The sequence below is a fragment of the Deferribacter abyssi genome (assembly GCF_049472655.1).
Lineage (GTDB): Bacteria > Chrysiogenota > Deferribacteres > Deferribacterales > Deferribacteraceae > Deferribacter > Deferribacter abyssi.
Genome location: NZ_JAQNCS010000001.1, coordinates 57,672 through 115,342 on the forward strand (window position 1 = coordinate 57,672; position 57,671 = coordinate 115,342).

58 protein-coding genes (2 of these 58 cut by a window edge) are annotated in these 57,671 nt (G+C 31.3%); 50 read left to right on the forward strand and 8 right to left on the reverse strand.

What is annotated here, in order from left to right; all coding sequences use genetic code 11:
• Positions 1–734 carry the 3' portion of a phosphate ABC transporter permease PstA gene (pstA, locus tag OWK30_RS00220; RefSeq protein ID WP_423322399.1) on the forward strand. Its footprint begins 115 nt before the window's first position, so only the last 734 of its 849 coding nucleotides appear in the window; the start codon falls outside the window, past its left edge; its stop codon occupies positions 732–734.
• A complete protein-coding gene (gene pstB, locus OWK30_RS00225; RefSeq protein ID WP_423322401.1) occupies positions 731–1,489 on the forward strand; it encodes a phosphate ABC transporter ATP-binding protein PstB in 759 nt (252 codons plus the stop codon). Before pstA ends, pstB begins: the two co-directional genes overlap by 4 nt.
• A gap of 46 nt (positions 1,490–1,535) precedes the next feature.
• On the opposite strand, the gene OWK30_RS00230 is transcribed toward pstB, so the two are convergent.
• The gene (locus OWK30_RS00230; protein ID WP_423322403.1) at positions 1,536–2,273 is read right to left on the reverse strand and encodes a cytochrome c biogenesis CcdA family protein; all 738 of its coding nucleotides are present in this window, start codon (positions 2,271–2,273) and stop codon (positions 1,536–1,538) included.
• A gap of 70 nt (positions 2,274–2,343) precedes the next feature.
• Between OWK30_RS00230 and OWK30_RS00235 the strand changes: the two genes are divergently transcribed.
• The 6 genes from OWK30_RS00235 to OWK30_RS00260 all read left to right on the forward strand — a co-directional run bounded on the left by OWK30_RS00235 (position 2,344) and on the right by OWK30_RS00260 (position 7,132).
• Positions 2,344–2,748 carry a cytochrome c maturation protein CcmE gene (locus OWK30_RS00235; RefSeq protein WP_423322405.1) on the forward strand — a complete coding sequence of 135 codons (405 nt, stop codon included), beginning with the start codon at positions 2,344–2,346 and terminating at the stop codon, positions 2,746–2,748.
• Between the two features lie 85 nt (positions 2,749–2,833).
• The gene (locus OWK30_RS00240; RefSeq protein ID WP_423322407.1) at positions 2,834–4,744 is read left to right on the forward strand and encodes a heme lyase CcmF/NrfE family subunit; all 1,911 of its coding nucleotides are present in this window, start codon (positions 2,834–2,836) and stop codon (positions 4,742–4,744) included.
• A gap of 166 nt (positions 4,745–4,910) precedes the next feature.
• Complete coding sequence (locus tag OWK30_RS00245) at positions 4,911–5,618, forward strand: ABC transporter ATP-binding protein (RefSeq protein ID WP_423322409.1); 708 nt, start codon at positions 4,911–4,913, stop codon at positions 5,616–5,618.
• Positions 5,615–6,298 carry a heme exporter protein CcmB gene (locus OWK30_RS00250; RefSeq protein ID WP_423322411.1) on the forward strand — a complete coding sequence of 228 codons (684 nt, stop codon included), beginning with the start codon at positions 5,615–5,617 and terminating at the stop codon, positions 6,296–6,298. Before OWK30_RS00245 ends, OWK30_RS00250 begins: the two co-directional genes overlap by 4 nt.
• Positions 6,299–6,982 (forward strand): cytochrome c biogenesis protein CcsA, encoded by a 684-nt coding sequence (gene ccsA / locus OWK30_RS00255; protein ID WP_423322413.1) that lies wholly within the window; start codon positions 6,299–6,301, stop codon positions 6,980–6,982.
• 12 nt (positions 6,983–6,994) lie between these two features.
• Positions 6,995–7,132, forward strand: a complete 138-nt coding sequence (locus OWK30_RS00260) for a CcmD family protein (protein ID WP_423322415.1) — start codon at positions 6,995–6,997, stop codon at positions 7,130–7,132.
• A gap of 40 nt (positions 7,133–7,172) precedes the next feature.
• Here OWK30_RS00260 and OWK30_RS00265 read toward each other — a convergent pair whose 3' ends face one another.
• From OWK30_RS00265 to OWK30_RS00275, 3 genes are read right to left on the reverse strand one after another with little or no spacing between them, the layout of a single operon-like run.
• Positions 7,173–8,147 carry a class II fructose-bisphosphate aldolase gene (locus OWK30_RS00265; protein WP_423322417.1) on the reverse strand — a complete coding sequence of 325 codons (975 nt, stop codon included), beginning with the start codon at positions 8,145–8,147 and terminating at the stop codon, positions 7,173–7,175.
• Positions 8,137–9,144 (reverse strand): S-methyl-5-thioribose-1-phosphate isomerase, encoded by a 1,008-nt coding sequence (gene mtnA / locus OWK30_RS00270; protein ID WP_423322419.1) that lies wholly within the window; start codon positions 9,142–9,144, stop codon positions 8,137–8,139. The genes OWK30_RS00265 and mtnA overlap by 11 nt, the downstream gene beginning before the upstream one ends.
• Before the next feature lie 7 nt (positions 9,145–9,151).
• Positions 9,152–9,688 (reverse strand): flavodoxin family protein, encoded by a 537-nt coding sequence (locus OWK30_RS00275; RefSeq protein ID WP_423322421.1) that lies wholly within the window; start codon positions 9,686–9,688, stop codon positions 9,152–9,154.
• Between the two features lie 224 nt (positions 9,689–9,912).
• Between OWK30_RS00275 and OWK30_RS00280 the strand changes: the two genes are divergently transcribed.
• Positions 9,913–11,028, forward strand: a complete 1,116-nt coding sequence (locus tag OWK30_RS00280; protein ID WP_423322423.1) for a pyridoxal phosphate-dependent aminotransferase — start codon at positions 9,913–9,915, stop codon at positions 11,026–11,028.
• Between the two features lie 26 nt (positions 11,029–11,054).
• Here the strand turns inward: OWK30_RS00280 and OWK30_RS00285 are convergent, their stop codons facing one another.
• On the reverse strand, positions 11,055–12,047 hold the full coding sequence (locus tag OWK30_RS00285; RefSeq protein ID WP_423322425.1) for an NAD(P)H-quinone oxidoreductase: 993 nt from the start codon (positions 12,045–12,047) through the stop codon (positions 11,055–11,057).
• A gap of 230 nt (positions 12,048–12,277) precedes the next feature.
• Between OWK30_RS00285 and OWK30_RS00290 the strand changes: the two genes are divergently transcribed.
• The 4 genes from OWK30_RS00290 to OWK30_RS00305 all read left to right on the forward strand — a co-directional run bounded on the left by OWK30_RS00290 (position 12,278) and on the right by OWK30_RS00305 (position 14,976).
• Positions 12,278–12,559 (forward strand): hypothetical protein, encoded by a 282-nt coding sequence (locus OWK30_RS00290; protein ID WP_423322427.1) that lies wholly within the window; start codon positions 12,278–12,280, stop codon positions 12,557–12,559.
• Positions 12,560–12,621: 62 nt separating this feature from the next.
• On the forward strand, positions 12,622–13,290 hold the full coding sequence (gene phoU, locus OWK30_RS00295; protein WP_423322429.1) for a phosphate signaling complex protein PhoU: 669 nt from the start codon (positions 12,622–12,624) through the stop codon (positions 13,288–13,290).
• A complete protein-coding gene (locus tag OWK30_RS00300; protein ID WP_423322431.1) occupies positions 13,290–13,958 on the forward strand; it encodes a response regulator in 669 nt (222 codons plus the stop codon). Before phoU ends, OWK30_RS00300 begins: the two co-directional genes overlap by 1 nt.
• Positions 13,959–13,962: 4 nt before the next feature.
• Positions 13,963–14,976: a sensor histidine kinase gene (locus OWK30_RS00305; RefSeq protein ID WP_423322433.1), complete on the forward strand. Its 1,014-nt coding sequence runs from the start codon at positions 13,963–13,965 to the stop codon at positions 14,974–14,976.
• A gap of 221 nt (positions 14,977–15,197) precedes the next feature.
• Here OWK30_RS00305 and secA read toward each other — a convergent pair whose 3' ends face one another.
• Positions 15,198–17,774, reverse strand: a complete 2,577-nt coding sequence (gene secA, locus OWK30_RS00310; RefSeq protein ID WP_423322435.1) for a preprotein translocase subunit SecA — start codon at positions 17,772–17,774, stop codon at positions 15,198–15,200.
• Complete coding sequence (locus OWK30_RS00315; RefSeq protein WP_423322437.1) at positions 17,774–18,682, reverse strand: phosphate-starvation-inducible PsiE family protein; 909 nt, start codon at positions 18,680–18,682, stop codon at positions 17,774–17,776. Before OWK30_RS00315 ends, secA begins: the two co-directional genes overlap by 1 nt.
• Before the next feature lie 105 nt (positions 18,683–18,787).
• On the opposite strand from OWK30_RS00315, the gene hisB reads away from it, so the two are divergent.
• The 18 genes from hisB to OWK30_RS00405 all read left to right on the forward strand — a co-directional run bounded on the left by hisB (position 18,788) and on the right by OWK30_RS00405 (position 34,888).
• Positions 18,788–19,369: an imidazoleglycerol-phosphate dehydratase HisB gene (gene hisB / locus OWK30_RS00320; RefSeq protein WP_423322439.1), complete on the forward strand. Its 582-nt coding sequence runs from the start codon at positions 18,788–18,790 to the stop codon at positions 19,367–19,369.
• Positions 19,370–19,987, forward strand: a complete 618-nt coding sequence (hisH, locus tag OWK30_RS00325; RefSeq protein WP_423322442.1) for an imidazole glycerol phosphate synthase subunit HisH — start codon at positions 19,370–19,372, stop codon at positions 19,985–19,987.
• Positions 19,981–20,703 carry a 1-(5-phosphoribosyl)-5-[(5-phosphoribosylamino)methylideneamino]imidazole-4-carboxamide isomerase gene (hisA, locus tag OWK30_RS00330; protein WP_423322444.1) on the forward strand — a complete coding sequence of 241 codons (723 nt, stop codon included), beginning with the start codon at positions 19,981–19,983 and terminating at the stop codon, positions 20,701–20,703. Before hisH ends, hisA begins: the two co-directional genes overlap by 7 nt.
• Positions 20,704–20,708: 5 nt before the next feature.
• On the forward strand, positions 20,709–21,158 hold the full coding sequence (locus OWK30_RS00335) for a phosphatidylglycerophosphatase A family protein (protein WP_423322446.1): 450 nt from the start codon (positions 20,709–20,711) through the stop codon (positions 21,156–21,158).
• A complete protein-coding gene (locus OWK30_RS00340; RefSeq protein WP_423322448.1) occupies positions 21,155–22,366 on the forward strand; it encodes a competence/damage-inducible protein A in 1,212 nt (403 codons plus the stop codon). The genes OWK30_RS00335 and OWK30_RS00340 overlap by 4 nt, the downstream gene beginning before the upstream one ends.
• A gap of 10 nt (positions 22,367–22,376) precedes the next feature.
• Entirely contained in the window at positions 22,377–22,931 is a 555-nt protein-coding gene (gene thpR / locus OWK30_RS00345) for an RNA 2',3'-cyclic phosphodiesterase (RefSeq protein WP_423322450.1), read from the forward strand.
• Positions 22,932–22,945: 14 nt separating this feature from the next.
• Positions 22,946–23,959 carry a recombinase RecA gene (gene recA, locus OWK30_RS00350; protein WP_423322452.1) on the forward strand — a complete coding sequence of 338 codons (1,014 nt, stop codon included), beginning with the start codon at positions 22,946–22,948 and terminating at the stop codon, positions 23,957–23,959.
• Complete coding sequence (locus OWK30_RS00355; RefSeq protein WP_423322454.1) at positions 23,960–25,072, forward strand: type IV pilus twitching motility protein PilT; 1,113 nt, start codon at positions 23,960–23,962, stop codon at positions 25,070–25,072. It begins immediately after the preceding gene.
• Positions 25,062–25,535 carry a regulatory protein RecX gene (locus OWK30_RS00360; RefSeq protein ID WP_423322456.1) on the forward strand — a complete coding sequence of 158 codons (474 nt, stop codon included), beginning with the start codon at positions 25,062–25,064 and terminating at the stop codon, positions 25,533–25,535. Before OWK30_RS00355 ends, OWK30_RS00360 begins: the two co-directional genes overlap by 11 nt.
• Complete coding sequence (rplI, locus tag OWK30_RS00365) at positions 25,516–25,959, forward strand: 50S ribosomal protein L9 (protein WP_423322458.1); 444 nt, start codon at positions 25,516–25,518, stop codon at positions 25,957–25,959. The genes OWK30_RS00360 and rplI overlap by 20 nt, the downstream gene beginning before the upstream one ends.
• A complete protein-coding gene (gene dnaB, locus OWK30_RS00370; protein WP_423322460.1) occupies positions 25,949–27,280 on the forward strand; it encodes a replicative DNA helicase in 1,332 nt (443 codons plus the stop codon). The genes rplI and dnaB overlap by 11 nt, the downstream gene beginning before the upstream one ends.
• Positions 27,281–27,453: 173 nt before the next feature.
• Positions 27,454–28,362, forward strand: coding sequence for a UDP-3-O-acyl-N-acetylglucosamine deacetylase (lpxC, locus tag OWK30_RS00375; protein WP_423322462.1), 909 nt, complete (start codon positions 27,454–27,456; stop codon positions 28,360–28,362).
• A 130-nt stretch (positions 28,363–28,492) separates the two neighbouring features.
• The gene (locus tag OWK30_RS00380) at positions 28,493–28,834 is read left to right on the forward strand and encodes an STAS domain-containing protein (protein WP_423322464.1); all 342 of its coding nucleotides are present in this window, start codon (positions 28,493–28,495) and stop codon (positions 28,832–28,834) included.
• A complete protein-coding gene (locus OWK30_RS00385) occupies positions 28,815–30,695 on the forward strand; it encodes an alpha-amylase family glycosyl hydrolase (protein WP_423322466.1) in 1,881 nt (626 codons plus the stop codon). Before OWK30_RS00380 ends, OWK30_RS00385 begins: the two co-directional genes overlap by 20 nt.
• 125 nt (positions 30,696–30,820) lie before the next feature.
• Entirely contained in the window at positions 30,821–31,912 is a 1,092-nt protein-coding gene (locus tag OWK30_RS00390; RefSeq protein WP_423322468.1) for a hydrogenase small subunit, read from the forward strand.
• A 25-nt stretch (positions 31,913–31,937) separates the two neighbouring features.
• Positions 31,938–33,650: a nickel-dependent hydrogenase large subunit gene (locus tag OWK30_RS00395; protein ID WP_423322470.1), complete on the forward strand. Its 1,713-nt coding sequence runs from the start codon at positions 31,938–31,940 to the stop codon at positions 33,648–33,650.
• Positions 33,651–33,659: 9 nt separating this feature from the next.
• Positions 33,660–34,343: a Ni/Fe-hydrogenase, b-type cytochrome subunit gene (gene cybH, locus OWK30_RS00400; protein WP_423322472.1), complete on the forward strand. Its 684-nt coding sequence runs from the start codon at positions 33,660–33,662 to the stop codon at positions 34,341–34,343.
• A gap of 71 nt (positions 34,344–34,414) precedes the next feature.
• Positions 34,415–34,888 (forward strand): hydrogenase maturation protease, encoded by a 474-nt coding sequence (locus tag OWK30_RS00405; RefSeq protein ID WP_423322474.1) that lies wholly within the window; start codon positions 34,415–34,417, stop codon positions 34,886–34,888.
• On the opposite strand, the gene OWK30_RS00410 is transcribed toward OWK30_RS00405, so the two are convergent.
• Positions 34,883–35,776, reverse strand: coding sequence for a GGDEF domain-containing response regulator (locus OWK30_RS00410; protein ID WP_423322476.1), 894 nt, complete (start codon positions 35,774–35,776; stop codon positions 34,883–34,885). The genes OWK30_RS00405 and OWK30_RS00410 overlap by 6 nt on opposite strands.
• 526 nt (positions 35,777–36,302) lie before the next feature.
• On the opposite strand from OWK30_RS00410, the gene OWK30_RS00415 reads away from it, so the two are divergent.
• The 19 genes from OWK30_RS00415 to OWK30_RS00505 form a co-directional block, all read left to right on the forward strand.
• A complete protein-coding gene (locus tag OWK30_RS00415; protein ID WP_423322477.1) occupies positions 36,303–37,295 on the forward strand; it encodes a cytochrome c3 family protein in 993 nt (330 codons plus the stop codon).
• Between the two features lie 28 nt (positions 37,296–37,323).
• Complete coding sequence (locus OWK30_RS00420; protein WP_423322479.1) at positions 37,324–38,349, forward strand: cytochrome C; 1,026 nt, start codon at positions 37,324–37,326, stop codon at positions 38,347–38,349.
• Positions 38,349–39,242, forward strand: a complete 894-nt coding sequence (locus OWK30_RS00425) for a formate dehydrogenase subunit gamma (RefSeq protein WP_423322481.1) — start codon at positions 38,349–38,351, stop codon at positions 39,240–39,242. The genes OWK30_RS00420 and OWK30_RS00425 overlap by 1 nt, the downstream gene beginning before the upstream one ends.
• A gap of 14 nt (positions 39,243–39,256) precedes the next feature.
• Complete coding sequence (locus tag OWK30_RS00430) at positions 39,257–40,081, forward strand: cytochrome C (protein ID WP_423322483.1); 825 nt, start codon at positions 39,257–39,259, stop codon at positions 40,079–40,081.
• Entirely contained in the window at positions 40,078–40,950 is an 873-nt protein-coding gene (locus OWK30_RS00435; protein ID WP_423322485.1) for an NHL repeat-containing protein, read from the forward strand. The genes OWK30_RS00430 and OWK30_RS00435 overlap by 4 nt, the downstream gene beginning before the upstream one ends.
• A complete protein-coding gene (locus OWK30_RS00440) occupies positions 40,947–43,910 on the forward strand; it encodes a cytochrome c3 family protein (RefSeq protein WP_423322487.1) in 2,964 nt (987 codons plus the stop codon). The genes OWK30_RS00435 and OWK30_RS00440 overlap by 4 nt, the downstream gene beginning before the upstream one ends.
• 66 nt (positions 43,911–43,976) lie before the next feature.
• Entirely contained in the window at positions 43,977–45,281 is a 1,305-nt protein-coding gene (locus OWK30_RS00445; RefSeq protein WP_423322489.1) for a cytochrome c3 family protein, read from the forward strand.
• An 11-nt stretch (positions 45,282–45,292) separates the two neighbouring features.
• Positions 45,293–46,234 carry a tetratricopeptide repeat protein gene (locus OWK30_RS00450; protein ID WP_423322491.1) on the forward strand — a complete coding sequence of 314 codons (942 nt, stop codon included), beginning with the start codon at positions 45,293–45,295 and terminating at the stop codon, positions 46,232–46,234.
• Complete coding sequence (locus OWK30_RS00455) at positions 46,179–47,132, forward strand: cytochrome c3 family protein (RefSeq protein WP_423322493.1); 954 nt, start codon at positions 46,179–46,181, stop codon at positions 47,130–47,132. Before OWK30_RS00450 ends, OWK30_RS00455 begins: the two co-directional genes overlap by 56 nt.
• Before the next feature lie 10 nt (positions 47,133–47,142).
• Positions 47,143–48,243 (forward strand): NHL repeat-containing protein, encoded by a 1,101-nt coding sequence (locus tag OWK30_RS00460; RefSeq protein WP_423322495.1) that lies wholly within the window; start codon positions 47,143–47,145, stop codon positions 48,241–48,243.
• A 4-nt stretch (positions 48,244–48,247) separates the two neighbouring features.
• The gene (locus OWK30_RS00465; RefSeq protein WP_423322497.1) at positions 48,248–49,609 is read left to right on the forward strand and encodes a sensor histidine kinase; all 1,362 of its coding nucleotides are present in this window, start codon (positions 48,248–48,250) and stop codon (positions 49,607–49,609) included.
• Positions 49,602–50,891, forward strand: coding sequence for a sigma-54-dependent transcriptional regulator (locus OWK30_RS00470; protein ID WP_423322499.1), 1,290 nt, complete (start codon positions 49,602–49,604; stop codon positions 50,889–50,891). The genes OWK30_RS00465 and OWK30_RS00470 overlap by 8 nt, the downstream gene beginning before the upstream one ends.
• 558 nt (positions 50,892–51,449) lie before the next feature.
• Entirely contained in the window at positions 51,450–52,055 is a 606-nt protein-coding gene (locus tag OWK30_RS00475) for a cytochrome c3 family protein (protein ID WP_423322501.1), read from the forward strand.
• Between the two features lie 79 nt (positions 52,056–52,134).
• The gene (locus OWK30_RS00480) at positions 52,135–52,818 is read left to right on the forward strand and encodes a cytochrome C (RefSeq protein ID WP_423322503.1); all 684 of its coding nucleotides are present in this window, start codon (positions 52,135–52,137) and stop codon (positions 52,816–52,818) included.
• Positions 52,819–52,897: 79 nt separating this feature from the next.
• Positions 52,898–53,416: a cytochrome c3 family protein gene (locus OWK30_RS00485; RefSeq protein ID WP_423322505.1), complete on the forward strand. Its 519-nt coding sequence runs from the start codon at positions 52,898–52,900 to the stop codon at positions 53,414–53,416.
• A gap of 2 nt (positions 53,417–53,418) precedes the next feature.
• Entirely contained in the window at positions 53,419–55,794 is a 2,376-nt protein-coding gene (locus OWK30_RS00490; RefSeq protein WP_423322507.1) for a hypothetical protein, read from the forward strand.
• Positions 55,736–56,689, forward strand: coding sequence for a peptidylprolyl isomerase (locus tag OWK30_RS00495; RefSeq protein ID WP_423322509.1), 954 nt, complete (start codon positions 55,736–55,738; stop codon positions 56,687–56,689). The genes OWK30_RS00490 and OWK30_RS00495 overlap by 59 nt, the downstream gene beginning before the upstream one ends.
• A complete protein-coding gene (locus tag OWK30_RS00500) occupies positions 56,646–57,614 on the forward strand; it encodes an NHL repeat-containing protein (RefSeq protein ID WP_423322511.1) in 969 nt (322 codons plus the stop codon). Before OWK30_RS00495 ends, OWK30_RS00500 begins: the two co-directional genes overlap by 44 nt.
• Positions 57,615–57,656: 42 nt before the next feature.
• Positions 57,657–57,671 carry the 5' portion of a cytochrome c3 family protein gene (locus OWK30_RS00505; RefSeq protein ID WP_423322513.1) on the forward strand. Its footprint extends 1,524 nt past the window's final position, so 15 of the gene's 1,539 nt are visible here — the first part of the coding sequence; it begins with the start codon at positions 57,657–57,659; its stop codon lies off the right edge, out of view.

The window sequence follows — 57,671 nt, forward strand, 5'->3', positions numbered from 1 at the left end:
TGAGAGAAGGGGTTCAGTATATTAGACCAGAACTTTTTTTGGAAGATCCAGCCCCACCAGGTATAGAGGGTGGTGGATTAAGGAATGCTTTTGTGGGGCAGATTTTGATTGTAATGGTGGCTGTCGTTATAGGAGTTCCTCTTGGGATTTTGGGAGGGACATATCTCGCGGAGTATGGTAGAAATAAAAGAATTGCTCATTTTATCAGTACACTTGCTGATATAATGATCAGTATTCCTGCCATTGTGGTTGGGACATTTGTTTATGCTATTATGGTGCGTCCTCTTGGGCATTTCAATGGTTGGGCTGGTGGTGTTGCCCTTGCCATAATAATGCTTCCAATTGTAGTGAGAACCACAGAAGATATGCTTAAATTAATTCCTGATGAGTTGAGAGAAGCTGCTTTTGCTCTTGGTGCTCCTTACTATAAAGTTATAATGAATGTTGTTTATAGGGGTGCTGCTACAGGTATTTTAACAGGTGTACTGCTTGCCATTGCAAGAGTGGCAGGTGAAGCGGCGCCGTTACTTTTCACATCTTTTAATAACTCTTTTTTTACAACAAACCTGAATGAACCTATGCCCTCCCTTACGGTGACTATATTTCAGTATGCTATGGGGCCATATGATGATTGGCATAAAATTGCTTGGGCTGCATCTTTTATAATTACATTTGCAATTTTAATTGTGACAATTATTGGGAGACTACTAATTAAATGGAGATATAGAAAGTGAATGATATAATCATTAGTGTAAAGAACCTAAACTTTTATTATGGAAATGTTCAAGTTTTAAAAAATATCAATATGGATATCAAAAAGAATAAAGTTACTGCCTTAATTGGTCCATCTGGTTGCGGTAAGACCACTTATTTAAGGTGTTTTAATAGAATGCATGATTTGTATCGTGCAAACAGGTATGAAGGGGAAATATTTTTTGGTGGGAGAAATATTTTGTCAAATGAAATTGATACGATAGAGTTGCGAAGTAAGATAGGGATGGTTTTTCAAAAACCAACTCCTTTTCCTATGTCAATATTTGAAAATGTAGCCTATGGTTTAAAATTGAAAGGGATAAAAAATAAAAATGAATTAAAAGATAGAGTTGAGAAGGCACTAAAAGATGCAGCTTTATGGGATGAGGTAAAAGACAGGTTAGATAGCACTGCAAGTGGCATGTCTGGTGGACAACAGCAAAGACTTTGTATTGCTAGAGCACTTGCGGTAGAACCTGAAGTTCTTTTGTTTGATGAGCCAACAAGTGCGCTTGACCCCATTGCCACATCTAGGATTGAGGAGCTAGTTCATTCATTAAAAGAGATGGTGACCATAATGATTGTAACTCACAATATGCAGCAAGCAGCAAGAGTGTCAGATTATACTGCCTTTATGTATATGGGTGAACTTATTGAATTTGATGAGACTTCAGTAATTTTTACGAATCCTAAAGAGAAAATGACAGAAGATTATATTACTGGTAGATTTGGCTAATTATCGTTACATGGTAGATATAAAATAATCTCAGTTTCAGAGTTTTTTAGAAATTAAGATTATTTAGAAAAGGAAAGATTTTTAACATAAATGTTATCATAGTTGTCATAGAGCCAGAAAGAATGAGTATACCAATAAAAACCAAAAGTACTCCTGATATCTTTTCTATGATTACGAGTAGTTTACTTGCTTTTTTCATGGCTGACAGTACAAAACCTAATGCAATAGCTGCTAATAAGAACGGTATCCATAATCCCAGAGAATAAACAAAAAGTAAAATTATCCCTTGAGTTACGGTATGTTCTTGTGAAGCTAGAGCTAGAATACCGGCTAATATGGGACCAATACATGGTGTCCATCCAAAAACGAATGCAACGCCTAGCAAAAATGCTTCAATAAAGAAGGGGTAATTTTTTTTCTGGTAATTCCATTTTTTTTGATTTAGAAGCTTTTTAATTTTGATAACACCTAAAAGATGTAAACCTAATACAATTACAACTAAGCCTGCAACTTTTTCTAAAATAGCTCTATTATTATTTATTAGTTTACCTACTGAAGTTGCACTGGCACCTAAAATCATAAAAACAATAGTAAACCCGAGTCCAAAAAATATAGCACCAATTATAGCTTTTACTCTGGGAGACATTTTTTCATTATTTGTCAAAGATTCAATGCTTTCACCTGATATGAATGACATATATCCTGGGATCAATGGTAAAACACATGGAGATAAAAAAGAAAGCACTCCTGCAATAAATGCTGTTAAAAAATTTATTTTTTCCATTTAAAAAAACCTTTTCTTTTTTAGAACATCTACTATATAAAAAAGAAAGACAAAGTCAAGAGAGGGTTATATGAAAAAAAGCTTAAAAATTATTATCCCAGGTTTAATAATATTGGCTGTAATTAGTTATCTTATCTTAACTAGCTTTAAAGATACTGGTGTTTATTACCTTGAAGTCAGTGAATTAATGAAAAACCCTTCACAGTATTATGGTAAAGGATTGAGAGTTAGTGGTCTCGTTGAGTCAGGTTCTGTAATTAAAAAGGCTATCGAAAAATATTTAGAGTTCAATTTGGTAGATGATTCTGGCGCTAAGTTAAAAGTTGTTTATAAGGGTATTGTACCTGATGCATTCAAAGAAGAAGTAGGGGTAATAGTAGAAGGAAAACTAGATAAAAATAATGTCTTTAGAGCTAAAACATTATTGGCAAAATGTCCATCTAAATATGAAGCCGAAGTAAAAGAGAAAAATTAATTTTTGATTGAACTAAATTATACTATACTAATCAAATAGGTATTTGGGCGTTTATTTAAAATTTTTGTTTATGGAGGATTAAATAATGGGTAATATTGGTTTATTAGTTGAAATTATCGCTCTTTTAAGCGGTGGTATAGCCATTTTCTTCTATCTTAACGCGATTATGAAGGATGATGAAACTAGCAGTAAAATTGGTAATATTGCATTCATATCACAAACGATATTGGCTACTTTAGCATCGATTATTCTTGTGTATGCTCTTGCAATAAGTTATTTTAAAATGGAATATGTAGCTCAGTATACTGATAGAGCTCTTCCTTTTATCTATAAGATCAGTGCCTTTTGGGCGGGGCAGGCAGGTTCACTTCTTTTCTGGGGATGGCTAATTACAATTGCTGGTTTAATTGAACTTTCCAGAAGTAAAAAATATAGTAATAAATATAGAAGTAGTATTATGCTTGTAATAACGATAACTTCGACTTTTTTCTTTTTGCTAACATCCTTTGTTTCAAATCCGTTTAAAGAACTGGATTTTATACCAGCTGATGGATTAGGAATGAACCCTTTACTACAAAACCCAGGTATGCTTTATCACCCACCAACACTTTATATAGGTTATGTAGTTTATACTTTACCTTTTGCATATGCTGTAGCATCATTAATAACAAAGGATTATTCAAGTAAATGGCTAAAATATTCAAGAATATGGAATATGATTGCCTGGATTTTTCTCACTATCGGGATTGTTTTGGGTGCTCAGTGGGCCTATGTGGAGTTAGGTTGGGGTGGATACTGGGCTTGGGATCCTGTAGAAAATGCTTCTTTTTTCCCATGGCTTATTGGTACAGCTCTTTTGCATAGTGCCATAATGTATGAAAGAGTTAATAAATTAAAACTTTGGACTTATATGCTTGCTTTAATAACATTTGAGCTTTGTATTTTTAGTACATTTTTAACAAGAAGTGGTGTAATCGATTCGGTACATAGCTTTGGTAAATCACCATTGGGAATATTTTTTATTTGGTTTATCATTCTTACATCTGTAGCATTTTTAGTACTACTTTTTATAACAAAAAAATCCTTAAAAGAGGAAGGGAACTTTTATATCCTTTCCAAGGAAGGTTTATTTTTTATAACAAACTGGATTTTTGTTGCACTAATGCTAGTGGTACTTTTTGGCACAACTCTTCCTATTATTTCTGAGATCTTTGCAAGTAGTAAAAGTAGTGTAAATATCTCATATTATAATCGAGTATCTATACCCTTTTTTATTGCGCTTCTGTTTTTAGCTGGAATTTGTCCTTTAATACCTTATAAAAAAGTATCTATTTCTGACTTAATAAAAAAGGTGTGGTTATCTGGTATTATATCCATAGTAGTGGGAGTTGTTTTATATATATTAGGTTACAACAAAATTATTCCTTTAATTCTTTTTACTGTTACAACATTCGCATTTTTTGCAATTGTCATACAAGTAGTTAAAAATATTAAAAATGCTGGATTTTCTGCTCTCATTAAGAACAGAAGATTCTATGGTTCTATGATTATTCATTTAGGGCTATGTATGATAGCCTTTGGTATTATTGGTTCAGCCTTTTACAAAGTTACAACAGATGAAGTTGTTAAAGAAAACTCTGATATTATATTCAACGAATACAGATTACATGTAAAAGATTTAAGATTTGAGCAAGTAAGAAATTACGTATCTGCTTTTGTACCCGTAAAGGTGTATAAAAATGATAAGTATCTTATAACAATGAAACCAGAGCGTAGATTTTATAAAAATAAAAAAGAACACTCTTATGCTGAAGTTGCAATATATACCACATTTTTGGGCGATTTATACCTTATTTTAGCAAGCTATGATAAAAATGAAGGGATTGTGGGAATTCAGGCGATTTATCATCCACTTGTAGTATGGATATGGATAGGATGCTTTGTTATGGTCTTTGGTGGTATATATTCACTTTCACATAGAACAGAAAAAGTATGAATGGTTTTAAAGTAGCCAACGCTATAAAAGCGTTGGCTACTTTAAATAAAATTTAAAGATAAATTATAAAAACACTCGACATTAATCGTAATTTTATAATAAGATATAAATCAGCAATTACGCTACAGAAAATAGCAACTCTAATTTTTTAGAAGGAGCTACTGATTTGGTATTGATTGAGGTTACAAATCTAGAGAAAAAATTTGGTAATAATTATGCGTTGAAAGGGGTTTCATTCAATATTGAAAAAGGTGATTTTGTTTCAATTTTTGGACCGAATGGAGCTGGTAAAACAACCCTTTTGAAAATTATTTCTACACAAATAAAACCAAGTGCAGGCAACATATTTTACAATGGAGTAGCACTCAAAGACCTTTCTGATGATTTTAGAAACTATTTTGGGGTGATATCACACCAGCCATTTCTATATGAAAATTTAACTGCATATGAAAATCTTAAATTTTACGGAGGCCTCTACAGTGTTCATAATTTAAATGATAGAATTATATCTTTACTTAAAAGTGTAGAACTTTATCAAAGAAAAGATGATTATGTGAGAAATTATTCAAGAGGGATGTTACAAAGGTTGTCCATTGCGAGAGCTTTGCTTCACGATCCTGAGATAATTCTATTAGATGAACCTTACACAGGTCTTGATCAACATGCATCTTATATTTTAACAAACATTTTAAAAGAACAGTTTGGAAAAAATAAAACGATTCTTATGATAACACACAATCTTTCAAAAGGTTACGAACTTGCTACAAAAATCTTGATTATGAAAAAAGGAAAGATCGTTTATAATGAAAATAAATCTGCAATTGAAGAGCAAGAATTTGAAGATATTTATTTATCTGTTGTGAGTGGAAAATGAAACGTTACGTTAAAACAATATTTAAGATAGTTGAGAAAGACTTAATTTTGGAACTTAAATCAAAAGAAGTTATCAATTCTATGTTAATTTTCTCCCTCCTTGTGGTTATTGTTTTCAGTTTCATTTTTGAGCCTGGTGCAGAATATAAAGATGAAATTGCTGCTGGTATTCTCTGGATGGCAATTACGTTTTCTGGAGTTTTAGGGCTAAATAAATCAATGATAAATGAAATAAATGGGGGTAACTTAAATGCCCTTTTATTGGCGCCTGTAGATAGGAGTGCTATTTTTTTTGGTAAAGTTTTTTCAAATTTTTTATTTTTAATACTTATGGAGTTAATGACTGTACCGATTTTTATGGTTTTTTACAATATAAATCTTTTTGAAAAGCAAATCATCGGTACGCTTCTTGTCTTCATTTTGGGAAGCTATGGCTTTTCTGTTTTGGGAACTCTTTTTTCCCTTATATCAGTTAAGTCGAAAACTAGGGAGTTGATGTTACCTCTCTTGTTATTACCATTATTGGTTCCAATCATTCTAGCTTCTATTCAATCTCTAAACATTTTTTATTTTAGTGGAACTTTTGAGAATGCGTTTAAGTGGTTGAAGCTTATTGGTGTTTTTGATATTGTTTTTACATGTGTAATTTACATAATATTTGACTTTGTGGTGGAGGAATAAATGAATTCCAATGAAAAAATAATTGAAAAAGTAATTGACTTTTTAACACTAGTTTTCATTTCAGTTGCTTTATATTTTACATTTATTTATGCTCCGTTGGAAAAAGTGATGGGAGCTATCCAAAAAATTTTTTACTTCCATGTAGCAAGTGCATGGATAGCTTTCTTTGCTTTTTTTATTACTTTTTTATTTTCAATAGTTGTGCTAATTAACGAGAAAAAGATTTATGATGAAATTGCCTCGTCATCTGCTGAAATTGGTATAATTTTTTGTACTATCGTTTTAATTACGGGTCCTATTTGGGCGAAGCCAGTTTGGGGGGTTTGGTGGACTTGGGATCCTAGGCTGACAACCACCCTTGTACTGTGGTTTATTTATGTGGGTTACTTAATGCTTAGAAAGTTTGTGGATGAAGATGATAAAAAGGCAAAGTTTTCAGCGGTAGTTGGTATAATAGGGTTTATTGATGTTCCTATTGTTTTTATGTCTATAAGATGGTGGAGAACAATTCATCCTAATGTCTTACAAAAAGGTGGTGGTGGGCTGCATCCTGATATGTTAAAAGCATTAATTATTTCCGTAATAGCTTTTACTCTTCTTTATTTATCTATGCTTTTCAAAAGAGTTAAAGTAGGGCTTCTTGAAGATAAAATAAAATATTTGGAAACTAAAATTAGATATTAGCAGGAGGAGTATATGAAAAATTTATGGTACCTTTTTTCAGCATATATGGTAATCTGGATTTTAATTTTTGGTTATCTACTAAAAATAAATTCAAAGGTTAAAGTATTGATTTCAAAAGTTGATTCATTAGAGTCTGAAATTAAAGGATAAACCATACGCCCCCTAAAATAGGGGGCACTGTCAAATTTTGTTATGCTTTATTGGCGCTACCTAGAACGTTTAAGTTTTTGTGTTTGTACATCCTTATAAGCTCTTCTCTAGCTGGTTTTAAATATTTTCTTGGATCAAATTCTTTAGGATGGTTCCATAAAAATTCTCTTACCTTAGCGGTGAAGGCAAGTCTTCCGTCGCTATCAATATTTATTTTGCACACAGCACTTGTTGCAGCTCTTCTTAACTGTTCTTCAGGTATACCAACAGCACCTTCTAAATTTCCCCCATATTTGTTTATCAGTTCAACGTATTCAGGAATTACGGATGATGCTCCATGTAATACTATCGGAAACCCTGGCAATCTTTTTTCAATTTCTTCAAGAATATCAAATCTAAGAGGTGGGATTGATTCACCTGGTTTTACTTTAAATTTATATGCACCATGAGAAGTTCCTATGGAAATAGCAAGGGAATCTACCCCAGTTCTTTCAACAAATTCTTCCACTTCATCGGGGTTTGTATAATGTGATTTCTCAGCTTTTACATCTTCCTCAATACCTGCAAGTACTCCAAGTTCACCTTCTACGGTTACATCAAATTGATGTGCATATTCTACAACCTTCCTAGTAATTTCAATGTTTTCTTCGAAAGGTAAATGTGATCCATCAATCATAACTGAGGAAAAACCATTATCTACACAAGCTTTACAAAGTTCGAAAGTGTCACCATGGTCTAGATGTAATGCTATAGGTATTTCATAACCAAGTTCTTTAGCATACTCAACAGCACCCATAGCCATATATCTTAGCATGGTAGCATTGGCATACTGTCTTGCACCTTTTGATACCTGTAAAATTACAGGAGATTTTGTTTCAACACACGCCTGAATAATCGCCTGTAATTGTTCGAGATTGTTAAAATTGTAAGCTGGAATTGCGTATTTACCCTCCATTGCCTTTTTGAACATTTCGCGAGTGTTTACTAAACCAAGTTCTTTGTAACTAATCCCCATTTTTGCCTCCTTCATTTATATTGTTTAGTAAATCTTTAACACTATTAAAAACACCAAATTCTGTAATAAATCCTGTTATTAAATGGCCAGGGGTGATATCAAAGGCAGGGTTAAAAACAGGAACGTTATTAGGCGATATTAATGTATCTTTAATTTTTCTGACTTCATTGCCGTTTCTCATTTCTATTTTTATCTGGTTTCCGTTTTCAAGGGTAAAATCGAAGGTGGAAAGAGGAGCAGCAATGTAAAATGGAATATCATGGTAATAAGCAAGAATAGCTAGTTGATAAGTACCTATTTTATTTGCAGTGTCTCCGTTTTTTGCAATTCGATCAGCACCTACAATAATTTTATCTATTTTACCTTGATACATCAGAAATCCTGGCATATTATCGCATATTAAAGTACAAGGGATATCTTCTTCCATCAACTCGAAAGTTGTTAATCTTGCCCCCTGTAAGTATGGTCTTGTTTCATCCACATATACATGAATGTTCAATCCCTTTTCTTTTGCAGCTCTAAAAACACCAAGAGCTGTTCCGTAACCAGCGGTAGCAAGAGCTCCAGCATTACAATGAGTAAGGATACAGTCTCCGTCATTGAGAATAGTTAAACCATTTTTACCTATCATTCTATTGTACTCTAAATCTCTTTCAAAAAGTTTTATAGCAACTTTTTCCATATAATTTATATTGCCGTCACAATACTCATAAGCACCTTTCATTTTATCAAGCGCCCAAATTAGATTGACAGCTGTTGGCCTAGTGTTTTTTAAAATCTCATAAATTTCATTTATATTTTTTCCTTCTTTTAGTCCAAGTACAACTCCAAAAGCAGCTGATACCCCTATTGCAGGTGCACCTCTAACAACCATTTCTCTGATAGCATAAGCTACATCATAAATTGATCTACATATCATGTATTCTTTTTTATGGGGGAGTAGCCTTTGATCCAAAAGTTTTAAACAGTTTTCATCCCAAATAATTGGTTCAATCATATATCACCTAAACAAACATTTTAAGATGCATTTTTAAGTCGTCTATTTTTATTTTAACCATGTCCAATGAATTAGTTTTACATCCAGGAACTATATAAGAGTAAAATTTTAGGTTAAAGCTTTCAAAAACCTTTTTTGCCCAACTTGTTATGAATGATGCATGATCTCTATTTTGAGCTCCTTGTGTGATTATAAAAAATAGTTTTGCACCGTTTTTCATTTTGCTGGTTCTATTTGCCTTTTTAAGGCAATACCATCTATCAAGAAAAAGCTTCATTTGTCCAGTAATAAAGCCGTAATAGTTTGGAGAGATAAGAATGATTAAATCAGATTTAGAAAGTGGTTCTAATACATTTTTTAAATCATCATTAATCACACAATAAGTATTTTTTTCTCTGCAGATATAGCAAGATTGACATCCTTTATAATTGAGATCACTAAGGTTTAATAGAGTTGCATCAGTATAATTTTTAAAAAGTGATTTAGCGATAAATGCAGAATTTCCATTTATTCTTGGACTACCGTTGACAATAAATATATTCATTATACACCCCCGCACAAAATATTACATTTTCAGATTATTTTTTCAACAGTTTTTAAAGTATTTAAAGAGATTGCTAAGCTTACAAATCATCATATTGTAGGTTTTTAAACAAAAGCTTATTAAAACAAAGCGTCAAAAAATGGGTAACGTCAAGAATATAAAAGTTTCTTTACAGACAAAAATTTATAAAATATAATTAAAAAATATATTTAAGGAGACTATCAATGAAAAGATTTGAAATAGACCCTTTTATAGTGATGGACATTATTAGAGAATCAAGAAAGTATAATGATACAATACATTTTGAAGTTGGTGAACCTGATCTCAGGCCTTCTCCCAAAGTAATCGATGCAATAAAGGAGAAAGCTGTTGAATCGTTTGGGTATACTGAATCTAAAGGATTGTTAACTCTTAGAGAGAAAATTGCTGAATTTTATAAGAAAAAATATAGAGTAAATATAGATCCTGAAAGAATTATAGTAACAGTAGGGACATCAGGAGCTTTTAATTTAGCATTTAATTTGCTTGTTGAAGAAAAAGAATCGATCGCCTTCAGCGATCCTACGTATCCTTGTTATAAAAATATAGCAAAAATTTTCAAAATACCTAATTTGAGTATACCTGTTGATGAGTCAACAAATTATCAAATTGTGCCTGAAATGTTAAAGAAGAAAAAAATAAAATGTTTGCTTATATCGTCTCCCGCAAATCCCACTGGTACAATTTATGATAAGAAAAGTCTCAAAAATCTGATAACTTACTGTGAGGAGAACGGTATTTATCTTATATCAGATGAAATATATCATGGGCTTGTCTATGAAAACTTTCAAGAATATTCAGCTTTACAATTTTCAGATAATGTTGTGGTTATAAACGGTTTTTCAAAGTATTTTTGCATGCCGGGAATTCGAGTAGGATGGATAATACTTCCTCAACATCTTGTAAGAAGGGGGGAGATACTTCAACAAAATATGTTTATCTCAGCTCCCACAATTAGTCAATATGCAGGAATTGCTGCTTTCGATTACGAATATCTCAATTATGTTAAGACGGTTTATGAAAAAAGGAGAGACTTTTTGTATAATGAGCTTAAAGAAATTTTTGAAATAAAGACAATTCCTCAAGGAGGGTTTTATATTTGGGTTAATTCATCAAGGTTTTCGGATGATTCATTCAGTTTATGTCGTAAAATTTTAAAAGATATTAGGGTAGCAATAACACCAGGAATAGATTTTGGAAAAAATAAAACTAATCATTATATTCGATTTGCTTTTACCAGAAAAATTGATCATATGAAAACTGGCATAGAGCGATTAAAAGAATATTTACTAAAACCTTAGAAAAGGGGGAAACCCCCTATTTATCGTTATAAATCTGCAATTTTGAGAACGATTTTGCCAAAATGCTTGTCATTTTCCATTGTTTGATGTGCTTCTTTGACATCTTCTAAATCAAAAACTTTATAGATTATTGGAACAATAGTTCTGTCGGAAAATTTTGGCATAACTCTTTCTCTAAATGCTTTAATAATTTCTGATTTTTCATTCACAGGTCTAGAACGTAAAACAGACCCGATTATTTTATGTCGTTTTACCATAACCAAACCGAGATTTATTTCAGCTTTAATTCCGCTTGTAACCCCAATAATTACAAGTCTCCCGCCATATGCTAACGATTTTATGTTAGGTTCAAGATAAGCTGCTCCTATGTGGTCCAAGATAACATCTACCCCTTTTTTGTTAGTATATTCTTTTATAATAGAGGAAAAGTCAGGGGTTTCTTTGTAGTTTATCAGTAAGTCGACTCCTAACTCTTTTACTTTTGCCATCTTTTCAGGCGCTACTGTGACTATAATTTTAACATTTGGTGTAAGAGCTTTTGTGATTTGAATAGCGGCTGTATTTACTCCCCCTCCACCACCATGGAAGATTGCATAGTTACCATCTTTTAATTCTCCTAAAAGAAAGACATTTAAAAAAGCAGTGATATAAGATTCACATATACAAGCTGCTTCTTCAAAAGTCATTGAATCTGGAATAGGGATGAGATGATCTGCATAAGCAACTGCATATTCAGCATATCCGCCACCACCAACGAGAGCCACTACCTTATCCCCTTTTTTCCAACCTTTTACATTACTTCCCAACTCCTCAATAATACCAGCAACTTCTAAACCTAAAATTTCAGATTCTCCTGGGGGAGGTGGGTATTTTCCTTCCCTTTGAACTAGGTCAGGTCTGTTAATAGAAGTAGCTGCAACTTTAATCAAAACCTGATTTTCTTTTGGTTTTGGAATATTTACGTCTACAATTTTTAAGACATCAATTCCACCAAAACCATCACAAATGACTGCTTTCATAGACATCCTCCTCATTTTTTTACAACTATATATTAATACTTTTTTGGTAGAAATCAAATTCAAACTTTACGGATGCATTTTAGGTATTTTGTATTAACCATAATGAACAGCTCAAGATATGTAGCTCTTTAAAAGAGCTAATTGATATTATAGGCAAAAATGGGGTACTCCATATTTATTCTTGTTGAATTTTAGTAATTTTTAACTAAAATGAGTTTAGGAGGTGTTTAATGGAAAAAAAAGTGTCAAAATCAAAATTTATAATTAATGTTCTAATACTTTTTGGAATTTTCTCCCTCTACACGGTTTTCTGTGCAAATATATCCATAGGACAAGCAGAAGAAAAAGCTATTTTAAAAGATAAAGAAGTTTGTGAAAACTCATTTAAAATGGATTTACTTGATGAAATTAATAATCTTGAGAAAAAGCTAAAAAGTGATGGGAAAATATCTCAATCTGAATTTGTTTTATTAAAAATGAAACTTGAAGAATGTTATAGAGAAGAATTTTAACTTTACAATTCTTTTACAATCTTTTAATATTATTTTAACATTTTTAAATTATTGGAATTATTATGAAAGCGCTAGAACAAGAATTAATAACTTTAAAAACATCTATAGCACGTATGTCTCAAACAGTTATAGAAATGTTGAATGATGATATAACTGCGCTAGTTGAAAGAAACTCTGATTTGGCCAGACAAGTTATTGAAAGAGATAACGAAGTTGACAAACTTGATGTAGAGCTAGACGAATTATGTCTTAAAGTTTTAGCACTATATGATCCCAAAGCTATAGATTTGAGATATATAGTGGCAGCTTCTAGATTGATCGTAGATCTTGAAAGGATAGGAGATCACTGTGTAGATATCGCTAAAGAGATTATAAAGATAAATGAAATCCCTCCTATAAAACCATATATTGACTTACCAAAAATGGCAGAATCAGCAGGGATAATGATTAAAGAGGCTATAAATGCGTATTTTGAAATTGATACCCAAAAAGCATTATCTGTTATCAAACGGGATGATTATATTGATAATTTACACACTCAGATATTAAGAGAATTATTAACATACATAGTTGAAGATATAAGGAAAACAAAAGGTGCTATTTCCTTGATGTTTATAACTAGAAGTATTGAAAGAATTGCAGATCATGCTACAAATCTTGCAGAAGTTGTTTATTTTATGGCCACTGGAAAAGTAATTAGGCATACTCGAATTGAAGATTCAGATGAATAATGGCTACAATATTAATAATAGAGGACGAAAATTCCCTGAGAGAACTGATTTCTTTTAATTTACAATCTGAAGGTTTTAGGACTGTAGAAGCTTCAGATGCAAATGAAGCACTTATGCTTTTGGAAGAGATAGATCCTGATTTGATTGTACTTGACATAATGTTACCTGGTTTAAAAGGTACACAGCTTTTAAATATTCTAAAAACTGCACCAAAAACAGCAACTATTCCGATAATTATAATTTCAGCTAGGGACGAAGAGGATATGATTGTCAGACACTTAGAGCTTGGTGCCAAGGATTATCTTACAAAACCTTTTAGTATAAGAGTGCTAATTACTAAAATAAAGCAGCAAGTTAGCTCTAAAGAAGAAAGATCTAATATGACAATTGAATACCAAGGAATAGTTTTGGATGAAGAAAATCACAAAACTTTTATAGAAGGAAAAGAGGTTGTATTAACTCATAAAGAATTTGAACTATTAAAATTGCTTTTAAAGCATCCAGGAAGAGTTTATACTAGGAATCAACTTCTTAGTAATATTTGGGGATTTGATTCTGATGTATATACAAGAACGGTTGATGCTCATATTTCATCTTTAAGAAAAAAGTTAGGCGAAAAAAGTTCAGTTATAAAAACAGTCCCTAAGATAGGATATAAAATAGAATAGGTTTATGGCTATCAATAAGTCCTTGCAAAGAATAATAATCAATAAAGATTTTTTGCAGAATATATTTGATGAAATCGATGATGCAATTTTAATTTTAGATAGTAATAACAATATAATTTATTCGAATCCTTATTCCAAAGCTTTTTTTAATTCTTCTCTTTTGGAAAATAACTTATTTTTGGTTTTAAAGGATTTAGATTCAATAAGTTTTTTTGATTATATAATTCACGACAATTGTGATGGAAAAATAAGGAAATTCAAGAACAGATATGTCAAAATAACAAAAAAAATGATAAGAGATTTTCTATTTATATTCATAAAAGATGTAACTCCGCACATACAGTATAAAACTTTTAAAACAGAGCTTGTTGGTAATATAGCTCACGAATTAAAAACCCCTCTGTCGTTGATTATGGGGTATGCTGAAACTTTGCTTATCAATGAAAGTATTTCTAAAGAGAAAAAGAAGAAGTTTTTGGAATTGATTTATGAATCAACAAAACGTATTGATGCATTAATTAAGGATATTATCTCGTTACACTCTTTGGAAAATCTTGAGCCGAATTTTCAAGTGGAAGATGCCACATCTTTGCAAAGAGTAGAAGAAAATCTCAAAACAATTTTTGAAAACGCAAATAAGAAACTTATTTTTAGCATTTCAAAAACATCGGTATTTATTAAAGAAGAGCATTTAATCAGTGTTCTTACAAATCTTATTGATAATGCACTAAAATATTCTGATGGAAAAAATATTTATATATCTATATCAAAATTTGATAAACAAATAATAATAAAAGTAGAAGATGAAGGTCCGATAATTCCAGAAGAAGATAGAGAGCGTATTTTTGAAAGATTTTATACTCGCTCTAAATCAAGGAACAAGCAAATAACAGGTACAGGTCTTGGATTATCTATAGTAAAACACATTGCAACTCTTTACAACGGTTCGATAACATTAACAACAAATTCGTATCACGGAAATACATTTGAAATAAAGCTTATTGAGAAAAAAAGATGAGAAATACACTTAGTATTCACTGAAAAAGTGATAATTGATTATTAAATGAATAATTTTCATGATCTTTAATATTCAAATTTTTAAACAAGTATTAAAGGAGAATGCTTATTGTTTGAGAACTACAAAAATAGGTAATATTACAACTTAATACATAATCAGTTGCCACTTTATCAGTGGCAACTGAAGTAATTATAAAATGTTTTATTTTGAAAGTACAGTTACTATTGATTTGCTCCACAACATTTCTTGTATTTTTTACCACTGCCACAAGGGCATGGATCATTTCTTCCAATTTTTGGTTGCACTCTTTTTATAGGTTTCTTTTTTGTTTTTTCTTCGGTACTATCCCCAAATATATCTCTTCGCTCTTCTCTAATCTCTTGTTGTTCTTTTTTAAAACTAATATCTTCTTCCATTTCCACCTTAATATGTGTTAAAAACTCCATAAATTCGTAAGAAATTCGATTCATCATATCCATAAACAAGTTATAAGATTCTTTTTTATACTCAATCAGAGGGTCTTTTTGGCCATAACCTCTTAACCCCACCGAATCTCTTAAGTAGTCCATATTTAGTAGGTGTTCTTTCCAGCGATTATCAAGAATATTAATTAAAAGGAATCTAACAAACCCAAAAAAGTGTTCACCTAATTCTTGCTTCTTTTCATCAATTTTCTTATTAATTTTTGTTAAAATATCTTTTTTTTCTTCATCAATTGATTTTTTAGTTATTGTTTCATCTAAGTTGAAGTTTATATCAAATATTTTTTCCAATGCAGAAGACAAACCTTTTATATCAGGATGATCAGGGATATCAATATAGTTTTTTATAAGATCATCTACTATATTTTCGATGTGTTCTGCAATTATTTCATCAAGATCTTTACCTTCTAATATTGTCCTTCTAAGAGAATAGATAACCTGTCGTTGTTGATTCATTACGTTATCATATTCTAAAAGGTGTTTTCTTATTTCAAAATGCATCGCTTCAACTTTTTTTTGGGCATTTTCTATTGCTTTGGAAATAAGCGGGTGCTCTATTGGCTCCCCTTCTTCCATACCTAGTTTATTCATTATTGCAGAAATTTTATCAGAACCAAAAATTCTTAGAAGGTCATCTTCCAAACTCAAGAAAAATCTTGAAGATCCAGGGTCTCCTTGCCTTCCAGAACGACCTCTTAACTGGTTATCAATTCTTCTGGATTCATGCCTTTCTGTTCCAAGAATATGCAAACCACCTAGTTCTGCTACTCCAGAACCTAATTTAATATCAGTACCTCTACCTGCCATGTTTGTAGCAATAGTAACGGCATATTTTTCACCAGCACGAGCTACAATTTGAGCCTCTCGCTCATGATATTTTGCATTTAATACTTCATGTGGTATCCCTTTTTTCTTTAGCAGTTTGCTTAGGTATTCTGATTTTTCTATAGATGTAGTTCCAACTAAGACAGGGCGGCCGATACTGTGCATCTCTATGATTTCTTTTACTATTGCCTCATATTTTTCTTTCATTGTTTTGTAAATGACATCAGGATAATCTTTTCTAATCATAGGTTTGTGCGTAGGTATTACAATTACATCAAGTCCATAAATTTCTCTAAATTCTTGTGCTTCTGTTGCGGCAGTACCTGTCATGCCTGCAAGTTTTTCATACATCCTGAAGTAGTTTTGGAAAGTGATAGAAGCAAGAGTCTGGTTTTCACTTTCTATCTCAACCCCTTCTTTAGCTTCAAGAGCTTGGTGTAATCCTTCCGAAAATCTTCTCCCTGGCATAAGTCTTCCAGTAAATTCATCCACAATGATAACTTTTCCATCTTGAACCACATAATCGACATCTCTCTTGAAAAGAGCATGAGCTTTTAATGCATTGTTTACATAATGTAGTGTATCCATGTTTTTAATATCAAAAAGGTTTTCAATTTTGAGAGCAGATTCTATTTTGTTGATACCAGTTTCAGTAAGTTTTACCGTTCTACTTTTCTCGTCAACAGTATAGTCTTCATCTTTTTTTAGCATTCTAACAATTCGGTCAATTTCATAATATTTATCGGTAGTTTCATCTGTAGGACCACTTATAATTAATGGAGTTCTTGCCTCATCGATTAATATACTATCTACTTCGTCAACAATAGCATAATGCAGGTCTCTTTGAACATACTCATCGAGGTCGTATTTCATATTGTCTCTTAAGTAATCAAAGCCGAATTCGTTATTGGTACCATAAGTTATATCTGCTAGATATGCTGTTTTTCTATCGCATTCAACAAGTTTTGTGGAAAATTTTTCTTTGTTATCCCATTCCACTAAATAAGATGTTTCATGCTGAATTACTCCTACAGTACGTCCTAAAAACAGATAAATTGGTCCCATCCATAATGCATCTCTTCTTGCAAGGTAATCGTTTACAGTGACAAGATGGGCACCTTTCCCGGATAATGCATTTAAATAAAGAGCAAGTGTTGCAACAAGAGTTTTACCTTCACCTGTTTTCATCTCTGCAATTTTGCCTTTATGTAAAACATATCCACCCATAAGCTGGACATCAAAATGGCGCATATTGAGGGTTCTTTTGCTGACTTCCCTAACAACTGCAAATACATCGACTAAAATATCGTCTAAGCTTTTACCATCGTCTAATTTTGATTTAAATTCAGTAGTTTTTTGACTTAATTGTTCATTAGATAAATTTTTAATTTCATCTTCTTTAGCATTAATTTCATTAACAATAGGCTTTATTTTTTTTAGATATCTATCGTTGTAGGAACCAAAGATTTTCTTTGTTAACAGTTTTATCATTAGTTTCTCCTTCTAGGGTTGTCTATTTTTTCCATTCTAGCTATAAGCCAATATATTAATCCTAAAATAAGTATTGATGCAAGTACAAAGTAAACTCCTCTACCACTTGTTTCATGTTTTAATGTTAATATTAAAAGATCTCTAATAAAGGCGATTAAGGCCACTCCAATGAAGACACTGATTCTAAATTTACCACCTTTTAAAAGCTGAATTTCTGTGTGAAGAAGCTCGATTAAAACCCATAATATTAAAAGAGACCCCAATGCGGTAATAAGAATTTTACTGCTTCCATGTTGATAGGTATCAACAAGCTCAGCGAAAAAAGTGTAGGCTGCTTTCATCGTTAACAAGACAAGAATGAAAACAAGTATAGAATTCATGAAAAACATAAATCGTTCACTAAAGGATACTACAAGTTCGCGAAGTGAAAAAATTGATGTAAATTTCCTTAATTGTTCACTATGGTATGCACTGCTCATAATAGCAGCATTTATATCAACGAACTTGTGAACACTTATAAGAACTTCTTTCCTTTTAAAATCATCATTTATTGTCAAAAAAATCTTTTCGTGAAACCATCTTCTTACAAAGCTAAACATAGTATTTATAGCATTTTCATCAATTTTTAAATCTACATGTTTTTTGCTAGCATTAATTAAAAACTGATAAAATGTATTATTAAAACTTGCTTCAAAAAATTTTTCATACCATATTTCAAGCTTTTCTTTATGTGTAAGAAAGCGCTCTAAGGGGATTTGCTCTGTAAAATCAAACTTTTTCCCGAGGTATTCGTAAAAGTCCTCAACAAACTCTTTCTTGTATTGAATCATTGAATCCTTTATTGAACGGATATTTTGTTTATCTTTGTCGCTTATTTCGTAAAGAGGCGCTATCTTTCTTAGGTTCATAAGTTCTCCAAAAAAAGATTATTTATTTTTTTCATTTTTAGTGTAGAATTTATATAATATTATAGCTTGTTTTACGCAAGGGTATATTTATAAAAAGGGGATAAAATGAGGCGAAAAACTATAACAAGAAGCACTAATGAAACAACCGTTGAGGTTGAGATCAATTTGGATGGAAAAGGCAAATATGAAATTGACACACCAGTTGGTTTTTTTAATCATATGCTTACACTTTTTGCTCATCATGCAAAAATAGATTTAAAAGTAAAGGCTGATGGTGATATTGATGTTGATTATCACCATCTTGTAGAGGATGTTGGTATAACTCTTGGTAAAAGTTTTTATGAAGTTTTGGGTGATAAGAGAGGGATAGAACGTTATGGTTCTTTTCTGTTGCCTATGGATGAGGCACTGGTAGAGGTTGCGGTCGATTTTTCAGGTAGGGGGTGTTTGAATTACGATGTTGAATTTTTTACTGAAAAAATAGGTGAATTTCCAAGTGAATTAGTTGAAGAATTCTTTAAGGCTTTTGCTGAAAATGCCAAATGTACTCTTCATATAATCAAAAGATATGGTAAAAATAGCCATCATATTTCAGAGGCTATATTTAAATGTGTAGCAAGAGCTATTAAAGTTGCTATATCTAAAGCAGGTGATACAGTAAATTCTACAAAAGGAGTGCTTGAGTAAATGATTGCCATAATAGATTATGGTGCTGGTAATATAAGAAGCGTACAGAAAGCTTTTGAGTTTGTAGGATTTGAATCGGTTATTACATCTCAGAAAGAGGTGATTGATAATGCTTCACATATTGTTTTACCTGGAGTTGGAGCATTCGGAGATTGTTTGAAAGGAATTGTTAATCTTGGTTTCGTAGAGGTAATTCATGAAAATATTAGGAAGGGAAAACCTTTTTTAGGAATTTGTGTTGGTATGCAGCTTTTATATGAAAAAAGCTTTGAATTTGGGATATATGAAGGACTTTCCTATTTTAAGGGTAGTATTTTGAGATTTCCTGAGGATATAGTTTCGAAGGGGATGAAAATTCCTCATATGGGTTGGAATAATGTTATGTTTTGTTCTGACCATCCTCTTATAAAAGGGATTGAAAATGGATCGTTTTTCTATTTTGTACATTCTTACTTTGCTCCAGTGGTGGAAAGTGAAACTGTTGGTATATGTGAATATGGTTTAGAATTTTCTGCAATGGTGGCTAGAGATAATGTAATAGCAACCCAATTTCATCCTGAAAAAAGCCATGAGAATGGATTGAAAATTATAAAAAATTTTGGAGAGTGGAAATGTTGATAATACCTGCCATCGATATATTGGGAGGAAAAGTTGTTAGATTGAAACAGGGGTTAATGGAAGAGTCAAAAAGTTACTTTGAAAATCCGTTAGATGTCGCAATGATGTTTAAAGATTTTGGTGCAAAACGGATTCATATTGTGGATTTGGATGGTGCAAAATATGGAGATACAGTCAACTTTGATATTATTAGCAAAATAGTTACAAAAACCGATCTTGAAATTGAAGTGGGTGGTGGAATAAGAGATCTAAGTAAACTAAAAGTTTATTTTGATATTGGGGTAAATTATCCAATTATTGGAACTGCAGCGATTAAAAATAAAGATTTTACAACAGAAGCGTTAAGTGAATATCCTGATAAGATTATCCTTAGCTTTGACTGTAAAGGTGGGTTTGTAGCTACAGATGGGTGGTATGAAAAAAGTGATATTACTATATTTGAGATTTTAGATTATTATGGAAAATATCAGCCATCGGCTATAATTTATACTGATATAGAAAGAGATGGAATGTTAACAGGTTATAATATTGAAATGTTGAAAAAAATATCAAAACATTCCAAATTTCCTATAATTGCTTCAGGCGGTTTAAAAGGTATTGAAGATATTAAAGCTGTTTTAAGGATAGAAAATATCTTTGGCTGCATTGTAGGTAAAGCATTTTATGAAGGTAAAATTGATTTAAAGCAAGCGTTTAAATTACAAACTAAGGAGTGATTTTTATGCACAAATTTTTAAAATGGACAGCCACGGGGCTCAATGTGGGGTTTGTTGAATATATGCCTGGTACTTTTGGGACGCTTGTGGCTGTGCCGCTTGTTTTGTTGACAGGTGTTTTTTCGATTTTTGTTAAATTTATCTTTTTCATTATTTTGTTTATTACTGGAATTATAGCAAGCGAATACTATCAACATTACTATGATAAAGAGGATCCTTCAGAGGTGGTAATAGATGAGATTGCTGCATACTATTTCATTATGATTTTTTTCCCCATAACTTATATGAATTTATTACTATCTTTTTTCGTATTTAGAATATTTGATATATGGAAACCCTATCCGATTAAGATTATTGAGAAGAGTATAAGTGGTGGGGTAGGTATTATGATAGATGATATTATTGCGGCCTTATATACTCTAATTGTAATGTTATTGTTTAAGGCGTTTATATGAAAGCTGCAATTTATGCTATTGGAAATGAGATTTTAGAAGGTAGTATTGTTGATACAAATTCTGCCTACATTGCAAAAATCTTAACTGATTTTGGTATTAAGATAATGGAAATTAAAATATTACCTGATGATAAGGAATGCCTCATTAGTCAGTTTTTATACGCATTGGGCAATTATGATGTTACATTAACTACAGGTGGTTTAGGACCAACTTTTGATGATTTAACTGCTGAAGCAGTTGCTGAAGCAGCTGGAGATGTGCTTGTTTTTTATGAAGACGTATATTCTTCCATTGCTAAAAAGTTGGAAAGTAGAGGAGTAAAAATTAAGGAGAATCATACAAGACAGGCATATCTACCAAAGAAAGCCATTCTTTTTGAAAATAAGAAGGGGACAGCATTTGGCTTTGGTGTAGAGAAAGAAAATAAGTGGATAATTTCAATGCCGGGTATCCCTTATGAAATGAAACATATGTTTGAAAGCTATATAATCCCTTTCATAAAACAAAAATTTAAATTGAAACAATTTTTTAAGAAAGATTTAAAGTTCATTGGAATACCTGAATCTGATGTTGATGAAGTAATTACAAAACTGAACCATCCAGACAATGTGGAAATAATAATAAATGTATCAAAAGGTGTAATTGTTGTAAGACTGAGAAGTTATGATTACAATAATCTTATGATATTAGCTACTTCATTAAAAAATGAATTAGAAAACTTTTATTTTGGTGAAGATGATGATACAATAGAATCTGTAGTATTAAAAAAATTATTTAAAGAGAACTTTACTATAGCTACAGTTGAAAGCTGCACGGGTGGATTGATTGCTAAGAAAATAACTGATATCCCTGGTAGTTCTAAAATCTTTAAAGGTTCTCTTGTTGCATATAGTAATGAAGTAAAAACGAAAATGCTAAACGTGCATAATGATACATTGGAGAAATTTGGTGCTGTTAGTGAGAAGTGTTGTGAAGAGATGATCTATGGATGTTATGAGCATTTTAAATCTGATGTTGTGGTTGCAACTACAGGTATTGCAGGTCCAGATGGTGGTAGTAAAGAAAAACCAGTAGGGACCGTTTTTATTGGAGTAAAGATTAAAGATGAAGTGTTGATTAATAGGTATAAATTTAGTGGTGATAGAAGTACAATAAGAGAAAGAGCTGCAAATATGGCCTTTAAAATCTTATTGGAAAAACTGAGGTAAGGATGATTTTATGCGTCTTTTCATTGCTGTCAAATGTGATGAAAAACTGAATGGTTTAGTTTTTAAATCTGGGAAAATGTTAGAAAATTTTGGTTTAATTAAGCCTGTAGAGTTTGAAAATTTACATATTACTCTTGCTTTTTTAGGAGATCAAAAAGAGGAAAATCATAAAAAAATTATAGACTGTATTGAAACGGCAAAAATACAGGAAAATATCTTTGTAGTTTTTAAAAAGTTTAATTACTTTGAAAGAAACGGGATTCCTTCGGTGTTTTTTTTGGAAGGGGAGTCTAACAGTTTGGTTTCTTTTACAAACGATTTAAGAAAAAAGCTAAAAGAAAAAAAGATATTTTTTGATGACAAAAAAAAATTTATAATTCATTTAACGGTTGCAAGAATTAAAAGATTAACTGATAAAAAGGGGTTTAAAGATTATATTGTAAGATTAAATGAAGATTTTAAACCTTATAAAGCTCATATTAAGACAGTATATCTTTTTAAAAGTATTTTGACTCAGCATGGGCCTATTTATGAACAAATTTATGCGAAAGAATTAAATTGTTGAGGAGGTATTTACTTATGGATGAAAACAAAAGAAAAGCATTAGAGTTAGCAATGAGCAAAATTGAAAGGGATTTTGGTAAAGGTGCGGTTATGCGCCTTGGAGATAGAGCTATTGAAAAGCCTCCTGTGATTCCAACAGGGGCACTGTCGTTAGATATTGCTTTAGGAATTGGTGGAATTCCTAGAGGAAGAATTGTAGAAATCTACGGGAGTGAGTCTAGTGGTAAAACTACGATTGCATTACATGTAATTGCTGAAGCTCAAAAGATGGGAGGGGTAGCTGCATTTATCGATGCTGAGCATGCTATGGATCCAGTTTATGCGGAAGCGATCGGGGTAGATATTGAGAATTTACTTGTTAGTCAGCCTGATAGTGGTGAGGCTGCGTTAGAAATTGCTGAAACACTTGTGAGGAGTGGTGCTATTGATGTTATTGTGATAGATTCTGTAGCTGCTTTAACACCTAAAGCGGAGATTGAGGGAGATATGGGTGATGCTCATATGGGATTGCAGGCAAGATTGATGAGTCAAGCTCTTAGAAAGCTTACAGCAATAGTTAATAAATCTAAGACAGCTCTTATATTTATAAATCAAACAAGGCAAAAAATAGGAGTCATGTTTGGCAATCCAGAAACCACTACAGGTGGAAATGCTTTGAAATTCTATTCAACTATAAGAATTGAAGTAAGAAGAACATCAGCTTTAAAAGAGAAAGATCAGGTGGTAGGTAATCAAGTGGTGTGTAAAGTGGTTAAAAATAAAGTGGCTCCACCTTTTAAACAGGCAGAATTTGATATACTTTTTGGGGAAGGGATTTCTAAAGAGGGTATTTTAATAGATATGGGTGTAAAAGAAGGTTTTGTGACAAAATCAGGAGCTTGGTTTAGCTATGGAGATATTAGACTTGGACAGGGTAAAGAAAATGCCAGAAATTACTTAAAAGAACATCCGGAAATTGCAAAAGAAATAGAGCATAAAATTCTAGAAAAGTATGGAATGAATAAAGAAAATGAAAAAAAGGAGGAGTAATTGCTTCCATTAAATGAGATTTTAAAAAAGGCGCTTGCTAAAAGAGCTTCTGATATACATTTTAAGCCAGGTAAACCACCTGTTTTTAGGATAGATGGTGAGCTGATGCCTCAGCCTGATTTTATGAAAATTACTCCTGAAGATACATTAAAAACTGTGGCTGCAATTATGCCCAATCAAATTAAAAATAAGTTTAAAGAAAATTTTGAAGCAGATTTTTCTTATAGTGTAAAAGGGCTAGGCAGGTTTAGGGTAAATGCATATATCCAGAGAGGATCTGTATGTATTGTTATGAGATCAATACCCATGGAAATACCTGATATAGATTCGTTGCATCTTCCTGAGGTTTTAAAAAAAATAGCTCTTGAAGATAGAGGGTTGGTACTGGTTACTGGGACAACAGGTAGTGGTAAATCCACTACATTGGCATCTATGATAAGGCATATCAACGAAACAAAAAATGTTAATATAATTACAATTGAAGATCCTATAGAGTTTTTGCATCGAGATCTTAAGGCAATAATATCACAAAGAGAGGTGGGAACTGATACTACGTCTTTTTATGAAGCCTTAAAGAGATCTTTGAGACAGGATCCCGATGTTATTTTAGTGGGTGAGATGAGAGATCTTGAAACTATAGAAACTGCAGTTTTAGCTGCTGAAACGGGGCATTTGGTAATGTCTACATTGCATACTATAGATGCCCCAGAAACAATAAATAGGATTATTTCAGTTTTCCCACCATATCATCAGAGGCAGGTACGGATGCAACTAGCTTCGGTTTTGAAAGCTGTTATTTCTATGAGGCTTGTTCCAAGGGCAGATGGTAAAGGACGGGTTCCGGCAGTAGAGGTTATGATAAATACTCCTACTATAAAGGAATGTATAATTGATAAAGAAAAAACTCATTTGATTAACGACTATATTGAAAAAGGTAGAGAAGTTTATGGCTCACAATCTTTTGATCAATCTTTGTATGATCTTTTTACGAGAGGGCTCATAACGTTTGAAGAAGCTATTAGAAGAGCAAAACGACCAGATGATTTTAGACTTAAAGTCAAAGGTATAACGAGTGATTCGGGCCTTAATTGGGATAAAGAGAGTGAAAAATAATAATCCTGAAAGTTATCTAGTAAGGTTATTAGTGAAGAGAGATTATACAAGCTTTGAAATTAGAAAAAAATTACAAGGTAGATTTCAACTTGAAGAAGAAGAAATTGAAAAACTTTTAGGAAAATTTAAAGATTTTGGTTATGTAGATGATGATAGGTATAAATATAGATTTATTATGAGTAAGCTTTTATCTAGAGAAGGGCCATATTGCATTATTCAAAAGCTAAAGCTAAAAGGGATTAGTGTAGATATTAATGAAATATATAAAGTAGCAGAGAAAAATGATATTAATATAGCAGAAAATGCTAAGTTTTTAGCAAAAAAGAAGTTAAGACAATATTTAGAGAGATCTCAACAAGTTGAGATAAAAAAACTTTTTGAATTTTTAGTTAGAAAAGGTTATGACTATTTGTTAGTAGAAAAAACAGTTTCGGAGGTTTTGAATGAAAGTAATTTTTCTTAAAGATGTCAAAGGGGTTGCTAAAGCTGGCGAAATAAAAAATGTTAAGGATGGTTATGCGAGAAACTTCTTGTTTAAGAAAAATCTTGCAGTTGAAGCTACTCCTGCAAACATAAAAAAGCTTGAAGAAAGAAAATTACAAATGCAAGAAGCAGAATTGCAAAAAATTAATAGTGCAAAAAATATTGCTGAGAAACTTAAGAATATTACAGTGAAGCTTGTGAAAAAGGCTGGAGAAAATGGAAAACTTTTTGGAGCTGTAACTGCAGCAGATCTTGTGCAATCTCTTAAAAGGGAAGGTTTGAACATTGATAAAAAGCAGATTGAGCTTCATGAACCAATTAAAAAAACTGGCGAATTTAATATTAAAGTAAATCTTTATAAAGAAATAAAAGGGGAATTTAAGGTTGTTGTAAATGCAGAATAGTAAGGTTAGAATTCCCCCACACAACTTAGAAGCGGAGCAGGGGGTTCTTGCGTCAATATTGCTGGATGAAAAAGCTCTTGATAAAATAGTTCATTTATTACAGCCAGATGATTTTTATCATCCTGCACATAAAGTGATATATTCAACTCTTTTAAAACTTTCGCAGGGGAATAAACCGCTAGATGTGGTTACGTTGATTTCAGCTCTTACTGATATGAATCTCATTGATAAGGCAGGAGGAATTGATTATATTTCCACTCTTACTGATATTATACCGAATTCTTCTAATGTAGCTTATTATGCTGCTATTGTTAAAGATAAAGCGTTGCTTAGAAATCTTATCGAGATAAGCGGTTATATATCTTCTAAGGCATATGAATTTACTGGTGATATAACCGATTTACTTGATGAAACTGAAAAAGCTATTTTTCAGCTAGCTGAATTTAAGTTAAAAGGTGATGTAAGATCAATATCAGATCTTTTATCTGAGAGTTTTGAGTTATTACAAAAACTTTATGAAAAAAAAGAAGATTTGACTGGTATCCCTTCTGGGTTTGTAGATCTTGATAGACTCACAAATGGTTTTCAAAATTCTGATTTAATTATAGTGGCTGGAAGACCTGGGATGGGTAAGACAGCTTTTGCTCTTAATATTGCACTTAATGCAAGTTACAAATTTGATAAATCTGTGGCAGTATTTTCTCTTGAAATGTCGGCTAATCAACTTGTTCAAAGGTTGCTTGCAGCTGAGGCAAAAATTGAATCTACGAAACTAAGAAATGGAAAGCTTAATTTGGAAGAGTGGAATAGGCTTGCTGCAGTGGGTAGTGAGTTGAATGATATTCAACTGTTTATTGATGATACTCCTGCAATTTCTGTTATGGAGCTAAGGGCAAAATGTAGACGTTTAAAAAAGGAGCATGGATTAGATCTTGTTATAGTGGATTATCTTCAGTTAATGACTGGTAGCAATAGTGATTCAAGGGAACAACAAATTTCTGAGATTTCTAGATCATTAAAAGCTCTCGCTAAAGAACTAAATATTCCAGTTATTGCTCTTTCTCAGTTGAATAGAAGTGTAGAAAACAGAAGTGATAAAAGGCCTCAACCTTCTGATTTGAGAGAGTCTGGAGCAATAGAACAGGATGCTGATATAATCATATTTCTTTACAGAGATGAGGTCTACCATAAAGACAGTAAGTATCAAGGATTATGTGAAGTTATTCTTGCAAAGCATAGAAGTGGACCTACAGGTAGTGTTTATCTGGCATTTCTTAAAGAGTATACTCGTTTTGAGAATGCAGATCTTAGGACTGTATGATTTTGTATACACATGTTTGATTGGTGGTGTTTAGTTATTTAAACATTTTTTATGTCTATTTTAAATGAATACAAATAAAATGCTTGTTTATAAAACAGTTAGGGAGACATTAAATAGTTGTTGATTATGGTATAATACTTGCTATAATTACAGCTGTTTTGGGGGTATATACAATGTATCAGACAACATTAAACGATAAATTGATTTTTAGTGGGAAAGGGCTTCATTCCGGAGAGTTTGTTAAGGTAGAGCTGTATCCAGCTCTACCGGATAATGGTATTACGATACGTAGAGCTGATATTCCGGGTACAGAACCTGTAAAACTCACTCCTTTTAATGTTATATCCACCGTTCTTGCAACAACAGTTTATTGTGGAAATTACAGGATTTCTACTGTAGAACATCTTTTATCTGCACTTTACGGGTTAGGAATAGATAATGTTCATATTGATGTTTATGGTGATGAACTTCCAATTCTTGATGGAAGCTCATCAGCTTATGTGGATCAGATGAAAAATATTGGTGTGAAACAACTTAAAAAGAAAAGGAAGTATCTAAAGTTTACAAAAAAGATAAGACTAGAAAAAGGGGATAAATGGATTGAAATAATACCTTCAAGATATTTTAAAATAACCTTTGGTATAAATTTTAAAAATAGTATTATAAGCGAGCAAAAAAAGTTTATAACTGTTACTCCTAATACTTACTTGAAAGAAATTTCAAGAGCTAGAACATTTGGTTTTAAAGAAGAAGTTGAGCAGCTCTGGAAAATGGGGCTTGCAAAGGGAGGCTCTTTGGAAAATGCAGTAGTTGTTGATAATAATAAAATATTGAATGGGGATGGACTGAGATTTGATGATGAATTTGTAAGACACAAAATATTAGACTTAATAGGTGATATTGCTTTATTAGGCTACAGGTTTTTTGGACATATTCGGGCTTATAAGTCAGGGCATGAGTTAAATAATGTTTTTGCAAGAACTTTGCTTGAATCAAAAAACTGCTATAAAATTATAGAGTTAAATGATCAATACAGTTTTAATCCTTATGAAACTCTTGTTCTTGAACCTCAGGGGACGTAAAAATATGACTGCAAAGCGGTCAAATGTTTGAGGGGGCTTATGCCCCCTTTTTTTATCTCTGATCCAACAGTATTTAGGATTGACTAAGGTTTAATTTCACTTTATATAGCATTTTGAGTGGAGGTGACCTATGTCTTTTGATGTGATAGAAAAAAAAGATATTGTTATAATTATAATACCTACAAGACTTGATGCCTCAAATTCCCAGGATTTGAAAGATATCATAGCTCAAAAAGTGGGTGAGAAAAAGTTTAAGTTTATAATTGATTTAAGTAACACGGAGTTTGTTGATTCAAGCGGCTTAGGTGCTATGGTATCTAAAATTGCTCATTGTAGGGCGAATGGGGGAGATGTAAAAATTGTTGTTACTAATGATCGGATAAAGGAAATTTTTCAAATTACTCATCTTGATAAGGTGTTAAAAGAATATAAAAATGCTGATGAGGCAGTAGTTGCTTTTAACGAAACTTGAACGGTATTTTGATATGCGAAAAGGTTTTGATCCTTCACAATTTCATCTATTAGAAGCAGATTATTCAAAGCCTCTTCTTGATATCCCTGTAGATATAAAGAAAAAAATTTTGAATAGGCTTGCTTTACTTTATGATTCTGCAACTGCAAGAAAATGGTATCCTGAAATTGAAAGGTTAATGAAAGTCTATTATGCATATAAAACTGATTTCATGAAAGAGTGGGAGAAATCTTTTGACCCTAAAAACAGGTTTACTGAAAAAGATATAGTATTGATTACTTATGGAGATATTATTGTAAATCGTTATAAAAAGCCTATTAAAATTCTTTCTAGTTTTGCCAAAAGATATCTAAAAGGAGTATTTAATACTATTCATCTACTCCCTTTTTTCCCATATTCATCTGATAGAGGGTTTTCAGTAATTGATTTTGAACAGGTTGATCCAAGGATAGGTGATTGGGAAGATATTCTAGAGTTAAAGAAAGATTTTAAATTGATGTTTGATGGTGTTTTTAATCATATTTCATCAAAGAGTAGGTGGTTTCAAGAATTTTTGAATGGTAATCCTGATTTTAAAGACTTTTTTATCGTTCTTTCTACAAAAGAGATGATTTCTGAAGATCACTTAAAGCTAATACTTAGACCAAGAACTACACCTCTTTTTACAGAATTTAATACGATAAATGGCAAAAAGCTCGTATGGACAACATTTAGCTCTGATCAAATTGATTTGAATTATAGAAATCCTAAGGTTTTAGCAAAGATGATTGATATTTTATTGTACTATGTTAGACGTGGTGCTGATATTATAAGACTTGATGCTGTAACCTATTTATGGGAAGAACTAGGGACAGAATGCGCACATTTAAAACAGACTCATGAGACAATAAAACTTTTTAGAGATATTTTAAATTTAGTGGCACCGCATGTAGCTTTGATTACAGAAACGAATGTTCCTCATGAGCAAAATTTAAGATACTTTGGTAATGGATATGATGAAGCCCAGATGGTATATAATTTCGCTTTACCACCTTTGGTGTTGTATACATATTATACTGAAAATTCTGAAAAGCTTTCTAGTTGGGCAAGATCAATTAAAAAGGTTTCGGATGAAACTACTTTTTTTAATTTTTTGGATTCTCATGACGGTATAGGGGTATTACCTGCTAAAGGTATTTTAGACGATAACGATGTTGATATGATGGTCTTAAAAACGCTCGAACATGGTGGTTTTATCTCTTATAGGGTAGAAAAAGATGGGAAAGAGGTTCCATACGAATTAAATATTACTTGGTATAGTGCTTTAAATAATGAAAATGATGATGAAGATGAAGATATCAGGATAAGGCGTTTTATTTCTTCAAGAGTTATTGCATTATCTTTTATGGGGGTGCCAGGTATTTATATCCATAGTCTTTTTGCTTCTAAGAATGATGCTGAGGCTGTTCTAAATGAGAAGCAGACAAGGAGTATAAATAGAAAGGTTCTTAGTGATAAGACATTAAAAGCTATTCTAAGTGATAAACATTCGCATAGTTATAAAGTATTAAAAATATTATTGGGTATAATTCAGATAAGGATAAAAGAAAAGTGTTTTCATCCAAATGCTGAACAGATTGTTCTTAATATTGATAAAAGAGTTTTTGCTCTTATAAGAAAGTATAAAAATGAAGTAATTTTGGTGATTGTTAACATATCAAAAAAGAGTTTTATTTTAGATTGTGATATAAGTGATTTTTTCCCGGTAAATTCTACATTATATGATCTTTTTACAGGTAAAAAATATCAGTTAAAAAACGGTAAATTGTCAATAGTTAATTCACCCTACGAATATTTCTGGTTAAAAGGAAGCAGTATTTAAGTATTGTGATATTCAAATAACTAAATAATATCAATAGCTATTATTAATTTTTCAAATAAAAAACTGTTGCATTTTTTATAATCATATGTCAAAATTTAATAGAACGAAAGAGGGAGGTCTTATTCATGGGTAAGTTTGATAATATTTTGAAAGAGTATGGGATTAGTAGAAGAGAGTTTTTGAAATATTGTACGGCTCTCTCAGGTACGCTTGCATTGTCTCCAGCTTTTGCCCCAAAAATAGCAGAAGCCATTGAGAGTGATAATAGGCCACCTGTTATTTGGTTAGAATTTCAAGATTGTGCTGGTGATTCTGAATCTCTTTTGAGAGCAAACAGACCTACAGTAGGTGATTTAATTCTTAACTATTTATCTATTGACTATCATGAAACAATAATGGCTGCGGCTGGACATCAAGCTGAAGCTGCTAGAGATGAAACTGTTAAAAAGTATAAAAACAAATATATTTGTGTTGTTGAAGGCTCTATTCCGACAGCAGATGATGGTATTTATTGCTGTATTGGCGGTAGATCAGCAGTTGACATTTTAAAGGAAGTTGGTGGTAATGCAGCTTTTGTAATATCAGTAGGTACTTGTGCTGCTTATGGTGGTTTACCTGCAGCCTATCCGAATCCTACAGAGGCAAAATCAGTAAAAGAAATACTAGGTAGTAAAACAGTAATTAACTTGCCAGGTTGTCCGATGAATGTTGATAATTTAACTGCAACAATAGTTCATTATCTTCTTTTTGGAGCGCCACCTGCTTTAGATAAGTTTCTTAGACCAAAATTTGCTTATGGTAAAAGAATTCATGATAATTGCGAAAGAAGAGCCCATTTCGATGCAGGTCAGTTTGTGGAAAGATGGGGGGATGAAGGACACCGTCAAGGATGGTGTTTATATAAAATGGGTTGTAAAGGTCCTGAAACATTTCATAATTGCCCGACAGTTCGTTGGAATGAGGGTTTAAGCTGGCCGGTTATGGCAGGGCATGGGTGTGTTGGTTGTAGTGAACCGGGTTTTTGGGATACTATGACTCCAATTTATAGAAGATTACCAAATGTACCTGGTTTTGGAGTAGAAGCTACTGCTACTAAGATTGGCACTACTATTGTGGGGATATCTGCAGTTGTTTTTGGAGTTCATGGTATTGTTACTGCTATTAGAAATCGTGGGCTTGTAAAAAAAGTTGAAAATGAATTTGAAGATAAAGAATAATAAACTATTAAGAGAGGTGTAAGCTATGGTAAACAGAATAGTGGTTGACCCAATTACAAGAATTGAGGGTCATTTAAGAATAGAGGCAAAAGTTGAGAATGGTAAGATTGTGGATGCTTGGTCAAGCTCTACAATGTTTAGAGGTGTGGAAAAAATTTTGCAAGGAAGAGATCCTAGAGATGCGTGGTATTTTACACAGAGATTTTGTGGTGTGTGTACTACTGTTCATTCCATTGCTTCAATAAGAGCTGTAGAAAATGCCCTTGGAATAAAAGTACCTTTTAATGCCGAAATGATCAGAAACATTATAATTGGTATTCAAAATGTTCAAGATCATGTAATACATTTTTATCATCTCCATGCTCTTGACTGGGTGGATATTGTTTCAGCATTGAAAGCTGATCCTAAAAAAACTGCACAGTTGCAACAGTCAATTTCAGACTGGAAATATTCTAGTGAAGATTATTTCAGGAGTGTTCAAAATAAAATAGCTGCGTTTGTAAAGACTGGTAGATTGGGACCTTTTGGCAACGCCTATTGGGGACACCCTGCATACAAACTGCCTCCTGAAGCAAATCTTATGGCGGTGGCTCACTATTTAGAGGCTCTTCATCTTCAAAAAGAGATTATTAAAATACATGCAATTTTAGGTTCAAAAAATCCACATCCTCAAACATTTTTGGTCGGTGGTATGTCTATTCCTGTTGATCCAAATAGTCAGAATGCTTTAAATGCTGATAGGATAGCTCAGATAAAAGAGTTTGTTAATATGGCTAAGGAATTTGTGGAACAGGTTTATATCCCTGATTTACTTGCAGTTGCTAGTTTTTATCCAGAATGGACAAAAATAGGAGCTGGTCATAAAAACTTTCTATCTTATGGTGAGTATCCTGAAGATCAAACAGGTTATCCAAATGGATTATGGATTCCAGCAGGAATAGTTTTAAATGGTGATATAACCAAAGTGTTCGATGTGGATCAAAATAAGATAACAGAGTATGTAACTCATTCATGGTATGAGTATAAAGCTGGAGATGATAAAGGGAAACATCCTTTTAATGGTGAAACGAACTGGAAGTATACCGGTCCAAAACCACCTTATGAATATCTTAATGTAGATGCTAAATATTCCTGGGTTAAGGCACCTAGATATGATGATAAACCTATGGAGGTAGGGCCTCTTGCTAGAATGGTTATCGGATATGCAAAAGGGCATAAGGAAATTAAAGAGGCAGTGGACTGGGCATTAAAACAGCTAAATGCTGATGCTAGTATTCTTTTCTCAACACTTGGTAGAACTGCAGCAAGAGGTATTGAAACATTAATTACTGTTAAGAGGCTAAACAAATGGATAGATATGCTTGTCGCAAATATAAAAACTGGTGACCTGACAGTTCATAATAGTGAAAAATGGGATCCAGAGACATGGCCAAAATCAGCAAAAGGTTATGGATGGCATGAGGCACCAAGGGGGGCTCTTGGACACTGGATTATTATAGAAGATAAAGAAATTAAAAATTACCAAGCTGTGGTTCCGTCTACTTGGAATGCTGGTCCTAGGGATGCTAAAGGTCAAAGAGGTCCATATGAGGAATCATTGATTGGTACTCCAGTTGCTGACCCTGAGAAGCCTCTGGAGATTTTGAGAACAATACACTCTTTTGACCCATGTCTTGCATGTGCTGTTCATGTTTATGATGAAAAAGGTAAGTTGCGTGCAAAAGTTAAAGTGCTTTAGGAGGGCAGCATGAAAAACAATGATAATATAAAGTGTGCTGCCAAACGTTATATTTATGTTTGGGAGGCACCTGTAAGAATAAGTCATTGGCTGAATTTTTTGTGTATAATAACTTTGTCGATAACTGGATATTACATTCATAACCCATTCATTCATGCTAGTGATATTATCGAAACAACATATATTATGGGTATGATGAGGTATTTGCATTACTTAGTAGGTGTAATTTTTGCTTTTAGTGTAATGCTAAGGTTATTTTGGTTGTTTGTGGGTAATAAATATGCGAGCTGGCATTCTTTTTCGAATCCATTTAAAAAAGAAGATAGAAAAACTTTTTTTGCTTATTTGAAATATTATACATTTTTGGATAAAAATCCTCCTCATACATTAGGGCACAATCCTGTTGCTCTTGTTGCTTATATTGTACTGTTTAATCTGTTTATATTGCAAATAATTACAGGGTTTGCTCTGTGGGCACAGGCTGACCCTAACTCCACACTTTATGCTCTTACCTCATGGGTTTTCAGCATTGCTAGCAATCAATGGGTGAGATTTTTTCATTATCTTGTGATGTTTTTGATTGCAGGCTTTGTTATAAATCATCTTTACTCTGCAATTATTTTTGATTTTAAAACACAATCAGGAGAGATTAGCTCTATTTTCTCAGGATGGAAACCTGAAAGGAATCATTAAGTTTTGATGATTAAAAATTATATAGTTTATGAAGGGGGAAAATCCCCCTTTTTTTATTCGTAGGAGTAAAAATGAGAATTTTAGTTTTAGGGCTTGGTAACCTTTTGATGAATGATGATGCTGCTGGATTGAAAGCTGTGTATAGATTAAAAAAAATATATAATGATAAATTTGAGGATAAATTGAAAATTATGGATGGTGGTACACTGGGGCTCGATTTATTACCTTATATTGAAGAAGCTACCCATTTGATAATAGTAGATGCTGTGGATCTTGATTTGCCTCCAGGAACAGTTATAAAAATTGAGGGTGATGATATTGATTCTGTTTTTGAAAATAAACTTTCTCCTCACCAAATGGGACTGAAAGATATTCTTTTTGCGGCAGATATTATTGGGGTTAAACCTGAGTATGTGGTGATGTATGGGATTCAAATAGGAAATGTAAATATGGAAAACCAACTATCGCTAGAAGTTATGAAAGGCCTTGATCATTTAGTAAAAAATGTGCAGTTAGAAATAGAAAAGTTATTAAGATTGTTATGATGCAATTATAGTTTTATTTTTTCCACTTTTCTTTGCGTTATATAGCGCTTTATCAGCAGCTTCTAATGCATCATTAAGATTTTCGTATTTTTTTACAGAAGAGACACCTAAACTTACTGTGATTTTTAATTCTAAGTTGCCTATATGGAAGGAGTTGTTTTCTATGTTTTTTCTTATACGTTCAGCTATTTTATAAGATTCGTTTATGTTCAGATAAGGTAAAATAACTAAAAACTCTTCACCACCGTATCTTCCCACAAAGTCTGTTTTACGTAATGTTTGAGAAATTATTCTAGATATATCTTTTAGAACTTCATCTCCTACCAAATGGCCATAAGTATCGTTAATATTTTTGAAGTTATCGATATCAATAATAATAAGGCCTATTTCAACTTCTGGTTGTCGATAAAGATTGTTTAATTCATTTATGATACTTCTTCTATTCAATATTCCAGTTAGAAAGTCATGAATTGTTTCGTTATAGAGCTTTTCGTATGCTTCTTTTAGTTTGTTTTCAAGTTTTATAATTCTTTCAGCACTAAAAAGCCTAACTTTTAATTCTTTAAAAGAGAAAGGTTTTACAATATAATCATCAGCGCCTTTATGGAGGGCTTCTAAAGTATCGTCTTTGTCAGACTTTCCAGTTACAATTATGACATATACATAATGATTTAGGTTAAGTTCTCTTATTTTTTGGCATAGATCAACACCGTTTAGTCCTGGCATTATCCAATCTATTAAAGCAATAGAAATATTATTATTTTTTATTAATTCGAAAGCGTCTATGCCGTTTGAAGCTTCATAAACTTTATAATTTAATTTAGATAAAAAAGCACTTAATACTTCCCTAGCATCTTTGTCGTCATCGGCTACTAATACTTTGTACATAGTTTAACTCTAATAAGATATTTGATTAAATAAGCATATTTTCATTATTTAAAATTTAAAACTATAGTAAATTAATTGTTTTTGCAAGAGAAATTTTTTTCCTGGTGTCACCCCATTTTTTTTGTTGCTAGTATAACTTATGCTAATATTTCAAAAGGTTATACCTTCTTTTTATGTAAAAACACTTTTTTCATTTTCTTTAGAATGTTTAATTACTTCCGAACAAAGTTTCATTTTAGAAATTACTAGAATTTAGTTAATTATGGTTAAGATGATTAAATGGTGTTGTTACTAACCTTTAAATAGTGGCTATAGATAAAACCAATAAGCATGTTTGTGGTCTAACATGTTGGTAACAAATGCGTTAATTAAGATATATGAATAAATTAAAGATAATATATATTAAAAACTGCATATATTATTAGTAGATATAATATACTTTAACGGTAGGAAAAGTATGTTTTAAAAAAAACTTAAGTATTAAATAGTTGCAAGGTTGGCATGCGTTTTGCTTGTAGTTGGCATTATGAAAAAGCTTATAATGTTGTATTTAGTTTTTTTTAGTACAGTTTGTTTTGGTTTTGAGAAAGATATTACTGATAATGGGTTATCAATCAATAACTGTGTGAGTTGTCATAGTAATACAATTATATCTATTTTTTGTGATAAAAATATCAAATGTGTCGATTGTCACAGTGGCAAAAGCAAAAAATTAGGTTTTTTAGGTGAAGATTATATTAATCGTTTTATCTTGGAAAAAAAAGATCCGCATAACTCGAAATATTTATGTTTAGTATGTCATGAATCTAAAGGTTCAGAAAATTCAATAAATTTGAAGTTTGATGGAGATGATGTGGCTTTATGTGAGCAATGTCATAATGAAGCCACTGTAGGTATTGAGGCTCATAGTGTTAATTTTACATATAAACCTAGTGATGAAGTGAGAATACCAGATAATTTCCCGTTAAAAGATGGTAAAGTTACATGTATGACCTGCCATGTCTTTGATTGTCTAACAGGTAATCACAATGATAAATATTTAAGAGGAGAATATATAAGAAGAGAAAAGTTTTGTTATAACTGCCATAATGCAACTCATTTTAAAAAATATAATCCGCATAAACAAGTGAATGAAAACGGAGATTTAATAGTAGAGTCATGTGTTATTTGTCATAAGAAACAACCTGATATCTCAAAAGATAGAGGTATAGAATCTGTAGTGTTGAAAGGGGATATTAATGAGTTATGTAACGGATGTCATCAAATAAAAGGTGTTCATCCTACAGGAATAAATCATTTAAGAGTGCCAAATGAGGATATAAAGAAAAGAATTAAACGATTTTTAAGAAAAGAAAAAATTTATGTTCCATTTGGTGAAAATTTTAAAATATTGTGTGTTACATGTCACCTTCCTCATCAGTATGAGATGTTAAAAAATCAGGCAACAGGCAAATATGCTAAGAGGACAAGATTTAATTCAGGATATGAGCTTTGTATAATGTGTCATTTAAAAGATTAATATTTTAAAACAATAAAAGGAGGGATGGATGAAAAGTTTTTTTGTATTAGTTTTTATCTTACTGTTTAGCTGTTTTGTTTATGCAGTAGATGATGAGAATTGCTTATTATGTCACAAATATCGTACTCTTTCTCGCATTGATGAAAATGGTAAGACGAGACTCTACTATGTAAATGATGAGTTGTTTCATAAGTCAGTTCATGGAAAAATCAAATGTAAAGAATGTCACTCTCAAATTACTAAAATACCACATGAGGAGAATACTAAAGTAAATTGTTTAAATGAATGTCACATAGTGGAGCCATCTACCGAAAAAAGGTTTTCTCATAAAAAGGTAAAAGAAGTTTTAATGAACAGTATACATAATCCAAAAAACAAATATGTGAATTACAGAGATGAGAGAGATTTTCCTGATTGTATTGATTGTCATAATAACCCTTTGTTTAGACCAATTCAAATTTTTAAAGATGTTACAGAGGAAGGTTTGAGTGAAAAAGCACTAGCGAGGTGTCGTCTATGTCATAAAGAGGAAAAGTTTGTGAAGTATTTTTATAATCATGTTAGCCATAGACTGCATAACAGTAAAAACAGTGCCGAAATAGTTAGAATGTGTAACAAATGTCATGGTAAAGAGGATATGGCTACTAAACATAAATTGGTGAATGCTGTAGCAACATACTCTGACACTTTTCATGGTAAGGCTGTAAGTTTTGGATATGATAGTGCTCCAGATTGTATTGATTGTCACGTAAAAGAAAACGAGTCAGCACATGCAATTAGAAGTTATGAAGATCCGAAAAGTGCAGTATATGAAAAAAACAGATGGAAAACTTGTGCAAAAAAGATGTGTCATCCCGATGCAACACCTGGATTAGGAGAAGTGAGGATGCATGTTGTAATAAACAAAGACTTATATAAACCTGAATATTATACAGCTTTAGGATTTACCTGTCTGACACTTGGGGCTTATTTACCTCTTGCTTTGATATTAGTTTTAGAGCTCATTAGAGAAATATTTCCTAATTTAAGCTTTAGAAGAAAGAGGAGGAAATAATGATGAAAAAATATCCATTAATTAAAATAGTGAGAGGTAAAAAATATTACTTAAAATTGACTCCTGCGCAAAGATATCAACATTTTATTTTAATGACTACATTCATATTTTTGATACTTACAGGATTTCCATTAAAATTTCACTATTATCCATGGGCTAAAGTGATGATTAATATGTTTGGAGGGTTACAAGTTACTACAGTTATTCATAGAATTTGTGGTGTTACAATGGTTGGTTTGTTCTTTTTTCACTGGTATTATCTGTTCAGAAATCTTTATGTTTATTATATTAGACCAAGTATTAGGAGTAACTCTTTTTCTTTTAAAGGATTGTTTAAATTTATTTATCATTCACCAATGTTTCCAAGGGGTAAAGATCTGAAGGATGTGGTTGATTTTTTGAAATATGCTTTTTTTATTACTGATGAGAAACCAAAGCATGAAAGATTTCATTGGAGAGAGAAATTTGATTATTGGGCTGTTTTTTGGGGTATTCCTTTACTGGGATTAACTGGGTTAATTTTATGGTTTGAAACTGAAGCCACGAAAATTTTACCAGGTTGGGCATTGAATATTAGTTTTATAGCGCATTCAGATGAGGCTCTTTTAGCAGCATCGGTTATTTTGATTTGGCATATGTATAATGCACATGTGAATTATGACAAATTTCCTATGTCACCTCTGTTCTTAACGGGGTATTTACCTGAAGAAATTATGAAACATGAATATTATTTAGAATGGCAAAGATTAAATGAGTTGGCTGAAAAGCATCCTGAATTAGTTTTGGATATAGATACTTATAAAATCAAAAAGGAAAGGGAAATGGAAGAGCAATATAAAGCTTATATGGAATATCTCGATGTTGAAATAAAAAAAGATACAAATGAAGCTTAGGTTGGGAGGTTGGAATGAGCAGACGAGAATTGAGTTTTATAAAAAAAATATATGCTGTAATAGGTATAATTTTTATTATTTATTCCTCTTATTTGGTTGTAAAGCTTGTTATGCACATATGGCATAAGGAGGGGAAACGTGAAGAGGCAAAGATTGATGAAGGTGATTTATTTAAGATGATGATGAGTGAAGAGAAAAAAGTTACATATGATCTTGGTTATAAAGTTATTAAAGAAGAAGAGCTAGAAAGACACTTCCATCATGTGGGAGAGGGTGTTGTTCATGATGAAATAAATTTGTGTATAAGGTGTCATGGAGATATTCCCCATGATAAAAATAAATCAATTAGAGCTTTTTTGAATATGCATAGCGATTTTCTTGCATGTGAGACTTGTCATATTAGACTCAAAGATTCTAAGAGATTTGTGTGGTATAATAAAGTGAATGGGGATCAGGTTAATAAATTAGCGATTTCTAAATATCTAAGCAATCCAACAATGAAGCTGATACCTTTAGTAAAAATAGAAGGTAACTATGTAAGACCAGATACAGATGAGCTTAAAGCTTTTGTAGAGAAGTTTAGAGAAGCCGTGATTCAATTGCCTCCTGCAAAAAAAAGTCAAGGGCTAAAAATAATACATAAGATGGTTAATAAAAAGCCTGTTCAGTGTGATGAATGCCATGCTCCTACGTTGGATGACAGTTATTTACCATTATTGGATGTAGGGTATAAAAAAGAAAGAGTTCTTCAGATTTTAAGTAATGAAGTTGTTGGTATGGTAAATAAATATAAAAAATTTTATATTCCAAAATTCTTAGAGCCGGGAAACAATGAATGAAAAGAGTGTATATAATCTGTTTTATATTATTTGTTTGTTCAAGTAATTATGCTGCGAACATTTTAAATGTTCGCAGTTTTTTTTCTATTCAGTTTAAAAATAATGAATTTCCATCAGATGTGATTTTTATTGATGGTAATGTGTATATTTTGGAGTCCAAATCAGGAAAACTGATAAAAATTGATATGAAAAAAAAGGAAATTGTAAAAAAATATAACTTAATAGATAGTGAGGGATCAATAGGCGTTACTTTTTATAAGGAAAAACTTTTTGTTCCAATCCCTAATAAGAACAAAATTAATGTCTATTCTTTCAAGAATTTGAAAAAGCTAAAAGAAATTTATGTTATTGATCCAACAGATATTGAGTTTTATAGAGATAAAGGGTTTGTTGTGAGTAATGATAAACACAAATTGATAATTTTAGATGCAAAAACCTTAAAAAGAATAGGTGATTTTGGTAATATGGGGTATTATGAAAGGGAATTTAGATATCCTTTTGACTTGGAAATTGATAAAAATGGAGATTTATATATTTCAGAAGTTATCAATACAAGAGTGCAAATATTGGATAATAAATTGAGATTTGTTAATTTTGTTGGTAAATGGGGGGTAAAGAGCGGTACTTTTTACAGGCCAAAGGGTATAGATATCTATAATGATTATCTAATAGTAGCTGATGGCTATATTGGGGTTATTCAATTTTTTAACAAAAAAAATGGTGATATTGTTTATTTGTTAGGAGTTGATGGGAAACTGTATAAATTTTTATCTCCTGTTAGGGTTAGAGTTTTTAAAGATTTTTTGGGTATTGTTGATTATTACCAGAAAAAAGTCCTAATTTTTAAATTGGGGGATATCTCCAGATGAAAGGTTTTATAGCGTTTATTTTCGTATTCTTATTGTACTCTTATCTATTTGCCGCACCAACTGGCCAGGAACCTGCAAAAGAATGTGCGCTTTGTCATTATAGTTGGATGGAAGTGTTTATGTTTGAGCATAAAGATACAGATATTGCCTCTTTTCCTAAAAAAAGAGTGGTTGCAACTGAAAGGATTTGTTTTTCTTGCCATGATGGTACTGTTGTGGATAGTAGATTAAGAGTGTGGACAGAAGATAAACATAAGGTTGGTATTGTGCCTTCAAAGGAGGTGTCTGTACCCAAAGAATTTCCGCTTGAAGATGGAAAGATACAGTGTAAAACATGTCATACTGCACATGGAACAGGTGAGCCGGAAAAAGAAGGGTATGAGAGGAGCATCTTTCTTAGAATAGATAATAAAAATTCAGAGTTGTGTGAAGCGTGTCATATCAATAAAGTTGGTAGAAACAATCACCCTTCAGCTAAGATGAATATGTTGATAAATAATGACTTTTTTTCTGCAGGTGGAGTGCTTGGTGAAGATAATCAGGTTATATGTGAGAGTTGTCATACTCCACATGGACCAAAGGAAAAAAAACTTTTGCTTGGGAAATATGTTGATTCTGAATTGTGTTCTTACTGTCATACAGATAAGCTGGCACCTGGAAAATTCTATAAAAAAGGCTTGTTGAATCATCCTGTAAATATTGAATTTACAGATGATAAGAAAATAGAAAAATTGAAATTAAAAGGAGCTTATTTTTCAAATAATAGAGAAATTGTATGTCTTACATGTCATAATACTCATAAAGGTGTCAATAAAAACTTGTTGATTATGAATAATCGTAATGATGAATTGTGCTTAAATTGTCATGAGGATAAAAAATATGTTTATTATACAAAACATAATCTAAAAAAAATGAAGAATTTTAAAAATAAATTTGGTAAATCACCCTTTGAGCATGGAGTTTGTTCTGTATGTCATGATCCTCATGGTTGGGCTTTAAAATTGCCAGAAATGAAAGACGATCTTTTATCAAAAGCTTGCTTTTCATGCCATTTGGATAAAAGTATTGTAAAAAACAAAACTATTGATAAGAAAAAGTATAATCATCCTGTTTATGTGAAAACTAAATTTGATACATCACTTCCTATTTTTGGAAAAACAGTTGCGTACTTTAGTGAGTTTTACTTCGATACAAAAAAGAGAGAATATATAACATGTGCTACTTGCCACAATTCACATATTAAAAGTAAGAATTTTTTAAGAGAAGATGTAAAAAACAGCACGTTGTGTCTTGATTGTCATAAGGATAAAAGTTCTGTTGTAAACAGTAGTCATGGTAAAAATGATTTGAATTGTTTATCGTGTCACAAAGTGCATAATTCGAAAAATAAAAATTTATTGATAGATAAAGTTGATAATATGTGTTTTGATTGTCATAAAAGCGGGGGGGTAGCAGAAAAAAAACTTGTAGGTAAAAATAGTCACCCTGTAGATATATTGCCAAAAATAAAAATTCCAAATGATATGAAGTTAGTAGATGGTAAAATAGAGTGTATTACATGTCACGAACCCCATAAAGCAGGAATTAAAAATAAATTTTTGAGAACGGATCCTAAAAATCTTGATATTTTCTGTTATAAATGCCATGGGGATAAGCAAGAAATAATTGATAGTGAGCATGATTTTAGAGACAGTAAACAGAGTGAGCTTTGTAGTAATTGTCATGTTCCTCACAATGCAAAAAGCACAAAATTTTTATTCAGTAAGGAAATAGCTGAAAATAATGCAAATAGTTTTTGTATTATATGTCATGAAAAGAATGGAATAGCCAAAGAAAAAGTTGTTGATATGATTCATCCTATAGGTGAGGTAAAAACAAAAAAAGATATTCTAAATGAATTAACATGTATCTCATGCCATGATCCCCACAAAAATGGCAATAGAAAGAAGTCTGAGTCTGTATTTAATAACAGTTTCTTAAAGTTTAAAGCGAAAAAGTTTTGTATAACTTGTCATAAAGATAAAACTGGATTTGTGAACTCCCCTCATAATATAAAGAATTTTGAAAATAGAAGAAGAGTGAAAAGTTTAATAAAAGAATCTGATTTTTGTGGTTTTTGTCACGGTATTCATTTTAATAAAAATAAAAACGTGACATCTCAAAATGTCTTGGATATGTGTATAGAATGTCATAAAAAGAAGAAAATAGTGGATGAAAAACTTATTACTACAAGCCATCCTTTTATAAATTTACATAAAGAAAAATATAAAGGAATGTTGCTTTTCAGTGAAAAAATTCATTGTGCAACATGTCATAATCCACATTCAGAATATAAAAATTTGCTTGTGGAAGATATTCAAGAATCTGATAAGTTATGTATTAGATGTCATGATGATAAAAAATATATTTTGTATTCAGAACATAATTTGAATAATATTTTTTCAAAAAAAGTGAATTTTGTTTGTGGTGAGTGTCATAAAGCTCATAATTATCCAGAAGGTAATCATTTGTTATGGCCAAAGGAAAAGAAAGATGATGAAATGATAAGAGAAATATGTTTAAGTTGCCATAATGAATCAGGTGTGGCAAAAAAGAAGATTGTGAAATATTTTGGACATCCAAAAATACCTATGACTTTTAAATACAAAAGTAACGATGTTTTACCTATTTATAATGAAGAGGGGGAAAAAGATATAAATGGAACTATAACATGCTCTACATGTCATAATGCTCACAGTTGGAGCGAGAAAGAGGAATATAGATATTCTTCAAAAAATAGTGAAGGGAATGCACTGACGAGTTTTTTAAAATATCGTAATGTAATTAATCTATGTAATACCTGTCATGGTATTGAAGGCTTGTTGCGTTACAAATATTATCATACCAATAAGTATAGGAAGATAAAAGAAGAAAAAAAGTTGAGGAAGAGAGGGTTTTTAGATATACTTATAGGTAAGTAGATAGGTAAAAGTTCGTTTGGCACATAATTTGCTTGCTCTTGATTAAAAAAACAGGAGGTCTAGTTTATGAAGAAGTTTTTTCTTATTATTTTTTTGTTATCAATAAGTTATAGTCTATATGCTTTTAACTGTACTACTTCTAAGTGTCATAATGATATCAAAAGTTATGAATTTGCACATGGTCCTGTTGCTGCAGAGCAATGTTTGGTGTGTCATAATGCTAGTGATGCAGATTTGAAAAAACATATTAACAGACCAAAAAGTTTTATCGATTTTAAATCTCCAACAGGTGATGAGCCTGTTTGTATAATGTGTCATGATAATAAGGTTGAAGGCAAGTTTGTTCATGAGCCTATAAATACAGGAGATTGTACAGCATGTCATAATCCTCATGGAGGGAATAATAAGTTTTTTATAAAAGGTAAGAGTGAGTCTGAAACATGTTTTGAGTGTCATGAGAACAATAAAACAGTTAAAAAATTTTTACATGGTCCTGTAGCGGCAGGAGAATGTACATCATGTCACGATCCTCATTCTTCAAACTTTCAATTCCAATTAAAAGCTAAGAAAGATGAATTATGTTTTATTTGTCATAATGATAAAAAAGATGGGTTTCATAAAGCAGTGGTGCATAAACCTGTAAAAGAAGGTTGTACTCAATGCCATGATCCTCATAATTCTGATACAAAATTTCATTTAAAGGCAAAATCAGAAAAAGATCTTTGTATGAAGTGTCATGGTAAGAATAAAAAGTTTGCTGACGTGTTAAATAATTCAAAGTATAAACATAAACCAGTGGATGAAGGTGCATGTGGAGATTGTCATAATCCTCATGCTTCAGATTTTGGTAAGCTGCTAGTTAGTGATGCTAAAAATGTATGTTTTGAATGTCATAATGATATAGGTGAAAGGGTTAAAAATTCAAAATTTGTTCATGGTCCTGTAGAAACTGATGGCTGTACTGCGTGCCATAGCGTACATGGCTCTAATAATGCATTTATTTTAAAAATGGCTTTTCCGAAAAAGTTTTATAATCAATATAGAAAAGGCTTATACGATTTATGTTTTAATTGCCATAATGAAGAAATTTTGCAGTATGCATCTACAACTAAATATACAGGTTTTAGAAATGGAGATAGAAACTTACATTATTTACATGTTAGGATAAAAGGTAAAGGAAGAAGCTGTAAAGCATGTCACGAAGTTCATGCTTCCAATCAACCAAAACATGTTAGAAAGTCAGTTCCTTTTGGATCAGGTGGATGGGAATTGCCTATTAATTTTACTAAAACAAAAACAGGTGGGAAGTGTATAGTAGGTTGTCATAAACCGAAGACTTATGATAGAGTACGTCCCGTTAAATATAATTAAAGGGGGATGTAATGAAAATCATTAGGTTTTTATTTATATTTTGTTTTGTTGCTAGCACGGTGTTATCTTTCCCTTTAAAAGGAGTAAAAAAAGGAGACGTGATTGATTTTAGCAAATTTGAATCTTCTCATCCAAAATTTGAGCAGTCTGTAAAGGATAAAAAACTAAAGTTAATATTGTTTTGGAGAAGTGATAAAGGCTTAAGTGTGAAGGTAGCTAAGACTTTTGTAAGACTATGTTCTAGAAAAGATTTAGATTGCTATTCGTTGGATTTAAAAGGAGCCCAAGAAGAGGAAATCTTAAAAATTTTAGGTAAAGTTAACAGTAATTTTTTTATTGTAAATTATAAAGGAGATGCTATTTTGGATTTTGGGATTTACACATTGCCAGTTACAGTTTTTTTGGATAAAAATAATAAGGTCTTAAATGCTATAGGGTATGAAGGGCAATATTTTGTTAAAGTGGGAAGATATATAAAGTATTTAACAGGAGAGATAAGCAAAGAAGAATATGAAAAATTTCAAAATGTAACAAAAATAGTTAGAAAAAAGAGTATCTTACCAGATATTAACTTTATTAAAAAGTTGATAAAAGATGGTCAAAAGGATGATGCCCTACAAAAGCTTAAATCTTTGGATAAAAAAGGGATAAATGACTTTGAAAAGGTAAAGTTAGCAGAGGTGTTGATTTTATTAGGTAAAAATCAGGAAGCTTTTGAACTTCTTAAACCTATTTCAAACAAATTTATTGATGCAAAATTTTATATTGGTTTAGCTTTATATAATTTAGGCAACTTGGATAAAGCTCTTGACTATCTTGTGTCAATTGAGAAAATATATCCTAATAAAGGAAGATTGTATTACTTGTTGGGTAAAATATACAAGAAAAAAGGTGATTATGAAAAAGCATGTGGGTATTTTGAAAAAGCTTGTGATAAAGAATTTATTAATTAGTTTACTACTGATTTTTACCTGTACTGTGTATGCTAAGGATATTGTAATTGTTTACCCCAATGATGGAGTTATTGTTAATAGTGATAAAATTCATATAATTGGGTATGTTAATGTGGGCAGTAAATTAGATATTATAATTCAGGATAGAGTTTATAAAGTAGATAGTTTTCAGAAGTTAAAAACTAAGGATGGTATGAAATATGTTTTTATGAAAAGGGTTTTGCTGAAGAAGGGGGAAAATAATATAAGAATTGTTTTTGAAGATGTGGAAAAAAAAGTAAAAGTTAAATATGTGACGACTACTATAGCCTATAGAGATAAAATAAAGAGAAAAACTTATTTTCATATGGATGATAATAAATCGTTGTGCACAAGTTGTCATAGTTTTGCTGAGGTGAAAGATTGTCAGATATGTCATAATAATAAAATGAACTATAAGTATGTTCATGGGCCGGTGGCTGCTTGGCAGTGTTTTCAATGTCACGATAAAAATAATTATTATTCATCTAAACAACCTATTTCTAGTAAATGTTTGCAATGCCATGAAGAATTTCAAAATTCAATGTTTAATGCACCATATGCACATGGACCTACAGTAGCAGGATATTGTAATATTTGTCATGACCCTCATGGTTCTAATAGAAAATATTTGTTAATGGATGATGTGAATAATTTATGTTTAAACTGTCATACTGATAAAAAAAGTGGTACCCATGTACTTGCGAATTTTACTTCAGCTTCTCATCCTACCAGTGGTAAATTAATTCCAGACACAAATGAAGAAATAAGTTGTGTATCATGTCATAATCCACACTACGGACAAACTAGACAGCTTTTTCAGAATAACAGTAAAGATTTTATGTCTCTTTGTATTAGTTGCCATAAAGATAAGGTTTAGGGGGTATTTTATGCGAAGATCTTATATTTTATTGTTAATTGCTACGCTATTTTTAACTATAAGCTGTGCAACAAAACAACCTGTGTTTAAAATAGATGAGTATGTATGGCCAAAGGAGTCGGCTAACCCAAAATTTAAGGCTGTACGTGTAATAGCTAATTCTGATGAGTTTCCAAACAAGGCATCTAAAAAAAGCAAGCTTTTAAAAGAGCTTGTGGGTGATATTAATGTTAAATGGATTGATTATAGAGCAATAAGGCTAGCCACTGATGGTCGAGGGAGAGTATATATAGCAGTACCTATAGCGTTTAAAATACAGATAGTTGATTTTATAAAACAAGAGATTAGAGAAGTTAGGTTTGGCAGTATTATGCCATGTGCTATTGATGTTACAAAAGATGGGAGAATTTTTATAGGAGATAGAGCCTCAGGTAGTGTAATGGAGATAACTGAGAATAAGAAGGTTTTGTGGGCCTATGGAAGAAAAGTCAATGATAAAGATTTTGATAGAATGAAGAAAAAAAAGAATTTTGATATGGAAGGAGTTTATAAGGATATCTCTGATGTCTTCGTTTATAAAAATAAAATTTATGTTACTGATCAAATATTGGGAAGAATTGATGTATTAACCCTTGATGGAAAGTTGATAAAAAGTATAAAGAATGCTCCTGCACCAACAGCTATTACTGTTGATCCGCAATCAGAAGATATATATTTAGTTTCTAAATTTATAGGAAAAGTTTTTATCTTTGACAAAGAAGGTAACTATAAAGGTGAGTTGTTAGAACCAGGAGATAATATGTGGGCATTAAATTTTCCCAATGGGATAGATTTTGATTCTGAAGGTCATATTTATATTGTGGATATTGCCTCTCATGGATTTAAAGTTTATGATAAAAAAGGTACTTTTTTATATTATATGGGTGATCAAAAGCCTTCAGTTTATTTGGGTGGCTTCAACAATCCTAAAGATTTGGTAATTGATGATAAAGATAGAATTTATATTCTTGATGCTCCAAATAAAAGACTTGTTGTTTTGCAATATTTGGGAGAATTGTATAAAAAAGGCAGGAGAAATATGAGTGTTGATGAGCCCATGTTGAGGTGGTGATGAGTTGAAAGACAGAATAGATAAGATAAGAAGAAAGTTTGGTGAGTTTCCTTTAACTGTTAAGTTTTTAATATCATCGGTTTTAGTAATATTTTTTGTATTGATAGTTTTAAATGTTTTGATTTATTTTGATTTTAAAAATTTTTTTATAGCAGTTGATAGAAAAGGTTTTGAAAAGAGATTTAAAAAATCCTTACTTTCTGCTACTTCATATTATGTGTTTAGAAATAATTGGAATGAAAATATGGATTTTAGTCCGATACTTAACATTTTGAGTAATGAACCTAATTTAATTGAAGTTATTATTTTTTCTCCTGAAGGTAAAAGGCTGAGTGTTTTGTATAATAAAAATTTATTGAAAAATGAAGTGAAAAGTGAAGGTTTGAGTAAAGCATTGTCTGGTGAAATAAGTTATTCTATCAAGAAAGTTTTTGATGTAGAAAGTTTTGGTGATATTAAAATACCTGAAGGAACAGAATACGTTCAAGAAATATATTATCCAGTTGTGTTTGGTGGTGAAGTAAAGGGAGTTGTGGAAATATATAAAGATTTTACCGAGATTATGGATAATATTGATAGTGTTCGTTATAGAGCAAGTGTTTTTTCATTGTTTGGTTTTATAATTTATGTGTTGTTGTTGTATTATATAGTCAGAAAAATTGATGAAAAAGAAAGGGCTTTAAAAGAGAAAGTTGTGTATTATGAAAAGCTGTCAATATTAGGGCAGTTTGCCTCAAAAATGGCACATGAAATTGGGACGCCAATGCATGTAATAATGGGTAACATTGATTTGATTCAAGAGGTGTATGATGATGATTTTATTAAAAAGCGCTGTGATAATATTGCTAGACAGATTAATAAAATCCAAAATATTATTAGAAATTATCTTTATGTTTCAAAAAAACCAGAACCTTCTTATGAAAGTGTAAGATTAAAAGATTTGGTTTCTGATATTTTATCTGATATGAGTTTTATGGTGTCAGAAAATATAAGTCTTAAAGCTGATGTTGATGATGTTGTTGTCTTTACAGACAAAGGTTTTGTAGAACAAATATTATACAATTTTATAAAAAATTCAGCTGATAGTATAGGTGAAAATGTTGGTAGTATTAAGGTGAAAAGTAAAGTTGATGGTGATTTTGTAACAATATATGTGATTGATAATGGTAAGGGTGTTGATGGAAAATTAAAAGATAAAATTTTTGATCCTTTTTTTTCTACAAAAAAAACAGGAAAAGGGACTGGCTTGGGGCTTGCTGTATGTAAAGAGTTAGTTGAGGTTTTAGGAGGGGATATTTTTTGTGAAAGCAAGAATGGTGAAACAATTTTTGGTATAAAAATACCGTTGAAAGGTAAAGATGCTTAAAGTTTTAATTGTAGACGATGATAAAAATTCTAGAGAAGTAATAAAGCTTGCTCTTGAACGAATTTATCAAGTCGAGGTTGCACTTAATGGTATACATGCATTGGAATTAATGAAAAAAAACAATTATGATGTAGTGATATGTGATTATATAATGAATGAAGTAGATGGTATAGAAGTTCTTAAAAAGATGCGTAAATCTGGGAATAATGCAGTTTTTATACTGATTACGGCATTTGGCTCTAGTGATACTGCCATAAAAGCAATACAAGAGGGAGCTTTTGAATACCTCAGTAAACCTTTTAAAATGAGTAAATTAAAACAAATTTTGGCTGAAATAGAAAAAAGTCTTTCAGAGAAGAAGAAAGAGGAAGCTGTTGAAACGAATAAAGATTTTGAGGATGAACAAATTATAGCTGATTCACCGGTCTTTTTGGAAGTTTTGAAACAAATGGCTAGAATAGCTTCATCTGATGTACCTGTTTTAATTACAGGGGAAAGTGGAGTGGGAAAAGAAGTAGTTGCAAAAAGTATACATAAATATAGTAAAAGAAAAAAAGGCCCTTTTGTGGCTGTAAATTGCAATGCCATTCCACCATCACTTCTTGAGTCAGAGCTTTTTGGTTATGAAAAAGGTGCTTTTACTGGAGCAGATAAAAGTAAGCCAGGTTATTTTGAACAGGCACAGAAAGGGACACTTTTTTTAGATGAAATAGGTGATTTAGAATTTGACTTGCAGGTAAAACTTTTGAGGGTATTACAAGAAAATTGTGTTAGAAGAGTTGGTGGGATGAAGGATATTAAATTAGATGTCAGATATATTTTTGCTACGAATGTTGATTTAGAACAAAAGGTTGCTGAAGGTAAATTTAGAGCGGATTTGTATTATAGGCTAAAAGTGGCTGAAGTAAGAGTTCCACCTTTAAGGGAGAGGACAGAAGATATTATCCCATTAGCAAATTATTTCATTAAAAAATACAATTTTTATAACAGAGAGATTAGGTTAAGTCAGGGGGCTGAAAGATTATTATTGAAATATAGATTTCCAGGAAATGTTAGAGAACTTGAGAATATTATAAGGGCAAGTTTGATAAAGGCAAGATACACCGGTGTTATAATGCCTAGTGACTTGGGATTGAAAGAAGAGCATATAAGAGAGTTGAATCGAGAAGAGGTATTAGATGCCTTAAAAAAGGCGGGGAATAATAGGAAAAAAGCTGCGGAAATTTTAGGTATTAGCAGGGCTACACTTTATAGATTGCTAAAAAAATTTTCAATAGATTAAAATAAATAATATTGTATTATAGGCACTTGAAATGGCGGTTCTTTTTTGCTACCTCTCAAAAGTGATGGCAATACAATCCTGGGTATTGATATTGATACAAAATTGTCGTTTTTATTGATTCAAATTTTTTGTTGTAACATGTCTCATCGTGTCTCACTTATGTCTCAATTGTGTCTCATATCCTACAGGTTTTGTAGCATATATGTCTCACGCATGTCTCATTTTTTGTATTTTGTATACAGATTTAATAATATGTGTGTGATAATTTGTTAACTAAAAAGTTCAAAAGGAATTGTTTTTAATTTAAAAAAATAGAAATTACTTATATGTAAGTAGGTTAAGGATTGTGAGTTTATAGTTGTTCATTTGGATATTACTAGAGATATTAATAAAGTATGAAGTTTGATTTGAGTTGATTATACACAAAAAAAATATAAACGAAAAATAGTGTGGATCATAAAATCATAACAGTTTAGTAGGAAAAGCAAAATTATTTTGGCACAAATAATGCTAATAGTACACAAAAGCTAAAGGCTAAAACAAGTAGGAGGTAAAGACATGAAAAAATTATTAATTTTATTAGCTTTATTGGTGGTACCGGTTCTAACATTTGCTGGAGTTGCTGGGACAGCTCATGACTTTTCGCAAAATAGTGCATCTGCTGTTTATGGTGGGACAGCATGTGGTGGATGTCATAAGCCACACAACGCGGGTACTTTAATTCCTCTGTGGAATGACAGTAACTCTTTTGATGGGACATATTCAGCTTATACTTCTCCAACAGATTCTCTTAATGCTACTCCATCTAGTACATTGGGAGATATTTCAAAAGCGTGTATGGCATGTCATGATGGTATGATTAATGATGCGAGCGGACCAGGTACAGCTTTGACAGCAGCAAAAGCTACTGTAACAGTTGGGCTTGATATTGATTATGCAACTAAACCTAATGGTCAACACCCTGTATCCATTCAGTATGTAGATAATGGGACAGCTACTTCGTTGAAGTCGTTAGCAAGTGTTAAGGCTGCAGGATTTAAATTTTATGGGACATCAGGTGATATTCTTGAGTGTGGTACATGTCATAACCCTCATGACAATACTAATGGTGACTTTTTAAGGGCTGCGAAAGCTTCGTTGTGTCAAACATGTCATAACAATTAATTAGCTGACGGATAAGCTTTTATGCTAGGGGAGATGAAGGTCTCCCCCTGTATAAAGGCTTTATTGAGAGAGGGGTTTAATGGATAAAAGGTGGATTTTGCTTTCTATATTGATGTTTGTTGTTTTTATGGTAGGCAATCTATATGCATCAGGTTGTTCGACTTATAACTGCCATGTTAGTTCTATTAATGGTGTGCAGGTTAAGAATGGCCCTCATTATTTTTATCGTTCAGATGGTGTAGATGAATCTCCGTGTGCTCCTTGTCACAAGCCTCACAATGCAGGCAATAAAATACCGCTATGGAATGATACTAACCAATATGATGATGGGGCTGCATATACAAAATATGTTAGTCCTTTTGGGACATTAGATAATATTCAGGATAATACAATAAATTCCCCTTCTGAGGCATGTATGGCATGTCATGATGGTATGTCTGAGAGTACTGGGTTTACAGGTGCTTACTTTGAGGCGTATTTAATGGGTGTATTGACAATTGATTATGCAAAATCAAATCATCCAATTGGAGTTGTCTATGATTATACTAAAGATACAGGATTGAATAGCAACGTATCTAATGGTTGGGTAAATGGAGTGAATGGTAAGTTTAAGCTTATTAATGGCAAGGTGGAATGTCTTACATGTCATGACCCGCATAAAGGAGTAGTGGGAACAAGCTTTACCTCATATAAGCATGTGGAAAAATTATTGAGAACTACAGATGAGAAAACCTTTTGCGGTGAGTGTCACATAAATAAATAGCAGTTTGTTAAAATTTGTGCTAATATTATATTTATAAAAGGCTTGATTATAAAAATTTAAATTTTGATTATGGAAAAATATGACAAAGAATATTGTATTAATATTGATAGTTTTTTTGTTTTTTTGTCAATCAATATATGCTAAAGAATCACCTCATAATTTTAAATTCTTAGGATCAAGTTTCAGTAAAAGTTACTGCAGTTTTTGCCATAAGCTAAGGAAATCATATGAAATAAAACCAATATGGGGTAAATCAAAATCATATAAATATATAACACCAAATCTATATGAAAATAGGAAGCAAACAGCTATAGAAATTAAAAAACTGTATGATGAAATATCTGCTGTATGTATATCATGTCATACAAATTATATTGAACATAGTAAAAGTTTTCATCCAATTAATGTTGATATTAGAAGTTCTTTAAATAATATTAAGAAAATAAAGATAAACAATAAAAAAGTTAACAATAAGCTTCCGTTGTATAAAAATGGTTTTTTAATGGCTTGTCCTACTTGCCATGATCCTCATACGAAAAAAATTAAGCTTTTAAGAGATACTCCATCGCGTATTTGTTTAGACTGTCATGATAGGTGATTATGTTTATTAGAAAGTACCTTTTTATTTTGTTTTTTGTGTTTTCTTACAATGTATATGCTGGTTACTTATCTCTAAATACGGGTGTTGAAACGCAGTTTAAATCTTATTCTAGATCAGAAGACAATAGTAGTAAGTATTATGAAGGAAGCCAAGTGGATAAATTGTTTTTAAATACTGATTATAAAAGAGATTTTTTAAGAGGTAGATTGGGTAGCCTTAGATTGAATCTAAATTTGGATCAGTATAATATGAACTATTTTGAAAATGTGAAACCAAAAGTATCATTCCCTTTTACATCTAATTCTGATGCAAAGAATACAGAAGACTTCGATTATTCTTTAAATGGGAAGTTGAATTTTAGGATACCTAAAAAAAATATAGAGTTTTATGTGGAGTATTCAGATAATAAAGCATTGGATGTCAATAGTGAAAAGTATTTTAATTCATTGCCAAAAATTAAAGCTGATATTAGTGAATTAGAAGGGATTAATACCTCTTTAAGTAACTATAATCGTAATAAAATGCAAAATTACTATTTTTATAAATACGGAAAAATTAATTTTATGGCTAATTATACTGAGTACAGTTATAAAAAAATATTAGAAACTGATTCTAACTATTTAACAAAAGAGGCTCATAAAAAAGTGGGAATAGATATAAAAAACCTTGTAGGATTTAATTATAAGCAGGAAATTAAAGAATTTAATCTTGGTGAAGAGAATTCAGATAAAAAAACGTATACGTTTGGATTGGTTGACTCATTTGGTTTTCCAACATTGTTAAAGTTTAAAAATTTAAAAATAGAAGGGTTTGGCAAACTTACTGATGAAGATTATAAAGGTAATATATACAATAATAGATATTATAAGTTGTCAACAAATATTACAGAAGGAAAGCATAGCGTTACAGGTACATACACTTATGAATACAATGAAGACAAATATATTAATGATATTAGTACAACTCACAACATTTCGGGTAATTATGATTATAGCTCAAAAGATTTTGATTTTTATACAAATATAATTCTTACGAAGGAGAATCTAAAGGTTGCAAGCATAGATGAAGGCATTTTTTCTTATAATGAGTTGAACACTATTTTGAGCAATGGAATTTATGGTAGTGGTTATATCTTAATTAAGAATATTGGTTCTAATGCAGTAACATTAGATTTAAGTGGTGTTATTATTGATGGCGAGAATTCAAGTCTTGGTATAGTCATACTTAATCCTGTGGATACTTATCTACTGAACTTTAATGAATCAATTGAAGGTCAGCTCAGTGTTTTAACAGGAGATTCAAATGATCTAACTTTGTCTGTACAAAGAGATGCAGGTTATGAGTACAACAAAAATAAATATGAGATAAGAAGTGGGTATTATCTTAAATATTTTGAAACTATAAAAAGCAAACTAGATATTGAATATTATGAGACTGAGAAGAATAAAGTTTATGATCCTTCAAATAGATTTAAAGATGAGAAAGAAAGTAGATTCAGCTTAGATAAACTATTTGAGATTCGTCCGTATAATTTAATATTTGATAAAGAGTTTAGGTATGAAAGAAGAGATGAATATAGCAGTTATACAGAAAAGTATCATGTTATATCTAAAGATGGTTATTTTACTTTGAATAAAAAGTTTTATTTGGAAAGTAACTATAAAAAAGATCGTTTTGGGAATTCACAGGATAAAGTATTTTATAGTTTTTTATTGAATATGGAAATAAAGGATAAAAACTATAAAATATCTTTTTATCCAAAAAAAGAATATGAAAAACAAAAAAATATCTATAAAAAAAATACTACGATATATGATTTGAAAATTAAATATAAATATCATAACTTGATGACTTATTACAAAGAAGAAAAAACCGATTATCAGGGTATAATTACTAAAGTAGATAGAGAAAAAAGAGTGAATTATCAGCTAAATGCAAGAAATATTCTGTTAGATTTAAAGTATAGAGAGAACGATAGAGATTATAAATTGCAGCTTTACAATGCTAATTTGAAGCTGATTAAATATAGAAGCTTTCCTGTTGTTAAACCATATGCTATACTTGAATTGGGGTTTGAAAGAGAAAGAGATAATTCGATTGGCGAATTTAAAAAAGATGACTATATTATTGTTAAAGTATCATATACACCTACTGATAGATTAACTGCAATATTTGCATTTGAGAAGCAAATTGATAGAGAAAAAAACAAAGGATTAGATTACGAATGTGCAGTGAGCTATAAAACAAGAGTGTTTAAAATGGCTTTAGGATATAGAAAAAATAATACCATAATGGATGGTGTAAGGAGAGTAGAACATGAAGTATATTTTGAGTTGCGTAAAAATTTTGGTTTTTATTACGGTACTCGTTCATAGTAACTTGTTGTTTGCACAAGAAAAGATTATTGCTATTGTGAATGGAGAAAAAATACATTACTTTGAGGTAAAAACGTTTTTAAATAAAGTTATCCCCATTGGTAAATTTCATGTTCAGAGTTTAAATAAAAAAGAATTTTGGGATGAAGCAATAGAGTCAGCAGTTAATGCAAGAACAATAGTTCTTTATTTGAAAAAAAATAAACCTAAATTATATGAGAAGGTTGATAATAAAGCTAAAGAGATTGTAGATGTAATTAAGAAACGTTTTAAAAGTAATGAAGATTATATCAAAGCCTTGAATGAGAATGGTATAAGTGAAAACATATTGATTGATACTTATAGAGATTTGAATGTTAAAGAAATTATTAAAGAAGAAATTTTTAAAGAAAAAATTAGTGATGATATTTTAAAAAATTATTATGACAACAATCTTGGTATGTTTAGTACAGGAGCGTTTTATATTGTAAAAAATTGCCTTATTGAGGCAGATGCTCGTGAATTGAATCCAAAACAAATGGAAGAAAAGAAAAAAGAAGCTGAAAAAATTTTATTACTCATAAAAGAAGGAGATAAAAAGGTTTGGAGTAAGTGTAATAAAGGGAAATATCCTGATGAAGACAAAGTGTATAAATTTAGTAAAAATTATCCTGTAGATAAAATTTTCTCATTAAAAGTAGGGGATGTAGGAGGTCCTTATAAAAATATTTATGGGTATTTGATTGTTAAAGTTATAGATGAAAAACCTTCAGAGGTTGTGCCTTATAAAGAGATTAAGAGTGAAATAGAAAGATTAATGAAGCAAAGGAAGTTTAAAGATTATTATAAAGAAATTTTAAAGAGAGCTAAAGATGAAGCAACTATTAAAATTTTTGATAATAATAATTCTCGTTAGTGGTTGTGCAGTACGTTATCAGAATGTAGAAAATTTTGATAAATATTTTTGGCCTGATATCTCTAATCCAAAGATAGCGCTTATAAACATTATAGATACGAAAAAAATTAGGGAAAATTATAGTTTTTTTAGAAAGTTTTTTGGAATTGAACATGAGATTCCCCCTCTGTATCGGCCTTTTGCTGTGGCGGCAAATGATAATTACATTGCTGTTAGCGATATTATGTTTGGAGTGGTTTATTTGATAGATAAGAATAATTTTAGGCTGGATATTATAAAAGAGTTTTCTGGTAAAAGGTTAAAGTCTATAGTAGATATGGATTTCGACAATAATAATCTTTATTTGGTTGATTCAGAAAAAGGGTATATTATTAGATACAATATTATTGATAAGTCAACTTCATTTCTAGATATTCAATTAAGTAAACCTGTATCAATAAAGGTTGATTCAAAAAATCATCTTATATTTTTGGCAGATGCTAACAGAAATAAAATAGTTATTACGGATATGGATGGAAATATTAAAAATGAGATTGATAAGGGATTTAATTTTCCATTGGATATAGATGTTATTAAAAATAAAAGATGGCTGTATGTTTTAGACTCTATGAATTTTAGAATTATTAAACTAGATTATGATGGTAATATTTTGGATACGTTTGGTGAGATTGGAAACAGACCGGGTAATTTTTCAAAACCTAAAGGTATATGCATCGATAAATATGAGAGAATATATGTTACAGATGCTGACTTTGATAATTTTCAAATTTTTGACTTAGATGGTAATTTGCTTTATTTTATTGGACAGAATGGCTCTGATGTTGAATCTTTTTACATGCCTGCAAGGATTTATTGTTATAATGATGAGATTTATATAGCTGATTTGTTTAATGCAAGAGTAAAGGTATATAAGTCATTTGAATAGTGTAGGCATGATATTTGCTATCTTTATAGCAGGAGGAAGTTTATGAAAATTAAAGTA

Coding starts and splice junctions, on each gene's coding strand:
- OWK30_RS00250 (WP_423322411.1), top strand. CDS start 5,615: ATGAAACGTTACGTTAAAACAATATTTAAGATAGTTGAGAAAGACTTA.
- OWK30_RS00495 (WP_423322509.1), top strand. CDS start 55,736: ATGAAGTATATTTTGAGTTGCGTAAAAATTTTGGTTTTTATTACGGTA.
- OWK30_RS00265 (WP_423322417.1), bottom strand. CDS start 8,147: ATGGGGATTAGTTACAAAGAACTTGGTTTAGTAAACACTCGCGAAATG.
- ccsA (WP_423322413.1), top strand. CDS start 6,299: ATGAATTCCAATGAAAAAATAATTGAAAAAGTAATTGACTTTTTAACA.
- OWK30_RS00445 (WP_423322489.1), top strand. CDS start 43,977: ATGAAGAAGTTTTTTCTTATTATTTTTTTGTTATCAATAAGTTATAGT.
- OWK30_RS00235 (WP_423322405.1), top strand. CDS start 2,344: ATGAAAAAAAGCTTAAAAATTATTATCCCAGGTTTAATAATATTGGCT.
- OWK30_RS00455 (WP_423322493.1), top strand. CDS start 46,179: ATGAAAAAGCATGTGGGTATTTTGAAAAAGCTTGTGATAAAGAATTTA.
- phoU (WP_423322429.1), top strand. CDS start 12,622: ATGAAAGCGCTAGAACAAGAATTAATAACTTTAAAAACATCTATAGCA.
- OWK30_RS00285 (WP_423322425.1), bottom strand. CDS start 12,047: ATGAAAGCAGTCATTTGTGATGGTTTTGGTGGAATTGATGTCTTAAAA.
- OWK30_RS00240 (WP_423322407.1), top strand. CDS start 2,834: ATGGGTAATATTGGTTTATTAGTTGAAATTATCGCTCTTTTAAGCGGT.
- OWK30_RS00260 (WP_423322415.1), top strand. CDS start 6,995: ATGAAAAATTTATGGTACCTTTTTTCAGCATATATGGTAATCTGGATT.
- cybH (WP_423322472.1), top strand. CDS start 33,660: ATGAAAAACAATGATAATATAAAGTGTGCTGCCAAACGTTATATTTAT.
- OWK30_RS00415 (WP_423322477.1), top strand. CDS start 36,303: ATGAAAAAGCTTATAATGTTGTATTTAGTTTTTTTTAGTACAGTTTGT.
- OWK30_RS00480 (WP_423322503.1), top strand. CDS start 52,135: ATGGATAAAAGGTGGATTTTGCTTTCTATATTGATGTTTGTTGTTTTT.
- OWK30_RS00305 (WP_423322433.1), top strand. CDS start 13,963: ATGGCTATCAATAAGTCCTTGCAAAGAATAATAATCAATAAAGATTTT.
- OWK30_RS00500 (WP_423322511.1), top strand. CDS start 56,646: ATGAAGCAACTATTAAAATTTTTGATAATAATAATTCTCGTTAGTGGT.
- OWK30_RS00490 (WP_423322507.1), top strand. CDS start 53,419: ATGTTTATTAGAAAGTACCTTTTTATTTTGTTTTTTGTGTTTTCTTAC.
- OWK30_RS00470 (WP_423322499.1), top strand. CDS start 49,602: ATGCTTAAAGTTTTAATTGTAGACGATGATAAAAATTCTAGAGAAGTA.
- OWK30_RS00315 (WP_423322437.1), bottom strand. CDS start 18,682: ATGAACCTAAGAAAGATAGCGCCTCTTTACGAAATAAGCGACAAAGAT.
- OWK30_RS00450 (WP_423322491.1), top strand. CDS start 45,293: ATGAAAATCATTAGGTTTTTATTTATATTTTGTTTTGTTGCTAGCACG.
- OWK30_RS00425 (WP_423322481.1), top strand. CDS start 38,349: ATGATGAAAAAATATCCATTAATTAAAATAGTGAGAGGTAAAAAATAT.
- OWK30_RS00280 (WP_423322423.1), top strand. CDS start 9,913: ATGAAAAGATTTGAAATAGACCCTTTTATAGTGATGGACATTATTAGA.
- hisH (WP_423322442.1), top strand. CDS start 19,370: ATGATTGCCATAATAGATTATGGTGCTGGTAATATAAGAAGCGTACAG.
- OWK30_RS00440 (WP_423322487.1), top strand. CDS start 40,947: ATGAAAGGTTTTATAGCGTTTATTTTCGTATTCTTATTGTACTCTTAT.
- OWK30_RS00410 (WP_423322476.1), bottom strand. CDS start 35,776: ATGTACAAAGTATTAGTAGCCGATGACGACAAAGATGCTAGGGAAGTA.
- OWK30_RS00335 (WP_423322446.1), top strand. CDS start 20,709: ATGCACAAATTTTTAAAATGGACAGCCACGGGGCTCAATGTGGGGTTT.
- OWK30_RS00475 (WP_423322501.1), top strand. CDS start 51,450: ATGAAAAAATTATTAATTTTATTAGCTTTATTGGTGGTACCGGTTCTA.
- lpxC (WP_423322462.1), top strand. CDS start 27,454: ATGTATCAGACAACATTAAACGATAAATTGATTTTTAGTGGGAAAGGG.
- OWK30_RS00390 (WP_423322468.1), top strand. CDS start 30,821: ATGGGTAAGTTTGATAATATTTTGAAAGAGTATGGGATTAGTAGAAGA.
- OWK30_RS00380 (WP_423322464.1), top strand. CDS start 28,493: ATGTCTTTTGATGTGATAGAAAAAAAAGATATTGTTATAATTATAATA.
- OWK30_RS00405 (WP_423322474.1), top strand. CDS start 34,415: ATGAGAATTTTAGTTTTAGGGCTTGGTAACCTTTTGATGAATGATGAT.
- OWK30_RS00290 (WP_423322427.1), top strand. CDS start 12,278: ATGGAAAAAAAAGTGTCAAAATCAAAATTTATAATTAATGTTCTAATA.
- dnaB (WP_423322460.1), top strand. CDS start 25,949: ATGCAGAATAGTAAGGTTAGAATTCCCCCACACAACTTAGAAGCGGAG.
- hisB (WP_423322439.1), top strand. CDS start 18,788: ATGAGGCGAAAAACTATAACAAGAAGCACTAATGAAACAACCGTTGAG.
- OWK30_RS00430 (WP_423322483.1), top strand. CDS start 39,257: ATGAGCAGACGAGAATTGAGTTTTATAAAAAAAATATATGCTGTAATA.
- OWK30_RS00340 (WP_423322448.1), top strand. CDS start 21,155: ATGAAAGCTGCAATTTATGCTATTGGAAATGAGATTTTAGAAGGTAGT.
- OWK30_RS00230 (WP_423322403.1), bottom strand. CDS start 2,273: ATGGAAAAAATAAATTTTTTAACAGCATTTATTGCAGGAGTGCTTTCT.
- recA (WP_423322452.1), top strand. CDS start 22,946: ATGGATGAAAACAAAAGAAAAGCATTAGAGTTAGCAATGAGCAAAATT.
- hisA (WP_423322444.1), top strand. CDS start 19,981: ATGTTGATAATACCTGCCATCGATATATTGGGAGGAAAAGTTGTTAGA.
- OWK30_RS00460 (WP_423322495.1), top strand. CDS start 47,143: ATGCGAAGATCTTATATTTTATTGTTAATTGCTACGCTATTTTTAACT.
- mtnA (WP_423322419.1), bottom strand. CDS start 9,144: ATGATTGAACCAATTATTTGGGATGAAAACTGTTTAAAACTTTTGGAT.
- OWK30_RS00275 (WP_423322421.1), bottom strand. CDS start 9,688: ATGAATATATTTATTGTCAACGGTAGTCCAAGAATAAATGGAAATTCT.
- OWK30_RS00435 (WP_423322485.1), top strand. CDS start 40,078: ATGAAAAGAGTGTATATAATCTGTTTTATATTATTTGTTTGTTCAAGT.
- secA (WP_423322435.1), bottom strand. CDS start 17,774: ATGATAAAACTGTTAACAAAGAAAATCTTTGGTTCCTACAACGATAGA.
- thpR (WP_423322450.1), top strand. CDS start 22,377: ATGCGTCTTTTCATTGCTGTCAAATGTGATGAAAAACTGAATGGTTTA.
- rplI (WP_423322458.1), top strand. CDS start 25,516: ATGAAAGTAATTTTTCTTAAAGATGTCAAAGGGGTTGCTAAAGCTGGC.
- OWK30_RS00395 (WP_423322470.1), top strand. CDS start 31,938: ATGGTAAACAGAATAGTGGTTGACCCAATTACAAGAATTGAGGGTCAT.
- OWK30_RS00485 (WP_423322505.1), top strand. CDS start 52,898: ATGACAAAGAATATTGTATTAATATTGATAGTTTTTTTGTTTTTTTGT.
- OWK30_RS00420 (WP_423322479.1), top strand. CDS start 37,324: ATGAAAAGTTTTTTTGTATTAGTTTTTATCTTACTGTTTAGCTGTTTT.
- OWK30_RS00300 (WP_423322431.1), top strand. CDS start 13,290: ATGGCTACAATATTAATAATAGAGGACGAAAATTCCCTGAGAGAACTG.